The organism is Streptomyces sp. NPDC031479 (assembly GCF_055581065.1).
Map to the genome: position 1 here is coordinate 49,414 of NZ_JBVIKC010000033.1, position 40,407 is coordinate 89,820.

Annotated in this window: 36 protein-coding genes and 4 pseudogenes; 21 read left to right on the plus strand and 19 right to left on the minus strand. The window is 72.2% G+C overall.

Annotated elements, in window-relative coordinates; genetic code table 11:
- Positions 1 to 68: 68 nt before the first annotated feature.
- Positions 69 to 1,265 (minus strand): Lrp/AsnC family transcriptional regulator, encoded by a 1,197-nt coding sequence (locus tag ACZ5D2_RS29090; protein ID WP_468933359.1) that lies wholly within the window; start codon positions 1,263 to 1,265, stop codon positions 69 to 71.
- A gap of 104 nt (positions 1,266 to 1,369) precedes the next feature.
- Between ACZ5D2_RS29090 and ACZ5D2_RS29095 the strand changes: the two genes are divergently transcribed.
- The 4 genes from ACZ5D2_RS29095 (at position 1,370) to ACZ5D2_RS29110 (ending at position 6,236) form a co-directional block, all read left to right on the plus strand.
- On the plus strand, positions 1,370 to 2,575 hold the full coding sequence (locus ACZ5D2_RS29095) for a M20 metallopeptidase family protein (RefSeq protein ID WP_468933362.1): 1,206 nt from the start codon (positions 1,370 to 1,372) through the stop codon (positions 2,573 to 2,575).
- Positions 2,572 to 4,062, plus strand: coding sequence for an MFS transporter (locus ACZ5D2_RS29100; RefSeq protein WP_468933365.1), 1,491 nt, complete (start codon positions 2,572 to 2,574; stop codon positions 4,060 to 4,062). The genes ACZ5D2_RS29095 and ACZ5D2_RS29100 overlap by 4 nt, the downstream gene beginning before the upstream one ends.
- Positions 4,063 to 4,329: 267 nt before the next feature.
- A complete protein-coding gene (locus ACZ5D2_RS29105) occupies positions 4,330 to 5,559 on the plus strand; it encodes a 2-isopropylmalate synthase (protein WP_468933367.1) in 1,230 nt (409 codons plus the stop codon).
- A complete protein-coding gene (locus ACZ5D2_RS29110) occupies positions 5,556 to 6,236 on the plus strand; it encodes a hypothetical protein (RefSeq protein ID WP_468933370.1) in 681 nt (226 codons plus the stop codon). The genes ACZ5D2_RS29105 and ACZ5D2_RS29110 overlap by 4 nt, the downstream gene beginning before the upstream one ends.
- A gap of 642 nt (positions 6,237 to 6,878) precedes the next feature.
- Here the strand turns inward: ACZ5D2_RS29110 and ACZ5D2_RS29115 are convergent.
- Entirely contained in the window at positions 6,879 to 7,295 is a 417-nt protein-coding gene (locus tag ACZ5D2_RS29115; protein WP_468933373.1) for a type III PLP-dependent enzyme domain-containing protein, read from the minus strand.
- A 281-nt stretch (positions 7,296 to 7,576) separates the two neighbouring features.
- Between ACZ5D2_RS29115 and ACZ5D2_RS29120 the strand changes: the two genes are divergently transcribed.
- The 5 genes and pseudogenes from ACZ5D2_RS29120 to ACZ5D2_RS29140 form a co-directional block, all read left to right on the plus strand.
- The gene (locus tag ACZ5D2_RS29120; protein ID WP_331738763.1) at positions 7,577 to 8,743 is read left to right on the plus strand and encodes a S1 family peptidase; all 1,167 of its coding nucleotides are present in this window, start codon (positions 7,577 to 7,579) and stop codon (positions 8,741 to 8,743) included.
- Between the two features lie 453 nt (positions 8,744 to 9,196).
- Positions 9,197 to 10,456 (plus strand): family 16 glycosylhydrolase, encoded by a 1,260-nt coding sequence (locus ACZ5D2_RS29125; RefSeq protein ID WP_468933377.1) that lies wholly within the window; start codon positions 9,197 to 9,199, stop codon positions 10,454 to 10,456.
- Between the two features lie 116 nt (positions 10,457 to 10,572).
- Positions 10,573 to 12,237 (plus strand): beta-1,3-glucanase family protein, encoded by a 1,665-nt coding sequence (locus ACZ5D2_RS29130; RefSeq protein ID WP_468933379.1) that lies wholly within the window; start codon positions 10,573 to 10,575, stop codon positions 12,235 to 12,237.
- Positions 12,238 to 12,520: 283 nt separating this feature from the next.
- Positions 12,521 to 12,751, plus strand: a complete 231-nt coding sequence (locus ACZ5D2_RS29135) for a helix-turn-helix domain-containing protein (RefSeq protein WP_468933381.1) — start codon at positions 12,521 to 12,523, stop codon at positions 12,749 to 12,751.
- A 57-nt stretch (positions 12,752 to 12,808) separates the two neighbouring features.
- A pseudogene (locus ACZ5D2_RS29140) lies at positions 12,809 to 12,856 on the plus strand (hypothetical protein); the annotation flags it as partial.
- 61 nt (positions 12,857 to 12,917) lie between these two features.
- On the opposite strand, the pseudogene ACZ5D2_RS29145 reads toward ACZ5D2_RS29140, so the two are convergent.
- Together ACZ5D2_RS29145 and ACZ5D2_RS29150 are read right to left on the minus strand one after the other, a co-directional pair.
- Positions 12,918 to 13,512: pseudogene (locus ACZ5D2_RS29145) on the minus strand (transposase); the annotation flags it as partial.
- Between the two features lie 96 nt (positions 13,513 to 13,608).
- Positions 13,609 to 13,971, minus strand: coding sequence for a hypothetical protein (locus ACZ5D2_RS29150; protein WP_331738748.1), 363 nt, complete (start codon positions 13,969 to 13,971; stop codon positions 13,609 to 13,611).
- A gap of 849 nt (positions 13,972 to 14,820) precedes the next feature.
- Here ACZ5D2_RS29150 and ACZ5D2_RS29155 point away from each other — a divergent pair.
- Positions 14,821 to 15,210, plus strand: a complete 390-nt coding sequence (locus tag ACZ5D2_RS29155; RefSeq protein ID WP_468933382.1) for a DUF6233 domain-containing protein — start codon at positions 14,821 to 14,823, stop codon at positions 15,208 to 15,210.
- 280 nt (positions 15,211 to 15,490) lie between these two features.
- Here the strand turns inward: ACZ5D2_RS29155 and ACZ5D2_RS29160 are convergent, their stop codons facing one another.
- Both ACZ5D2_RS29160 and ACZ5D2_RS29165 read right to left on the minus strand, forming a co-directional pair.
- A complete protein-coding gene (locus tag ACZ5D2_RS29160; protein WP_468933384.1) occupies positions 15,491 to 16,114 on the minus strand; it encodes a hypothetical protein in 624 nt (207 codons plus the stop codon).
- A gap of 275 nt (positions 16,115 to 16,389) precedes the next feature.
- A complete protein-coding gene (locus tag ACZ5D2_RS29165; RefSeq protein WP_468933386.1) occupies positions 16,390 to 17,616 on the minus strand; it encodes a D-alanyl-D-alanine carboxypeptidase family protein in 1,227 nt (408 codons plus the stop codon).
- Positions 17,617 to 17,865: 249 nt separating this feature from the next.
- On the opposite strand from ACZ5D2_RS29165, the gene ACZ5D2_RS29170 reads away from it, so the two are divergent.
- Positions 17,866 to 18,108 carry a hypothetical protein gene (locus tag ACZ5D2_RS29170; protein WP_468933388.1) on the plus strand — a complete coding sequence of 81 codons (243 nt, stop codon included), beginning with the start codon at positions 17,866 to 17,868 and terminating at the stop codon, positions 18,106 to 18,108.
- Between the two features lie 677 nt (positions 18,109 to 18,785).
- On the opposite strand, the gene ACZ5D2_RS29175 is transcribed toward ACZ5D2_RS29170, so the two are convergent.
- Positions 18,786 to 19,757: a helix-turn-helix transcriptional regulator gene (locus ACZ5D2_RS29175; protein ID WP_331738734.1), complete on the minus strand. Its 972-nt coding sequence runs from the start codon at positions 19,755 to 19,757 to the stop codon at positions 18,786 to 18,788.
- Positions 19,758 to 19,856: 99 nt separating this feature from the next.
- Between ACZ5D2_RS29175 and ACZ5D2_RS29180 the strand changes: the two genes are divergently transcribed.
- Complete coding sequence (locus ACZ5D2_RS29180; RefSeq protein ID WP_331738732.1) at positions 19,857 to 20,519, plus strand: TIGR03086 family metal-binding protein; 663 nt, start codon at positions 19,857 to 19,859, stop codon at positions 20,517 to 20,519.
- Positions 20,520 to 20,598: 79 nt separating this feature from the next.
- Here ACZ5D2_RS29180 and ACZ5D2_RS29185 read toward each other — a convergent pair whose 3' ends face one another.
- Entirely contained in the window at positions 20,599 to 21,303 is a 705-nt protein-coding gene (locus ACZ5D2_RS29185; RefSeq protein WP_331738730.1) for a CDP-diacylglycerol diphosphatase, read from the minus strand.
- Between the two features lie 611 nt (positions 21,304 to 21,914).
- Between ACZ5D2_RS29185 and ACZ5D2_RS29190 the strand changes: the two genes are divergently transcribed.
- The 3 genes from ACZ5D2_RS29190 to ACZ5D2_RS29200 all read left to right on the plus strand — a co-directional run bounded on the left by ACZ5D2_RS29190 (position 21,915) and on the right by ACZ5D2_RS29200 (position 26,544).
- Complete coding sequence (locus tag ACZ5D2_RS29190; RefSeq protein ID WP_331739030.1) at positions 21,915 to 22,739, plus strand: SDR family oxidoreductase; 825 nt, start codon at positions 21,915 to 21,917, stop codon at positions 22,737 to 22,739.
- 522 nt (positions 22,740 to 23,261) lie between these two features.
- Positions 23,262 to 24,506, plus strand: coding sequence for a cytochrome P450 (locus ACZ5D2_RS29195; protein WP_331738728.1), 1,245 nt, complete (start codon positions 23,262 to 23,264; stop codon positions 24,504 to 24,506).
- A 76-nt stretch (positions 24,507 to 24,582) separates the two neighbouring features.
- On the plus strand, positions 24,583 to 26,544 hold the full coding sequence (locus tag ACZ5D2_RS29200; protein ID WP_331738727.1) for an acyl-CoA dehydrogenase family protein: 1,962 nt from the start codon (positions 24,583 to 24,585) through the stop codon (positions 26,542 to 26,544).
- A gap of 168 nt (positions 26,545 to 26,712) precedes the next feature.
- Here the strand turns inward: ACZ5D2_RS29200 and ACZ5D2_RS29205 are convergent, their stop codons facing one another.
- Positions 26,713 to 26,982, minus strand: a complete 270-nt coding sequence (locus ACZ5D2_RS29205; RefSeq protein ID WP_371681515.1) for a hypothetical protein — start codon at positions 26,980 to 26,982, stop codon at positions 26,713 to 26,715.
- 410 nt (positions 26,983 to 27,392) lie between these two features.
- Between ACZ5D2_RS29205 and ACZ5D2_RS29210 the strand changes: the two genes are divergently transcribed.
- Complete coding sequence (locus tag ACZ5D2_RS29210) at positions 27,393 to 27,617, plus strand: transposase (protein WP_331738723.1); 225 nt, start codon at positions 27,393 to 27,395, stop codon at positions 27,615 to 27,617.
- A gap of 48 nt (positions 27,618 to 27,665) precedes the next feature.
- Here the strand turns inward: ACZ5D2_RS29210 and ACZ5D2_RS29215 are convergent, their stop codons facing one another.
- Positions 27,666 to 28,559, minus strand: coding sequence for an NADP-dependent oxidoreductase (locus tag ACZ5D2_RS29215; protein ID WP_331738721.1), 894 nt, complete (start codon positions 28,557 to 28,559; stop codon positions 27,666 to 27,668).
- A 70-nt stretch (positions 28,560 to 28,629) separates the two neighbouring features.
- Here ACZ5D2_RS29215 and ACZ5D2_RS29220 point away from each other — a divergent pair, with 70 nt between their 5' ends.
- Positions 28,630 to 29,205: a TetR/AcrR family transcriptional regulator gene (locus ACZ5D2_RS29220; RefSeq protein WP_331738719.1), complete on the plus strand. Its 576-nt coding sequence runs from the start codon at positions 28,630 to 28,632 to the stop codon at positions 29,203 to 29,205.
- A 150-nt stretch (positions 29,206 to 29,355) separates the two neighbouring features.
- Complete coding sequence (locus ACZ5D2_RS29225; protein ID WP_331738716.1) at positions 29,356 to 29,799, plus strand: hypothetical protein; 444 nt, start codon at positions 29,356 to 29,358, stop codon at positions 29,797 to 29,799.
- A gap of 177 nt (positions 29,800 to 29,976) precedes the next feature.
- Here ACZ5D2_RS29225 and ACZ5D2_RS29230 read toward each other — a convergent pair.
- The 6 genes and pseudogenes from ACZ5D2_RS29230 to ACZ5D2_RS29255 form a co-directional block, all read right to left on the minus strand.
- Positions 29,977 to 31,014 (minus strand): annotated as a pseudogene (locus ACZ5D2_RS29230) (IS110 family RNA-guided transposase); the annotation flags it as partial.
- Positions 31,015 to 31,585: 571 nt separating this feature from the next.
- Positions 31,586 to 31,756, minus strand: coding sequence for a hypothetical protein (locus ACZ5D2_RS29235; protein WP_371681514.1), 171 nt, complete (start codon positions 31,754 to 31,756; stop codon positions 31,586 to 31,588).
- Positions 31,757 to 31,934: 178 nt separating this feature from the next.
- A complete protein-coding gene (locus ACZ5D2_RS29240) occupies positions 31,935 to 32,432 on the minus strand; it encodes an allene oxide cyclase barrel-like domain-containing protein (protein WP_371681513.1) in 498 nt (165 codons plus the stop codon).
- 147 nt (positions 32,433 to 32,579) lie between these two features.
- A pseudogene (locus ACZ5D2_RS29245) lies at positions 32,580 to 32,898 on the minus strand (ATP-binding cassette domain-containing protein); the annotation flags it as partial.
- Between the two features lie 316 nt (positions 32,899 to 33,214).
- Positions 33,215 to 34,858 (minus strand): DUF6297 family protein, encoded by a 1,644-nt coding sequence (locus ACZ5D2_RS29250; protein WP_468933399.1) that lies wholly within the window; start codon positions 34,856 to 34,858, stop codon positions 33,215 to 33,217.
- Positions 34,849 to 35,568: an ABC transporter ATP-binding protein gene (locus ACZ5D2_RS29255; protein WP_331738706.1), complete on the minus strand. Its 720-nt coding sequence runs from the start codon at positions 35,566 to 35,568 to the stop codon at positions 34,849 to 34,851. Before ACZ5D2_RS29255 ends, ACZ5D2_RS29250 begins: the two co-directional genes overlap by 10 nt.
- A gap of 92 nt (positions 35,569 to 35,660) precedes the next feature.
- Here ACZ5D2_RS29255 and ACZ5D2_RS29260 point away from each other — a divergent pair, with 92 nt between their 5' ends.
- Entirely contained in the window at positions 35,661 to 35,942 is a 282-nt protein-coding gene (locus ACZ5D2_RS29260) for an SRPBCC family protein (RefSeq protein ID WP_331738704.1), read from the plus strand.
- Positions 35,943 to 36,161: 219 nt separating this feature from the next.
- Positions 36,162 to 36,686: a VOC family protein gene (locus ACZ5D2_RS29265; RefSeq protein ID WP_331738702.1), complete on the plus strand. Its 525-nt coding sequence runs from the start codon at positions 36,162 to 36,164 to the stop codon at positions 36,684 to 36,686.
- 342 nt (positions 36,687 to 37,028) lie between these two features.
- Here ACZ5D2_RS29265 and ACZ5D2_RS29270 read toward each other — a convergent pair whose 3' ends face one another.
- Positions 37,029 to 37,799 carry a class I SAM-dependent methyltransferase gene (locus ACZ5D2_RS29270; protein WP_331738701.1) on the minus strand — a complete coding sequence of 257 codons (771 nt, stop codon included), beginning with the start codon at positions 37,797 to 37,799 and terminating at the stop codon, positions 37,029 to 37,031.
- A gap of 182 nt (positions 37,800 to 37,981) precedes the next feature.
- Positions 37,982 to 38,794, minus strand: coding sequence for a TetR/AcrR family transcriptional regulator (locus ACZ5D2_RS29275; RefSeq protein WP_468933403.1), 813 nt, complete (start codon positions 38,792 to 38,794; stop codon positions 37,982 to 37,984).
- A gap of 85 nt (positions 38,795 to 38,879) precedes the next feature.
- Here ACZ5D2_RS29275 and ACZ5D2_RS29280 point away from each other — a divergent pair, with 85 nt between their 5' ends.
- On the plus strand, positions 38,880 to 39,269 hold the full coding sequence (locus tag ACZ5D2_RS29280) for a VOC family protein (RefSeq protein ID WP_468933406.1): 390 nt from the start codon (positions 38,880 to 38,882) through the stop codon (positions 39,267 to 39,269).
- 655 nt (positions 39,270 to 39,924) lie between these two features.
- Here ACZ5D2_RS29280 and ACZ5D2_RS29285 read toward each other — a convergent pair.
- A complete protein-coding gene (locus ACZ5D2_RS29285; RefSeq protein WP_331738695.1) occupies positions 39,925 to 40,389 on the minus strand; it encodes a lamin tail domain-containing protein in 465 nt (154 codons plus the stop codon).
- Between the last annotated feature and the right edge of the window lie 18 nt (positions 40,390 to 40,407).

Here is a 40,407-nt window from a genome sequence, read left to right on the forward strand (position 1 = left end):
CCCGGACACGACGCCTCCCTCGGCGGGGCGGTTCCGAGCGCGGCGACGCGCTGCCGGGCGGTGGCTCGTCAGCGCTCCGTCGGCGCCGTACGGGCGGCTGCGCGGACGTCGAAGGGGACGGCGCCGATCCGGTAGCCCCGTTCGTCGAGCAGGTGGCCGCTGACCTTCATCAGCCACAGCACGACGGCGCGGTCGGTGATCTCCAGGCCCGGTGCGCGCTCGTTGAGCCGCACCTCGAAGCGCTGGGCGTCCGCGAGGGACTTCACCCAGGCGACGACGAGCAGGTTGTGGCGGCCGGTCACGCCCGCGCACAGCCGTACCTCCCGGACGCCCGTGACGAGCCGGGAGACGCTTTCAAGGGCGCCGGCCGCCACCCGGCCCCAGTAGACGACCGCGACCGGCCACTCGGAGAGCGGCCTGGCGACCTCGCAGCGGGTCTGGAGCATCCCGGCGGCGAACAGGCGGCCGAGCCTGCGCCGTACGGTGTCCGGGCTCGCTCCGGAGCTCTCGGCCAGCGCGCGGTACGTCGCGCGGCCGTCGACCGACAGTACGGCGATGAGATCGTGGTCCAGGTCGGAGAGGGGAAAGACGGGTACCTCGCCCCGGGCAGGTTCCCCGTCGGCGAGGCGGGCGATCCGGCCGCGGTCGAGGGCGCGCAGGCGCCAGCGGCTGCCCTCCGTGTAGACCGTGCTCGCGAGATGGGTGCGGGTGGCGCTGATGCCGGGCATCGAGCCGAGTCCCCGGGTCACCCAGTGAGTGAGCGCGACGAGGTCGGGAGCCAGGACGGTGACGAGCAGATCGCCGTCGCCGCTGACGTGCTCGACGGCGGTGACGTGGGGCAGCGCGGCCAGCGCGCGGGCGACGTCGAGCAGGCTGCCGTTGGCGCAGTCGACCTCGACGAAGGCGAGCAGTCCCTGACCGGCGGCGGCGAGGACGGGCGCGGGGTGGCAGCTGATCCACGCGGCGCCCGCTTCGGTGAGCCGGTTCCAGCGCCGGGCGACCGTGACCGCGTCGAGGCCGAGGACGGAGCCGATCCGGGTCCAGTCCGCGCGCGGGGCGATCTGGAGGGCGTGCACGAGGGCCTGGTCGACATCGTCGAGGGCGTACGGGGCCGGGAGCGGGGCCGGGCCGGACACGGAGCCCGCCGTTCTCCCCGGCTTCGCCGCGGGGAGGGTGCCGGGCGGCGTCCCCGCCCTCTTCCCGGGCGTGGGGGCACTGCCGCCCGCCTTCGCGCTTTCGGCCTCTCGCCCGCTTTCCTGCGTCACGGGGGTCCTCCTGCGTTTTTCCTGCGAATCCGGATCCCTCTACCCGGCGGGGCTTCAGCCTTGCCCTGACCACGGCCGGAACCGTATCAGGAGGTTGACGCAGCATGTCCGTACTGGAACGCGCCAGGGAACTACAGCCCGATCTGGTCCGGCTCCGCCGCTCGCTGCACCGCGAGCCGGAGCTCGGCCTCCAGCTTCCCCGCACCCAGGAGAAGGTGCTCGCCGCACTCGAAGGCCTCCCCCTCGACATCACGCTCGGCCGGGACCTCACCTCCGTCACGGCCGTGCTGCGCGGCGGCCGCCCCGGCGGCGCGGTGCTGCTGCGCGGCGACATGGACGCCCTGCCGGTGGCCGAACGGACGGGGCTCCCGTACGCCTCCGAGGTCGCCGGTCGGATGCACGGCTGCGGACACGATCTGCACACGGCCGGGCTCGTCGGCGCCGCGGCCTTGCTCGCGGACCGGCGCGAGGCGCTGCACGGCGATGTCGTCTTCATGTTCCAGCCGGGTGAGGAGGGCTACAACGGCGCCGGCGCGATGATCGAGGAGGGCGTCCTGGACGCGGCGGGCCGGCGCGTCGACGCCGCCTTCGCCCTGCACGTCGCGGCCAACCGGCTGCCCGGCGGCTGGATCGCCTCCCGTCCGGGGACGGTGATGACGGCGTCGGATGTCCTGAAGGTGACGGTCCGCGGTGAGGGCGGCCACGGGTCGGCGCCGCACCGCGCCAAGGATCCGGTGCCCGCCGTCTGCGAGATGGTCACGGCGCTGCAGAACTGGGTGACGCGGACCTTCGACATCTTCGATCCGGTGGTGGTGACCGTCGGCAGTCTGCACGCCGGTACGCAGCAGAACGTGATCCCGGACACGGCCGAGTTCAAGGCCACCGTACGCAGCTACTCCGAGGCCACCCACGAGCGCCTCGCCGAGGGGCTCCCCCGCCTGGTGCGCGGGATCGCCGCCGCGCACGGGCTGGAAGTGGACGTGGCCTACGAGTTGCTCTACCCGGTCACGGTCAACGAGCCCGCGGAGACCGCCTTCGCCATGGACACGGCCCGCGAACTCTTCGGCGCGGGAGAGGTGTGGCACGCGCCGCAGCCGGCCAGCGGTTCGGAGGACTTCTCGCTGGTGCTGCAGCAGGTCCCGGGGGCGATGCTGCTGGTCGGAGCCGCGCCCGAGGGCGCCGACCTGGAGAAGGCGCCGGAGAACCACTCGCCGAGGGCCGTCTTCGACGATGCCGTCCTCGCGCGGCAGGCGGCGCTGCTGGCGGAACTGGCCGAGCGGCGTCTCGCCACGACAGGGGACGGGGCGTGACGCCCCCGGCGGCGCCGCGCCCCGCGAGACGCGACGCCAAGGTCACTGCCGTCGTCGGGCTGCTCGTCGTGTTCGAGCTCGTCAGCGGCTTCCTCCAGGGATCCGCGCCGGCGCTCCTGCCGGCCGTGCGGGACTGGCAGGCCATCAGCGCGTCCGAGGCCCAGTGGTTCACGGCGACCCAGTTCCTGGCCGCCGCGGTGAGCGCGCCCGCCTTCGGGCGGCTCGGCGACCTGTACGGACACCGTCGTCTCACCCGGATCGCCCTCGCCTGCGTCGCGCTCGGTACCCTCCTGGTCGCGCTCGCGCCGAACGTCGCGGTACTGCTGCTCGGCCGGGCGCTGATGGGGCCGCTGGCCGCGCTGTTGCCGCTGGAGATCGGTCTGGTGCGCAGCCGGCTCGACCTTGACGGCGGACGCCGGGCGGTCGGGCTCCTGGTCGGTGCGCTGACCCTGGGATCCCTCCTCGGTCACGCCCTTGCGGGCCCTCTCCTCCATCTCACCGGTGACATCCGCGTCACGCTCTGGGTGCTCGCCGCGCTCGCCTGCGGCTGCGCGGTGCTCTCGTACTGCGGCATTCCCGAGTCCCTCAGCCGGGCGGAAGGCAGGATGGACTGGGCCGGTGCGCTGCTGCTCGGTCCGGCGCTCGTGCTCTTCCTCGGCACCGTGGCCCGGGCGGCCGCCTGGGGCTGGACCTCGTTGCCCACGCCGGCCGGTCTCCTGGCCGCCGCCGCGCTCCTGATCTGGTGGGTCCGGCTCGAACTCGCCCGTCCGTACGCCCTGGTCGACGTGCGGGCGGTCGCCCGGCGGCAGACGGCGGCGTACTACGTCTCGGGTTTCGTCTTCGGCTCGGTGATGCTGGGCGGTCAGGCCGTGGCGATCACCTATCTGGCCGCGTCACCCGCGGTGGAGGGATACGGATTCTCGCTCGCCACCTGGGAGATCAGCCTCTGGGGCGGGGTGCCGCACGTGCTGGCCTTCATCGGGGCGAGCGTCGTGGCCCGGGTGGCCGCGCGGGCCGGTTACCGCAGGACCCTCTTCGCCGCGTTCGGGCTGATGGCGGCCGGCAGCGCGGGCCTGATGGCCTCGTACGCCGTACTTCCGCTGTTCGCCCTGTCGTCCGCGGTGACGGGCTTCGGCATGGGCCTGGCGCTGGGCGGGCTGCCCACCGTCATCGTGGAGGGCAGTGCCGAGGACCGTACGGCGAGCGCCACGGCCGTCTACAACAACCTCAAGACGCTGGGCGGCAGCGTCGCGGGCGCGGGTGCCTCCGTGGTCCTCGGCACGATGGTCGTCGGCGGTACGGAGGTCCCCGCGCTCTCCGCGTATCTGACGATCTGGGGACTGAGCACCCTGGTGTGCGTGCTGGCACTGCTGCTCCAGACGACCGCGTTCCGTCAGGCGGGCGCCGGGGCGGACGGCTCGGGTGCGGACGACGGGGAGGGTACGGCGTCGGGTGCCGGGGCGCGTACGGCGAGCGGCGCGCGGTGACGCCGACGGCGCGTCCGGGTCCGTCCCCCGGATCTCCTTCCGGCGCGCGGTCGTCTCCTCCGATCGACCACGTCCGGAGTCGGTGCGCGCCGTTCCGGCGCGCCTGAGCACGATGAGGTCGGACCCGCACAAGCCTTGTCCCCCGATCGGGTGACAGCCGCCGCTGCGGCCGGACCGCTCGTGGGCGCTGGGAGATCGTTTCCCCGACGACGGACGAGCCGGTCGCCGCACCGGAGGTGACGGCCGCGAAGGGGCGGGGGATCAGGCGTGGACGTGGTGCGGGAGTCGGCCGGGGCGGGCCGGGTGGTCATCTGGGAGGAGTCCGCGCGCGACGGCGCGCAGGCCAAGACGCTCATGACAGCGGACTTCCGGGTGCGGCTCGCGCGCCGGCAGGGAGGCATGTTCGGTGCGGACGGGCCGCGGCACGTGGTGTTCGCGGCGGGGTTCCCGGCGGTGTGTGCCGAGGAGTTCGAGGCGGTCCGTCAGGTCGCGGTGGAGGCCGAGGGTGCGGTGAGTGTGGCCGCGGTGTGCCGGGGCGCCGCCCAGGACGTGGTGCAGGCCGTTGCGTCGGTGCGCGGCAGTACGCACGCGCGGGTGATGGTGGTGGTGCCGGCGTCGGAGGCCATGGCGCGGGTGATGGTGCACCGCGGCGCGCGGGCGGCGTTGGAGGAGGGCGTCGCGTGCGTCAAGCGGGCCCGTGACCTCGACGCGTCGGTCGCGGTGGACGTGTGCCTGGCGGATGCCTCCCGCGCCGACTCCGCACTGATGGCCGCGTACGCGCGGGCGATGACGGGGGCCGGGGCGGGCGTGGTGCTGCTGGCCGACACCGTCGGCGGTCAGTTGCCCGCCGGCTGCCGGTCGATGTTCGACGCGGTGGCGGCCGGGGCCGGTGAGGGCGTGGTGCTGGGCGCGCACCTGCACAACGATCTCGGTCTGGGCCTGGCCAACACGCTGCAGGCACTCTCGGCGGGGGTGAGGGTGGTCTCCGCTGCGTGGCTGGGTATCGCGGAGCGGGCCGGGATGGTGGCCACCGAACAGCTGGTGTTCCTCCTGGACCGTCACCCCGAGGAGGTCCTCGGTCCTGATGCGGCACCGTGGTGGACCGCCCCGGACCTGACCGCTCTGACGCCGATCGCGCGGGCGGTGGCCGAGGAGACCGGCGTACCGCTGAGCGTGACCACACCCATCGTCGGCCCCGGGGTCGGCACCCTCTCGACGGGAACCCCCTTCGTGCATCCGCAGCTGTTCCAGCCCTACGACCCCCACGAGGTGCTGGGTGTCGAACCGGCCGTGGTCCTGACCCACTTGGCCAGCGCCCGCGTCGTCACCGCCGTCGCCGCCCGGCTGGGACACGCCCTCGACCAGCAACGGGCACGGGCGGCGATGCGGTGGGTGAAGTCGCGGGCCTACCGCAGCGGCCGGGCCGTCGTCGACGACGCGGCGTTCGCCGCCTACCTCGACGGTCTCGCCCACGCACCGGCCGGAGACACCCGGTGACCGCGACCGCACCCCGCGGCCCCTTCACCGGTGTCGCCGAAGCGCGGCGGGCCCTGGGCGAGGGAACGGCGGTGGTGCTGCCCAACCCCGCACCGCTGACCTACGTCCTCGCCGCGACCGTTCCGGGCGCCGTGAACACGGCCAAAGGCCGGCCGGCCGGCCAGGCCGTCGCCTTGTGGGCCCACCACCCGGACACCCTCACCGCCCTCGACGCGTCCTCGGCGCTCGACGCGGGCCACGCGCGGACAGCCCGCCGGCTCCTGGAGGAGGAACTCCTCACCCTGCTGGTTCCGCTCCGCCGGGACGTGCCCTGCCCCGGGTGGCTCTCACCCGCCGTCCGCGACGGCTGGGCCCTGCTGTTCGGCGCCCGCTGGACCCCCCTGCTGCCCGTCCTCGCCGGCTGTCCGCTGCTCTACGTCAGCAGCGCCAACCGCACCGGCCGGCCGCCCGCCGCCACGGCCTCCGACGCGACCGCCATGTTCCCGCCGCCCGTCCCCGTCCTCACCTCGGACACCCTCACCGGTCGGCACGAGGAAACCCGGGCTCCACGGCGCGCCACCACCACCGTGCGCATCCACCCCGACGGCCGGCTCGAACTCCACCGCCACGGTGCCCAGGACCACGCCTACCCCACCGCCGCCGCCTACCTCCGCCACCTCACCACCGACCAGCCCTGACAACGCATCACCCGCGCACGGGCGGGCCGGGACACGAGGCGGCAAGGGAGACGCGGCGACCGGCGCTGGTCCGCCGTACTCGGAATGGGCCATGGCCAAAGCGTGTTCGCGCGGATCCGCCCGGCTCCGCCCGTAGGAGGGCAGCGTCCTGGTCGTCGACGGTGGAAGGCGCGGCGGAGGCGGCCGGGACCTCGGCCGTGGTTCGCCGGGACGGGCCGCGTGAGCTTGTCGTGCTCGTCCGGGCGGACGCCGGTGATCGAGAACAGGACAGCCACCACGAGTGTGCGTCTCGGGCCGGGATCACTCAGTCGGTCAAGGGACACTGTGTGGCGGTGAATACCTGCTGTACCCAAAGGCCCGCGGCCTGCGCGGCGGTGGCGACGTCCTGCCCGGTGTAGCGGTCCGCAACCCGTCGAAGAGCGTCGACGGCATGCGGGCGGACAGGACATCGGACATGCCCGCAGACTACGGGTCCCCCATCAGCACACCCCCGCGAGCGGCCGAGACCGTCGGGGGCGGATACGCGTGCCTCCCCGAGGAGCGGCACGGTCGGCCAGAGCGTTGGTGGGCGGATCCCAGAGAGGTACGCGGGTGGCTCTCGCTGCCCGCCGTGGTTTCGACCCGCCCCGGCTTCGGCGGGTGTCAGGTGTTGGCTCCCCTCGCGGTGACCGGCCAGCGGTCGACGAGCCTGCCGCCTTGAACGGCCAGCAGCTCGTCGGCGAGGTTGACCGGCGTGCACACGTGGTTGGGCACGACCGCGACCACGGAGCCGATCTGCGGCACGCTCGTGCCTTCGGCTACGCGGACGACCGCGTGGTGCTCCCACATGACGGTGATCGTCGCGTCCGGGAAGTCCGGCAGGTATCCGCGCCCGGACACCCAGGGAGACTGGTCCGAGCCCAAGACCTTGCTTCCGGCGTCCAGCACGAACCTGTTCGGGTCCGGGACGCTGACGACCGTGGCCGCCGTCACCAGGGCCAGATCCTCGGGCCCGCACGATCCGATGGCCAACTGCGTAGCGTCGTTGAAGGCATACACCCCGGGCCGCTGCTCGTTCACGAACCCCGGCCTCCACTGCCCGACCGTCGGCGTCGACCCGCCGCTGAACACACGCGGCTCGATGCCCACCGAACGCAGGGCCTCGGCGGCCTCGGCCCACACCGAGTACTGGTGTCAGCCCTCGGCGCCGGGGGCAGTCCTCGGTGACCGAGTGGTCGCGCGGGTACCGCCGCGGCGGAAGCGGCCTTGGTATGGACCTGACAAGTGGCATGGGCTAGCGTAGCGCCCGACACTCCGTGAGAGCGCTCTCAAGCGTTCAATCCCCCACGCCAGGAGGTCTCGTGAAACACACCACCCCCTTACGCGCCACCCTCGCCGCCCTCCTCCTGACCGTCGGCCTAGGCGCCGCCCATGCCGGCGTGGCGAGCGCCGTCCCGCTTCCGGAGCCCACCGCGGCATCGTCCGCCTCAGCGCCGTCCGCCTCGGCCGGACTGGTCGACGCGATGCGCCGGGACCTCGGGCTCACCGCTTCCCAGGCCGAGGAACGGCTGAGTGCAGAAAAGGCCGCCGCGGTCGTGGAGAAGACCGCACGGCAGGCCGCGGGTGGTGCCTACGGCGGCTCGTGGTACGAGCCGTCCACCGGCCGGCTCGTCGTCGCGGTGACCGACCGCGCGGAGGAGTCCGAGGTGCGGGCACTGGGCGCCGACACCCGCCTCGTCAGGCACAGCGCCGCCGCGCTGGACCGCGCCAAAGCGCGCCTGGACACGCTGCATGCCCCCGCCGGGGTGGCCGGCTGGCACGTCGACCCGCGGACCAACAGCGTCGTCGTCACGGTCGTGGGTACCGAGCGGGAAGCCCCCGACGTACGGGCGTTCGTCGCTCGGGCCCGGGCCGGCGGCCCCGTCACCGTCGCCGAGACGGCGCAGCCGCCCCGCACCTACGCCGCGGGCACCGTCGGCGGCGACCCGTACCACACCGGCAACGTCCGCTGTTCGATCGGCTTCTCCGTGTACGGCGGCTTCGTGACGGCCGGGCACTGCGGGCAGGCGGGGGCCGCCGTGCGCGGCTGGGACGGGTCCGCGATGGGCACCTTCCAGGGATCCTCGTTCCCCGGCGACGACTACGCGTACGTCGGCATCCACAGCGGCTGGTGGACCGTACCGGTGGTGCTCGGCTGGGGCACCATCCCGGACCAGCTGGTACGCGGCTCCGCCGAGGCACCCGTGGGCGCCTCGATCTGCCGGTCGGGGTCCACGACGCACTGGCACTGCGGCACCGTGCTCGCCAAGAACGAGACCGTCAACTACAGCCAGGGCCCGGTCTACCAGATGACGAAGACCAGCGTCTGCGCCGAGGGAGGCGACTCCGGCGGCTCGTTCCTCAGCGGGGACCAGGCCCAGGGCGTCACCTCCGGCGGCTGGGGCAACTGCTCGTCCGGCGGCCAGACGTGGTTCCAGCCGGTCAACGAAATCCTCAGCCGCTACGGCCTGACGCTGCACACCGCCTGACGCCGGACACGCCTGACCCTGCACACGCCTGAGGTCGGCGCGGCACCAGGTCCCGCGCGGCGCCGGACACCGGCGCATGAACGAGGAACCGTCGGCCGGGGCCCGGTACGTGGCCGGGAGCACGCGGTCCGGACGCCGGCGCGGAGTACCCGCGGCGGCCGTCCGGCCGACGCTCACGTGAGGCTCCGATTCACACCTCTCTGCATCAAGCCAGCCTTAAGAGATCGTTAAGCCGAAGACCGCAAGAGAAAACCCCAGCTCAGAGGCGTGCGAGGAGTGGCGCCTGACGTTGCCATGGCAGTTGCCCCTCCGTAATACTCACTGCCTCGGGTGACATTGCGTCACGTTTGAGAGCGCTCTCGTGCCCCGCCTTCACTCTTCACGGCTCGCCCGGCCTGGCCCCCCTCCTCCCCCTCCTCCTCCCCTCCCCCACCCAGACAAGGAACCATGCCCATGGCTGCTGCTCATCGCGCACGTCGCCGCTCTCTCGGCGGAGTGGTGCTCCTCGTGACCACCGCCCTGGTCGCGGCGGTGCTCATGTCCTTCACCCGTTCGGTCGCCCCGCCCGCCGAGGCCGCAGGTGTCGCGCAGACCTGGTCCGACGAGTTCGACGGTGCGGCCGGCCGCGCCCCTGACTCCGCCAAGTGGACCCTGGAAAGGGGTGGTTCGGGCTTCGGCAACCACGAGCTGCAGTACTACACGAACAGCACGTCGAACGCCGCGCTCGACGGCCAGGGCAACCTCGTCATCACCGCGCGGAAGAACACCGACGCCGGCCTCGGCTGCTGGTACGGGCAGTGCCAGTACACCTCGGCCCGGCTGAACACCGCCAAAACCTTCACCCAGGCGTACGGCCGCTTCGAGGCCCGCATCAAAATCCCGCGCGGCCAGGGCATCTGGCCCGCCTTCTGGATGCTCGGCAACGACCTCGGCAGCGTGGGCTGGCCCAACAGCGGCGAGATCGACATCATGGAGAACATCGGCCGCGAACCCAGCACCGTGCACGGTACGGTGCACGGCCCCGGCTATTCCGGAGCGGGCGGCCTCGGCGCCGCGTACAACCTGCCCGGCGGCCGCGCCTTCGCCGACGACTTCCACGTGTTCGCCGTCGACTGGAGCCCGAACTCCCTCGTCTGGTCGGTGGACGGCACCACGTACAAGACCCTCACGCCGGCCGACACCGGCGGCAACAAGTGGGTCTTCGACCACCCGTTCTTCGTCATCCTCAACCTGGCGGTCGGTGGGGACTGGCCCGGCAGCCCGGACGCCTCCACGTCCTTCCCGCAGACGATGACCGTCGACTACGTCCGCGCCTCCTCCGCCGGCGCCCCTGCCGCACGCCCGATCCGTGGCATCGGCGGCATGTGCGTCGACGTCGCCGGCGGCTCCGACGCCGACCGCACCCCCATCCAGCTGCACGACTGCACCGGCAGCGCGGCCCAGCAGTGGACCATAGCGGGCGACGGCACCGTCCGCGCCCTCGGCAAGTGCCTGGACGTCGCGGGCGGCTCCACCGCCGACGGCGCCGTCGTCCAGCTCTACACCTGCAACGGCACCAACGCCCAGAAGTGGACGTACACCGCCGCCCGTGACCTCACCAACACCGGTGCGGGCAAGTGCCTGGACGCCAAGGGCAACTCCTCCGCCGACGGCACCCGCTTGCAGACCTGGACCTGCACCGGCGCCGCCAACCAGAAGTGGACGGTCGGCTGACCCACCGGCCCAGCCGCGCTCCCCTCTCCCTCCCCCCGGTCCCTGCGTCCGACCGCTCCCCCGCCCGACCTCACGAAGAACGGACCCCCACCGTGACGGCTCGCCACCAACGCACCATGTCCCGTAGAAAACTCCTCGCCGTGACGGCGGGCCTGGCCCTGGCGGTGCCCGCCGCGGCAGCGTGGCTCGAGATGGGCGCCAACGCGTCCACCACCGCCACGCTCCCCCTGGACCTGGTGAACACCACCGGCAACAACACGGTGTACGCCTACGTGCTCGGCCGTGACCCCGCGGCCGGTGGCACCTGGGCCTTCGTCCGGGCCAACGGCTCCAGCCTGTACCACCCGCCGGCTCCGGCCGACGATCAGACCCCGCTCGGGGTCGACTGTGCCATCCCGCTCAACGCGTCCGGCGCCGGAGCGCGGAGGGTGACGCTGCCGCGCCTGGACAGCGGCCGTATCTACTTCTCCGTCGGCGCGAAGCTCACCTTCCTGGTGAACCGCGGCGGCGGTCTGGCCCTGCCGTCGGTGAGCAACCCCACCGACCCCAACGCGAACGTCGCTCACGACTTCTGCGAATTCACCTTCAACAGCGACCAGTTGTACGCCAACATCACGTTCGTCGACATGGTCTCGCTGCCGATCGCCTTCGAACTGGAGACCGAGCAGGGCACCCAGACCGTACGCGGGCTGCCCGCCGACGGACTGTCCCGGGTCGCCGCCGCGCTGCGGGCCCAGTCCGCCGCCGACGGCAGCGACTGGAGCCGACTGATCGTCACCGCGGGCGGTCGCGACGTGCGCGTACTCAGCCCCAACCTGGCGATCCGCGGCAACAGCGCCTTGTTCCGAGGCTACTTCGACAGCTACGTGGACGAGGTGTGGAACAAGTACCGCTCCACCGACCTGCGCATCGACACCCAGTTCACCTGGGGAACCGTCACCGGCCGGGTGAACGGCGACGTCCTCGCCTTCCCCGGAGTCGGCAGCTTCGCCAAGCCGTCCACCCTTTCGATCTTCTCCTGCAGCGACACGCCCTTCACCACGGGCAACGACCTGATGGGCAATCTCAGCGCACGGCTCGCCGCCGCCTTCAACCGCACCACCCTGCTGGACAACCCCCACCAGCCGACCGCCGAGAATCCCGCCGCGTTCTACACCCGACCGCGCACCAACCATTACGCCCGCATCCTGCACAACACCGCCCCCGACCATCTCGGATACGCCTTCCCGTACGACGACGTGCACCCGGCCGGAGTCGACTTCGAGGGCAAGGTGCAGTCCGGCACCCCCGGCCGCTGGACCATCACGGTCGGCGGTCTGGCCGGCGGCGGCACACCGGCCCCGACGCCGACCGCCACCGCTCCGGGCGGCGGGGTCAGCGCCTTCACCACCCTCCAGGCCGAGACGTTCAACGCCCAGTCCGGAGCACAGGTCGAGGCCTGCTCCGACGGCGGCGGCGGATCCGACGTCGGCCATCTGTCCAACGGCGACTGGCTCAAGTTCTCGGCCGTCGCCTTCGGCCCCACCGGCGCCACCCGCTTCGACGCCCGCGTCGCTTCCGGGGCCGACGGCGGAGTCAGCGGCCTGGTCCAGGTACGCCTCGACAGCCCCACAGCCACCCCGGTCGGCGGCTTCGCCATCGCCAACACCGGCGGCTGGCAGGCCTGGCGCACGGTCCCCGCCGACATCCGCCGCACCACCGGAACGCACGACGTCTACCTGACCTTCGACAGCGGCCAGCCCTCCGACTTCGTCAACGTCAACTGGTTCTCCTTCGCCTAGCCAGGCGGGCGCACGATCGGCGGCAGGGGCGCTGGGGAGGCAGGGAGTCGTGTGAGAAAGGAGGGGGCCGCTTGTGCGGATCCGAAGGGGGCGGCCCAGTGACCTGAGGCAGAGACTCGTTGTCAGTCGAGCATGCGTCGTGCGGGTCCGATGATTCCGCCGTTGTCGGTCACTGATGCCCAGCGGGGCAGTGCTGGAGGGCTGGTTACGTCGCCGTCCGACGGCTCAGGCTTCGGCTCAGCGGTCGCGGATCGTGCTGGAGTGCGCCGGAGGCCACTCGATCATGGAGGTGTCGCTCCGGCTGCGGATCGCTCCGGACACGGTCCGCACCTGGCGGCGCTGCTTCATCGAGTGGGGACTGGACGGCTTGTGCGACGACCCGCGGCCCGGTGTCCCACGGAAGATCACAGTTCCCTGCACCGCCGTCACCGGGCAGCGGAGTAAGAAGTTCCTCACCAAGCTCGACAAAGAAGCCCCGGCTGACCTGCAGGTTCACCTGATCCCGGACAACTAGGCGACCCACAGGACACCCAGCGTCAAACGATGGCTGCCAGCCCACTCACGGTTCCACCTGCACTTCACGCCGACCAGAGCACCCTGGTTGAACCTGGTCGAGCGTTGGTTCGCCGGGCTGGCCCAGAAGAAGCTCAAACGCGGCGTGCACCGCTCCGTCCAGGCCCTCGAACGCGACCGTTGTCCTCTTCCTGCCCGCGCAGGAGGGGACGTCCGGCTCTTCTGCGGTGCGGGACGATCAGGCCGGTGCCGAGGCAGGCGCCTTCCGCGATCACAGTCGTCCCGGCCGCCACGGCCGGCAGGCCCGACTCCCGCCACACGTGGGCGTCGGCCTTGTTGCCCGGCGCGGGCCGGGCCGAGGCGATGACCAGGCGGCTGCCTGCGTCGATGATGACCTGCACGTTCGCCGAGAGCCGGTGGTTGCGGGAGGAGGCTCCGACGGTACGGTCGCCGGTCCACGTCGGCGACCGGCCGCGGGGCGGGCTCCAGGGCCGGCAACGGACGCAGGCGTTGGACGACCCGTCAGACGGTGGCCGGGGAGATCACGAAGAGCGGGGCGAGCTGCCGCATGGTGAGGTTGGTGCGGTAGTAGACGGCAACCAGCAGGACCCGGTCGGCCAGCGGCAGGCACCACGGCCTGTCGCCACCGGGACCGTTCCCGCCCCGCTCCTTCACTGCTTTCACCAGCTTCGCGAACCGGTCGATTCGCAAGGCCGGCAACGTCTCGACCCACACCGGCTCAGCCCGCAACACCCCACCTATACAGGAGCAATGCCCGGCACTGAGCCTTCTGCGACACCCGTTAGTCCCGGGCGGCCGCACCCGCATCCACTCGCACCGAGTGGCTTGTGGGGTTGGTCAGAGGGTGGGGCAGAGGTTCTTCTGTACGGCGCCGAGGATGAGGGAGCTCTTGGCGGGGCCGAAGCCGCCCGGGTGGTGCGGGCTGATGAATCGCTCCTCTACCTGAGTGACGCGCCTGTTGGGGTTCGTCTCGGTCTTCATCGCGGTGCACTGGTCGAGGCCGCGGCTGATGGCCTTGTCGTCCTTGCCATTGACGATCTCGGGGTCGATGGCGTTGAGGGCGGCGAGGTAGGTGGCTTGCTGGCCGGGCGCGGGTGAGACCTGGACGTCAGTGGCGGCTTTGGGGCTGCTGGAGCTGCACCCGGTGAGAGTGAGCAGGGTGGCCGCGGCGAAGACGGTGGCGAGGTGGAGTGTGCGCATAGCGCCATGGTGGCCAGCGGTCGCCGTCCACGTCTGCTGTGTGACCGTCCTGTGACGCGCGAAAGCCCGGCGGGTGGGCGGGACTTGTGTCCGTGCACGCCGGACATGCCCCCAGGACGGGGCACGCCGACCGGTTTTGCGACGAGATGCACTAGCGGGGGTAGGGGCTGCGCTTCATGGCCGCGGCGATGGTCGCCCCGAACCACAGGTGTGACTGCCCGGATGTGTCGTCCGCCGGCGCGGCAGCAGGCCGACCTGTACCCGAGACCGAAGGGTGCTGAGAGGTAGGCCCGTTGCGGCCACGATGTCCCGCAGCGAGTAGAGGCCCTCAGGCATCCAGTCGACGGCGATTCCCCGATGCACACGGCGTGTGAGCCAGGCATCGACGGCAGTCGGGTCGTACAGCCAAGCCTGGCCGCGCCGCCCGATGGCGGCGCGGCCAGTCAGTCTCCTGACGGTGGATCTGGCGCGCCCGGAACGGGCGGCGATCTCGGTGATGGTCTCTCCGACGGTGGGGGCGTCGTCGTTCATACGCTCCTCGTCTGTGGTGCGGCCGTGCAGGAGAAGAGCCCTGCCGCACGGGGGGGGCGACGGCAGGGCTCGGGCGGCCAGCGCAGTAGCGGGGAGGCGCTGGTACCCCTCCAGGACGGCTTACGTTACGCCTGGGATGGCTGATACGACACCCCGTCTGGGTGGCTGGATTTCACTTGGTCGGCGCGGGCTGCGGCGGGTTCTGTGGGGCCTGCTCGGTTGCGCGCTGGGCGGCGAGGGTCTCGTTGTTGCGGCGGATCAGCTCGGCCTCGGAGATGGTGGTCTGGACGCGTTCCCTGCGGCCAGGAGGCGATGTGCTTGGAACTGCGTTTCGATGGCGCCCGGCGCGCGCCATGCGTCGGCGTCTGCCAGAGCGATCATCGCCTTGCGGACGGCCTGGCCCAGAGTTGCCATGGTCGCTTCGGTGATGATGCGGGTACCGACCGGGGCGACGGCGTTGCGCTCCGCGATGTTGGACCTTGGCTGACCGAGTACAAGATCGGTGCCAGACGGCCGGCTGCGCGGGTGCACGTCGGCAGCTGCTGGGATACCCGAACCCGCTGCAAGGCCGCCACCGCCGATCTTGCCCGGTGCGCCCTTTCCGAGGGCGTGGAAGCCTGCCCGGCCTGCCGTCCCGACACCGCCATGGGGGTGCTGGAACGACCGGCCGCCCTCGCTGTGGAGGAACTAGCCCAGGTCAGGGCATGACGGGGACCGCCACGCCGAGCGCGACGGCCGCACGGCGCACCCGGTGCGCGCGGCGACAAGCTCCGCCCGTACCCCCACCCCCGGCCGGTCCCCGGCGGCCGCCAACGCCCTGACGGCCGCGGCGTGGAGCTCCGCCCGCGCGAGCGGCCCGCCCCCGGGAAGAACCGTTAGCTCGGCGGCATCCGCCACCGCGAAACTTCGCTGGGCGCAGTTCGCCAGTTGTGCCGCTCAGTTCGGGGTGCGCGACGCATGCGGGCCAGGCGCCTCTCGCGGGTGACCGCTAGGGCAGACCCACCAGTCCCCAACCGCGGCGCGCAGCCTCGGTGGTCACGTCGCCCCATTCACGCAGAAGCGCGGTGAAGTCCTCGAAGGTGTCCGGGCGGCCTGCCCAGCCCTCGCACTCGGCGGCGAACGGGTCGCGTAGCTCCTCAAGGCGGGACGCCACCTGCGTCCAGGCGCGGGCCTTGCCCGGCAGGGCCTCAGGCGGGCACACCAGAAGGACACGCGGGTGCCATCGGTCGGTGGGCGCCGGGAAGAACCCTCCGCCGCCGGTCAGCGCAGGATCGTCTTCCGGGTTCGCATCCCAGATCAGATCGATGAGAAAGGTGTCCATCGCATCGCGCACGCACACGTCGACGAGAGGCCGCATGTCAGCCCACGCATCCCCCGCGCGGGCATGCGGGCGGAAGGCACCAGTGGTGGTGAAGAAGTCGTACTCGGCGCACCATGCGGACTCCCGGTCCGGTAGCCACACCCAGCCGCCGCTCCGCCCGCCGGCGTCGTTCGCGCTGTCAAGCTCCGGCGGCCAGGGGGCGGCATCCGCCAGTGCCTCAATCCGCTTCTCGACGGGTATCGCGCTCAAACACTTCCAGTCCGCCATGAACAGCATGAGATCCAAACCCATGGCGGCAGCATAACCAGGCCCGACGTGGGAACCACGGATCGGCCGACACTCCCGCCACGCATCAGCGGCGTACCTGTGACTGGTTCCCAATCGTTCTTGTCAAGCGGTCGAGGTGGCGGCAGCGTCGGGCCGTGCAGGCTGGTGGCGGCGTAACCGGGGTGGACCGCGTGCGCCGGCAGGCGGGATCCGGCCTGCGTCAGCCGTCTCTGGAGCTCGTGGGTGAAGAGCAGCATCCCCGCCTCAGGCGGGCCGGGTGGGGCGTCTGCCTGGGAGCTTCAGGGCGTCGGCCCGGGGCCGGCGGTCTGCGACGGCGGAGCGGGGCGCGGCCGTCGGCGCCGGAGGTGGTACCAGGCCGCCGCGGCTGCGCCGGTGCCGGCGAGGAGGCCGGCCGGCCAGGCGTTGGCGGTCCCGGTGCCGGCGGCGGACGCCGGGGGCGGCGGGGCGGCGGGCGGGGCGGCCGTTCCGGCTCGTTGGGGCCGGGGCGGCGGTAGGAGCGAGCCGACCGGCTCCACCCGGCCGGCGGCGGCGAAGCCCCAGTCCAGCAGGGCCCGCGTCTCCTCGTACACCGCGAAGGCGCCGCCCCGCTGGGGGTTCATGACGGTGACGAGGAGGGTGCGGCCGTCCCGTCGTGCGGCCGTGACCAGGGTGTATCCGGCTTCGGAGGTGTAGCCGTTCTTGACGCCGACGATGCCCGGGTAGACGCCGACGCCGTCCTCGCCGGTCAGCAGCCGGTTGGTGTTCTCGATGCCGTACGTCCAGGCCGGCCGCCCCTCGGCGTCCGTATCCCCGGGGAACTGCGCGTCGGTGAGGGCCGCGTAGCGGGCGAAGTCTGGGTCGGCGAGCCCGGCCCGGCCGAAGACGGCGAGGTCGTAGGCGGAGGACACCTGGCCTTCGGCGTCGTAGCCGTCCGGGGAGACGACGTGGGTGTCGGTCGCGCCCAAGGCGCGGGCTCGGGCTTGCATCTGGGCGGCCGTCTGCGTCCAGCCGCCGTTCATGGAGGCCAGGACGTGGACGGCGTCGTTGCCGGAGCTGAGGAAGACGCCCCGCCACAGGTCGGGGATCCGGTACGTCAGGCCGGCGTCGAGCCCGACGAGGCTGCTGCCCTCGCCCACGTCGGCGAGTTCGGCGTCGGTGACGGTGTGGGTGCCGCCGCGCGGCAGGTGGGGCAGGGCCGTGAGCGCGAAGAGGGTCTTCATGGTGCTGGCGGGCGGCAGTCCCAGATGGGCGTCGTGGGCGGCGAGCACCTCCCCGCTTCCGGAGTCGGCCACCAGCCAGGACAGTGCGGACAGGTCGTCGGGCAGGGCAGGGGCGCCCGGGTGGGGCCGGACCTGGACCCCGGGGCGGTGTAGCAGGGCGGGGTCCGGCGGGGCCTCGGCGCGCGGCGGAGCGGGCTCGGCCCGCGCCGCGGCGCCGGTGAGCGGGGGCATGAGGACGACGCTCGCGCCGGCTGCCAGGGCGGTCGCCCGGGCGAGGAGCCTGCGTGCTGACGGACTGAGGGCCATCCGGCCACGGTAGGGAGGCTCAAGGGGGTTCGCAGCCCGGCATGGGCCGAGCGGAGCAGCGCCCCGGGCCGGGTGGGGCACCGTCAGCGATCGTGCCGGTGTTCCCCGTGCGGCCGTCTCGCGGTCCTGCCGCGTTGTGCGTACGCCCTCGCGGCGGCGCCGTCCGGGGCCTGACCGGCGTGGTGTGGACCGCCGGTGAGGGGGGCGGCCGCGTCGACCTGACGAGCGCCGGCCCGGAGGTCGAGCCACGTGCTGGGCCTCCGGCACTCCGCCGACGAGGACGAGGACGAGGACGACAGCCGGCCCGTGGTGGACGGCCTCAGGATCGCCCGGCGCATCTCCGCGGCCGAACCGCCGGCCGGCAGCGCGGCTGGAACGCGGGGTGCGCTGAACGGCGAGGTACGCACGGGCGCGGCGGTCACCTCCGACGAGGGGCCCGCGCGTACGCCCGGCCGACCGGCGGACACAGCTCTTCCTCGCCGCGCCGTGTGACCGCTGTGCGTGGGCAGGCGTGCGTCCCGGCCCACGGACCCCTACGCCCACGGACCTCGGACACGCGCTCACGCGCAGCGCTCACCCCGGGCATCAGCCGATCAGAGGAGCCGGGGTGTCCGGGCCTCCTACGGTGGTCGGGACGTGCGTGCCCGTGGACGTCCGCAGCAGGCGTCCCGGTACGGGTCCGCCCGTACCGCCGCCGCGGCGGCGGTCCCTGGTGCAAGGGCCGATCGACGAAGGGCGGGCGCGGGGCGCTCCGGTGGACGCCCAGGTCGCGCAGCCGGTGTGGCCGGCGCCCTCCGCCCCGACGTGCTGCTCATCGCCTGCACGGACCCGCGTCTGCACGCGGCGTCCATCGTGGGCTCCCTCCCCGGCGAGGTCTTCGAACTCCGCATCCCGGGTGGTTTCGTCCCCGACGGGAGGGACCCCTCGGACATGACCGCCTGCCTGTCCACGGCTGCTGCCACGACCCGGCGAGCGGCGTGGTCACCGTCCTGTGAGGCGGTGAAACGTCAAAGGGCCCCGGCCTCCGTGAGGAGGCCGGGGCCCTGATCGAGCGCTGGGCAGGCCTTGCACCTGCATTCCCCCACGGGAAGTGGGGTGTCTTTCCTTGGACCACCAACGCGAGCCCCGCGACCGGGAGTCCCGGCTGCGAGCACAAGATCGAATATACCCTACGGGCCGGGTGGAGCGGGCGGTTCCTCCCCCGGGTACGTGTCCGTGAGTTCGGCGCCGATCCGGGCCAGCCACTGCCGTACCTCGGGCGGCTCCAGCACCTCGACCCCCGCCCCCAGTCCGGCCAGGTGGCCCGCCAGGGCCTTGGCGGCCGGGCCGGACACCCAGACCTCGGTCCAGCCGTCGGGCAGCGGACCACCGACGCGCACACGGCCGCCGAGGAACCGTTGCAGCAGGGGCAGCGTGTCGGGGCGGACGCGGGCCCGGGCGGTCACCGCGTACATGCCGTCCTGGAAGGCCCCGGACAACGCCCGCCACGCCGTGCCGAGGTCGAAGTCGGGCGGCCGGACCACCGGTTCACCGGTCGGCTCGACGGAGGTGACCCGGCTGAGCCGAAAGGTGCGCAGGCCGCTCTCCGTACCGGCGACCAGGTAGTCCACCCCCGCCTTGGCCACGAGCCCGAGCGGGTCGACGGTACGCTCGCCGGCGGGTTTGCCGAGGCCCGCGTACCCGAGGCGGACTCGGATCCCGTCCACGACGGCGGCCTGGAGCGCGGAACGGTGGACGGCATCGGCGGTGACGGCGTTGCGGGACCAGTCCGTGGCGTCGACGACCCCCGCGCGGGTCGCGGCCTCGGCCTGCGGCCTCAGGGTCGGCGGCAGGGCCCGGACCAGCTTGCGCAGGGCGGTGCGCAGTTCGGGGGTGGCCGACAGGGGGCCGGTGATCAGGAAGAGCGCCCGGATCTCCTCGGCCGTCAGCCCGGTGAGGTCGGTACGGGCGCCGCCGACGAGGGACCAGCCGCCGCCGCGGCCGCGTTGCGAGTAGACGGGGATGCCGGACGTGGCCAGGGCCTCCAGGTCGCGGCGCGCGGTGCGCTGGGACACCTCCAGTTCGGCGGCCACTTCGGGGACGGTGACGCGGCCGCGCTCCTGGAGGAAGAGCAGGGTCGCCACCAGCCGGTCGGCTCTCATGCGTTCTTTCCTCCTGCGTGGGCGGGCTCGTCGTCGCCTTCGCATTTTTCCACGGAAAAGTGGCCGGAGGATGGCCACTTTTGCTTCCAGGATGGACGTATGAACAACACCGAGCAGCTCATCGAGACCCCGTCCGGCTCCACCGGTACCGCCGCAGCCCCCTCCGACCCCGCTTCCGCCGCCTCCCCTTCTTCCTTCGATCCGCGGGCCGACCTCGCCGCGGCCGTCGAGCTGGCGGGCCGTACGCTGGCCGCCGTCCGGCCCGAGCAGTACGACGACCCGACCCCTTGCGAGGAGTTCGACGTGCGGCGGCTGTCCAGCCACCTCGTCGCCGTCGTCCGCCGGATCTCGGTGATCGGGCGCGGCGAGGACCCGTTCGGCGTGCCGTCCTTCGCCGACGAGATCCCCGACGGCGGATGGGCGGCGGCCTGGGAGCCGGGTGCCCGCGAGGTCGCGGAGGTGTGGGCGGATCCGGGCGTCCTGGGGCGGCAGCTGCGCCTGCCGATGGGCGTCCTGCCGGGTGCGGCCGCCGCGGCCGTCTACACCCACGAGCTCACGGTGCACACCTGGGACCTGGCCAGGGCGACCGGACAGGACCCGGAGTGGGACCAGGGCCTGATCGAGCGGGTGATCGACGTCGTACGTCGCGCACTGCCGGCCGAGACCCGTGGCGGGCGGATCCCCTTCGCCGAGGTGGTCGCCGTGGACGCCGGGGCCCCGGCCATCGACCGGCTGGTGGCCTGGGCCGGACGCCGCCCCTGAGGGGCCTCGGGGCGGCGGACGAGGTGCGGGCCGTCGTAGGCAGGCGACGGCCCGGCCGCCGGGCGCCCGCGGACCGGCGTCAGTACACGAGGAGGCGGTCGCAGGTGATGGTGCCGCTGGGGAGCGAGGCGTCGCTGTTGAGGACGTAGAAGGCGCCGTCGAAGGCGGTCGGGGTCATCCTCGGCACGACGATCAGCGTCTGGCCCGCCATCTGGAGTCCGAACGGTCGCACCACGTTCGTGTTCAGCAGGGCGAACAGGTTCGGCGTCAACGCGGGGAGCCGCAGGATCCGGTAGGTGCGGTCCCCTCCCGTTCCCGTCACCGGCGCCTGGTACTGGGTGTCCCCCCATTGCGACGGGTGCGTCGCGACCCGTCCCGCAGCGTCCAGGGCCTGCAGCCGCAGCTGCGTGCTGTCCCGGACCCCGGCCATGTGGATGTGCAGCTGGTTGAGCTGCCGGGCGGACTGCGAGTTGATCCCCAGCCCGATGTAGCGGTACTGCACGGGAACGTCACCGCCCCCGCGGGCGTTCTCCCAGGCCTCGTGCCAGTAGTTCGCGACGTTGGGGTTCAGCAGGAACGGGCACTCGATGCCCGTGATCCGGCAGGCCGGCACGGTCAGGTAGTTGTGCGTCGACGCGGGCCGGCCGTGCAGTACCACGTAATTGGGGGCGGTCTTGAGGCAGTCCGCCTTGTGCCCGCTGGGCGGGACGATCCCCTGCGTGCAGTACTGCACGTCCTGCCACAGCGGGTCGGTGTCCGCGGGACTGCCGCAGAGGGGCTGCATCTGGGCCGGCGGGCACGGGCTCGGGCCGCCGGGAGGGGGCGGTTCCGTCGGGCAGGGACAGCCCGGTGTACCGCCGGAGCCGGGCGGCGGACACGCCGCAGCGGACGCGCTGCCGGCCGCCCCGGCCAGCAGGGCGCCCGCACCCAGGGCACCGGAAAGCGCCACGAACTGACGCCGGGGCATGCCGTTCGGCGTGCCGGTCGCATTCATGCAAGGACTCCGATGGTCGACGAACGCTGCTTCGGCCGACCAACCTAGGCGCCGCAACGCCCGCCTCCCGGGAGGGGGCGGGGGGAGCGCCCAGGATTGCGCCGGAAGGCCGAACGGCACCGGCCTCCGGTACCCGTGCGGTCGCCGAGAAGCCCCGCCGGTCCTGCGCCGCTGAACCCCCGCCCCGCGCGGATCCCGTACGCGCCCACCGGATCCGCGTGCCGGCCGAGCCGCCACCGAGCAGGCGCCGCCGGGGGGTTGCGCCGACGGGGCCGGGCCCCGTACGACGGGCTCGCCCCGGTGCCGGAGTTGCCTTCGAGTCGACTCGATGGTGTTGGCTGGTGGGGAAACACCGCGACGTGCTGACCATACGGATGACGAGTTTCCTCGAGGAGCACACCATGACGCAGAAGATCTGGTTCATCACCGGTGCCTCGCGCGGCTTCGGCAGGGAGTGGGCCATCGCCGCCCTCGAACGCGGCGATTCGGTGGCCGCGACCGCGCGCGACCTCTCCACGCTGGGCGACCTCCGCGACAAGTACGGGGAGCGACTGCTGCCCCTGCGCCTCGACGTGACCGACCGTGACGCGGACTTCGCCGCCGTGCGGCAGGCGCACGAGCGGTTCGGGCGCCTCGACGTGGTGGTCAACAACGCCGGTTACGGCCACTTCGGCATGATCGAGGAACTCACCGAGGCCGAGGCGCGCGCGCAACTGGAGACCAACCTGTTCGGTGCCCTGTGGGTCACGCAGGCGGCGCTGCCGTTCCTGCGCGAGCAGGGCAGCGGCCACATCCTCCAGGTCTCCTCCATCGGGGGCATCAGCGCCTTCCCGCTGGTCGGGATCTACCACGCGTCGAAGTGGGCACTCGAAGGCATGAGCCAGGCGCTGGCCCAGGAGGTGGCACCGTTCGGCATCAAGGTCACGCTGATCGAGCCCGGCGGGTTCGCCACCGACTGGGCGGGTTCCTCGTCCAGCACGTCCGAGCCGCTGCCCGCGTACGCCGACCTCCACCAGGAGGTGCAGGAGCAGCGCCGCAAGCGCGTCGGTACGCCGGGCGATCCGACCGCGTCCGCCGCGGCCGTGCTGAAGATCGTCGATGCCGACGAGCCGCCGCTGCGCTGCTTCTTCGGTTCGGCCCCGCTCGGCATCGCCAAGGCCGACTACGAGCAGCGTCTCGCGGTGTGGGAGAAGTGGCAGCCCGTGGCCGACCTGGCGCAGGGCTGAGCCGAGGGCGCTGTGCCGGGGGCGCGAGGCCCGGAGCACGAAGCGGGCGGCCGAGGGCGGAAGCCCGTGCAACGATCTCCGGGGGCGGAGGCCGGTGGCGATGGTCTCCGCCCGGTCGGGATCACTTCCGGACCGGCTGCCCGGGGAGCAACAGGGGCTGGTTCGGCTCGGGCCGGCTCACGGCTCCTCGGAGAGCAGGGGATCCCGAATCGAACGGGACCCGGCCGGCGCCCGGCGCGCGGAATTCACACCGGTCTCCCATTTCCACAAGCCCTTTCGGCGCCATTCCGAGCGGGCGTGAAATGCGACTCCCGTTTCCCGCGTGCCTGCCGACTCCGCAGGTCACCGAGGGGATGGTGAGGTCTCCGGGACAGTGGTGTCCAGCGCGGCACCGGGGAACTCGGCGTGGGTGTCGAGACCCTGGCCACCGCAGGCAGTGTGGTGTTTCCTTGCAGAAAGAGGCCGGGGGCCACCGCGCCGACGGTGTCGGCGCGACGGAAGCCAAGCTGACGGGGGAATTCCATGACCGCCGCTCACGACGTCCCCGATATCCCCGACGTCCCCGACATCCTGTCCCAGGAGTTCGCCGACGACCCGTACCCCACCTACCGGGCCCTGCGCGAGAGCGCGCCCCTCGTCTGGCACGAGCCGACGCAGAGCTACCTCATCTCGCGCTACGAGGACGTCGCGCGGGCCTTCAAGGACAAGGATTCGCTCTTCACCACGGACAACTACGCCTGGCAGGCCGAGCCCGTCCACGGCAAGACCCTCCTCCAGATGAGCGGCCGCGAGCACGCCACCCGGCGCGCACTGGTGGCCCCGGCCTTCCGCGGCAACGACCTGCGGGAGAAGGTCGTTCCGCTCATCGAGCGCAACGCCCGGGAGCTGATCGACGTCTTCCGCGACGCCGGCTCGGTGGACCTGGTGAGCGGCTTCGCCTCCCACTTCCCCATCACCGTCATCGCCGACATGTTCGGACTGGACCGCTCCGGCCAGGAACGCATCAGCGGCTGGTACCGGGCCTTCGTGGCGTTCACCGGCAACCTGGCCGGGGATCCCGAGTGCGCGGCGGCCGGGGCGCGGGCCCAGGCCGAGTTCGCCGCGTACATGCTGCCGGTCATCAGGGACCGGCGCGATGACCTCGGTGACGACCTGCTCTCGGCGCTCTGCACCGCCGAGGTCGACGGGGTGCGCATGAGCGACGGGGACATCAAGGCGTTCTGCAGCCTGCTGCTGACCGCGGGCGCCGAGACCACGGACAAGGCCATCGCAGGACTCTTCTCGAACCTGCTCGCCGATCCGCGGCAGCTCGCGGCCGTCCGGCAGGACCGGACGCTGATCGACCGGGCCTTCGCGGAGACGCTGCGCCACAGCCCGCCCGTACACATGATCATGCGTCAGGCCGCCGTCGACGTCGCGCTCAGCGGTGGCACCGTCCCGGCCGGTGCCACCGTCACCTGCCTGATCGGTGCGGCCAACCGCGACCCCGGGCGCTACAAGGATCCGGACCGCTTCGACGTCTTCCGGGACGACCTGACGGCGACCACGGCCTTCTCCGCGGCTGCGGACCATCTGGCGTTCGCGCTCGGACGGCACTTCTGCGTCGGCGCCCTGCTGGCCAGGGCCGAGGTCGAGATCGCCACGAACCAGCTCCTGGACGCCATGCCGGACCTGCGGCCGGCCTCCGGCTACGACCCGGCCGAACAGGGCGTCTTCACCCGCGGCCCGAGGTCCCTCCTCGTGGACTTCACCCCGCCCACGGCCTGAGCGGCGGCGTTGCCCCCTCCCGGGGCCGCCGCTCGTCCCCCTGGTTGAGCGCCCTTCGGCGGGGTAGCGGATCGGCATGGCACTCGAGAACTCTTCCGCACCCGCGACCGCTTACGTACAGCCCGAGATCGATGTCCCCTCGCTGACGGCCGTCCTCGACGGGGAGTACGCCGGGATCCGCGACCTGGTCCGCGGCAACCTGACGACGTACTCCTCCATCCTCGACGAGGCCGACGAACTCGGCATCGACGCGTATCGCGAGCGGGTGCGGGAGATCGTCGTCAAGATGGCCGCGACCGGCCAGACCGGCATGGGCTTCCCCGCCGAGTACGGCGGGGGCGGGGACGTCGGGGCATCGATCGCCGCGTTCGAGACCCTGGCCTTCGGCGATCTCTCCGTCCTGGTGAAGGTGGGCGTCCAATTCGGCCTCTTCGGCGGCGCGATCCTGCACCTGGGGACCCGGCGCCACCACGAGGCCCATCTCCGGGACCTGATCACCGGCGAGCTCATGGGCTGCTTCGCGATGACCGAGACCGGCCACGGCTCCAACGTCCAGTCGCTCGGCACGGTCGCGACGTACGACGGCGCGACCGGGGAGTTCGTCATCACCACCCCCGACGACGACGCCCGCAAGGACTACATCGGCAACGCGGCCCGCCACGCCGAACTGGCGCTCGTCTTCGCCCAGCTGGAGGTGGACGGCAGGTCCCGGGGCGTGCACGCCTTCGTCGTACCGCTGCGGACCGGTGGCAGGACGGCGCCCGGCGTCCGGATCGAGGACGACGGCCGCAAGATGGGGCTCAACGGCGTGGACAACGGCCGCATCTGGTTCGACGGCGTACGGGTACCGCGCGAGGCGCTGCTCAACAGGTTCGCCGACGTCACGCCGGAGGGCGGCTACGAGAGCGCGATCGACGATCCCAACCGGCGCTTCTTCACCATGCTCGGCACCCTGGTGCAGGGCCGGGTCAGTGTCGCCGGTGCCGGGACCGGCGTCGCCAAGGTGGCGCTGACGGTCGCCACGAAGTACGCGGCGCGGCGCCGGCAGTTCGGGGTGGGGCAGGGCTCCGAGGAGCAGGTTCTCCTCGACTACGGGCTGCACCAGCGCCGCTTGCTGCCGCTGATCGCCCGGACCTACGCCCTGCACGCGGCGCAGGACGTCGTGCGCACCCAGCTGCACGAGGTCTTCTCCGGCATCGAGGACGACGCGCGGGCGCGACGCCGGCTGGAGGCACGGGCGGCGGGCATGAAGGCACTCAGCACCTGGCACGCCACCCGCGTCGTCCAGGAGTGCCGCGAGGCGTGCGGCGGCGCCGGCTATCTCGCCGTCAACCGGTTCGCCGCACTGAAGGGCGACAGCGACGTCTTCACCACCTTCGAAGGCGACAACCACGTCCTGCTGCAGCTCGTGGCCAAGGGGCTGCTCACCGATCACGCGAGCGAGTTCGAGGGGCTCGACCAGCTCGGCATGGTCCGCTACGTCACCGGCCTGGCCGTCGAAACGGTCATCGAGCGGACCTCGGCGCACAAACTGCTCGAACGGGTACGCGATCTGCTGCCCGGCGGCGACGACTGGGACCGAGAAGCCGGCCTGCTCGACCCGGAGTACCAGTTGGCCATGTTCCGCTTCCGTGAGGAGCACCTGCTCGCCGGGCTGGCCCGGCGGATCAAGCGCGGGATCGACCAGGAGCGCGCGGCGGGCGCCGTGTTCTCGCAGGTCCAGGACCACGTCATCGCACTCGCCCGCGCGCATGTCGAGCGGCTGGTCGCGGAGGCCTTCGTGGACCAGGTGCGCGCCCTGCCCGAGGGGGGCGGGAAAGCCGCCCTGGGCCTGCTGTGCGACCTGTTCGCCCTGTCGGCGATCGAGGCTGACCGGGCTTGGTTCATGGAGCACGGGCGGCTGACCGTCCAGCGTTCCAAGGCGATCAGCCGCGAGGTGAACGACCTCTGCCGCAAGGTGCGTCCGCTCGCCGTCGACCTCGTCGACGCCTGGGGCGTTCCGTCCGCCGTACTCCGGGCGCCGGACCTCGTGGGCTGACCGGCCCCCACTCTGGCTCCGGACCTGCCCGGGTTCCGGGCGGCCGAGCGGCCCGGCCACCACCGAGACCAGCTGGTCTTCACGCTCTCCCCGCTCGTGGTCGCCCGGCTGCTGCGGGCAGGCCTGCGGCCTCGGCCACCACGGGCGGGGCCGTACGGGCGACGGCCGCTACGTCGACTCGATCCTGCCCTGCGGCCGATCTCGGCCCGTCGCTCGGCGCGCCGGGACCAGGCCCGCCACACCGGACGGGCCGCGCAGCCACGCGCGCCACCGCTCGCGGTTCCCTCCGAACAGGCGCTCCCGGAGCGGGCTCCGGCGCAGTGAGCGCCGCAGGACCCGCAGCATCACCACGGGCCGCGGGAAGTCGAGCCGCACCACGGCGTCGGCCCGCTCCCACATGAGGTCCCGGACCACCTCCGGCCCCTGCCCGTCCAGCAACCACCGCTCCCCCGCCGCGGTGCGGGCCGTGTCCTCGGCGAACGTGGCGCTCGCCTTCCACCGTCGACCGGATGCCGGCCGCCCAGCGGCACGCCGCCGGCCAGTTCGGCCTGCGCGCCACCGGCCGCCGCTGCGTTTCCAGGACCTGTCTGATGAATGCTCACGGGGTGACCCACGTCCGAGCGCCCAGGGGTAGAGTGGCGCCGCTTCAACTGCTTCGTGGCCACCGGCTTCGCGTAACGCCGAAGCGCCTGTTGGTCGAGAGAGCTCCTCGCCCGCCGACTACAGCAGCTTCCTGATTCCCGAGTACGATCTGCCGCAGTTTCGACCAGACCGGACCACGCCACCTGAACCGGCCACCATCTATACGACTCTTCCACGCGGTTGAGGCGTGTCAGACAATTGATCTTGTGGCGGGGCGAGGTGAGTTGACGGACGCGGCGTGGGCGCGAATAGAGCGACTGTTGCCGCGGGTGGACGGGCGTGGCCGTCCGTTGCGTGATCATCGCCAGGTGGTGACCGGCGCGCTGTGGCGGCTGCGGACCGGGGCTCCGCGTCGGACTCCTCCCACTGGCTCCGCGAGCCAGCAGATGATCATTTGCCAGACAGGCCCCAGGGATGCAGGACTCCCATAGACCCGCACGAGGTTGTTCACCGCGTGGACCTGGCGGGTGGGTCGCGGCTCAGATGACCAAGACCCGGCGTCCCCGGGTGTGGCCGGCGCGGCTGTCGGTGTGCGCAGCCGCCGCCTCGGTGAGCGAGTACGACTTCTCGACAGGGATGTGGAGCCTGCCCCGGCTGATGAGGTCGACGGCCTCGGCGAGCGCGTCCGGTACGCTCCCGACCACGCCCGAGAACCGGACGCCCAGCCGTGGCGCATCGAGGTCGGCGATGGAAACGACCCTGCGCGGATCTCCGGTCAACTCGACGAGTTCGCGGATCACGCCCGAGCCGGCCAGGTCGAGGGCCGCGTCGACACGGCCCAGTTGCCGCACCCGTTCGACCCAGCCCTCGTCGTACGTCGTGGCGAGGGCGCCCATGCCGCGCAGGTAGTCCTGGTTCGCAGCCCCGGCCGTGCCGATCACCCTGATGCCGCGCGCGCGGGCGATCTGCAGCACGGCCGACCCGACACCGCCGGACGCGCCGCTGACCAGCAGGCTCTGCCCGGGTCGCACGCCGACCTCGCGGATGATGCGCAGGGCGGTCTCCACCACCGACGGGTACCCGGCAGCCTCCGCGAAAGCCAGCCCCTCGGGCATCCGGGCCCAGGCCGACAGCACGGCGAACTCGGCGTACGTGTCGGAGCCTTCACCGAACACGCGGTCACCGACCTCGACACCCTCCACGCCCTCGCCGACCTGATCCACCACCCCGGCGGCGTCCAGCCCGACCCCGGCGGGCAGTTCGACCGGATGGGCTCCAAGTACCTGTCCCTCCCGAATCCTCCAGTCGACGGGGTTGACACCCGCCGCCCGCACGGCGATGCGTATCCGGCCGGGGTCCGCCTGGGGCTCCTCGGCTTCCACCAGTTGCAGGACCTCGGGACCGCCGAACTCGGCGAAGCTGATTTTCCTCATGCGGCCGACACTAATCCTAACCGTTAGGGTTTCACAACGGTTAGGTATTCATACCTGGTAGTGTCAGGGCATGATCGAGCCGTCCGGACGCCGCGAACGCAAGAAGGCCGCGACCCGCCAGAAGATCGCTGACACCGCGCTGCGCCTCTTCCTGGAGCGCGGGTACGACGCCGTGGGCATCCGTGACGTGGCGGCCGAGGCAGACGTGGCCGTCACCACCGTCTTCGCCCACTTCGTCTCGAAAGAAGCCCTGGTGTTCGAACGTGACCAGGACTTCGAGCAGCGCCTCACGCGGGCGGTGACCGACCGGGCTCCGCACGAGCCGCTCATCCCGGCGCTGCACCGCGAGGTCCAGGCCCTGGTACGCCACTGCACGGCGGAGGGCACTGCCCCCGTCCGCCGCATGATCGAGGGTTCACCCGCCCTGCGGGAGTACGAGGAGTCGATGAGCCTGCGTCACGCGCAGGCGCTGGCAGAGGCGATGGCCGCCGATCCCCGCCTGTCCCGGAGCACAACGGCCTGCCGGGCGACCGCTCGGTTCGCCATCGACGCCTACGCGCTGGCCTGTTGGGCGGACGATCCCGGGGCCACGGTGGACGAGGTCTTCCGGATGATCGAGGCGGCCTGGGAAGCCACTGCGCCCTGAGCCGGGGACGGCGGCCGCGGAGACCACGGGCCCCGCTGTCCGGACCGACGGCTCAGCGCCTGGAGGTCATCTGTCGCCGACCGGCGCGCCGATGATGCTCCTATTGATCGTCAAGTCTTGTCTGCGGGATGAGCGCCGTATCGTGGCCGGGTGCGTTATCTGGCGGAGTCGTTCATTCTCGGGGCCTTGCGGCGTGGCCGTTCGGTCGAGCAGTTCCTTGGGCCGTGCGGCTCGGCGGAGCGCCCGGGGGTGCGTTATGTCGAGGTCCGTGCGATGAAGACTTGCTACGAGGTTTTCCTCCACGCGGTCGAGGACGTCGGCGGTGAGAGCTTTTTCGATCTGGGTGAGTTCCCGCCGTTCGACCCCGATGACGAGGCCGGCGAGTTCGGCCGGCTCCTGGGCATGGCTGAGGATCCGCTGGCTGCGCTGGCGGTTGCCGAGCAACGCGCTGGAGCCGAGCGGGGCCGGTGGGTCAACGAGGGCATCGTCCAGGACGAGTACGGCGACTTCGTGCGCGCCGGCCGGCCGTCGGGTGTTTCCCCCGACGGCCGGCCGTGGCCCGATGTGCCGGACGTCGTATGGCCTCGCGCGTGATCAAGCGGCGGTGAGCCAGTTGCGGTAGGTGTGGGCGAGGTCGTCGTCTCGGCGGATGCCGCGTTCGAGGGTGGAGGTGGCGGTGGGCCACACCCCGAAGTGCCGGGCTGCGGCGGTGAGGGTGATGTTCTTGGACTGCCGCAGCGGTCGCAGGTCGGCGATGTCGGGGACGGTGACCGTGGCGGTCAGGCAGCGGAACATCTCCCGGGCAATGGCCCGTTTCAGCAGCCGGATGATCTCCCTTTTCGTCCGGCCGGCGGCGGTCTGGCGCGCGACGTATTCGCGGGTGCGGGAGTCGCTGGACATGCGGACCAGGGCGATGCGGTAGAGGGCGGCGTTGGCTGCCCGGTCCCCGCCTCGTGAGAGACGGTGCCGGTTGGTCCTGCCGCTGGAGGCGGGGACCGGTGCGGCTCCGCAGAGCGCGGCGAACGAAGCCTCGGTCCGCATGCGTTCCGGGTTGCCTCCGGCGGTGATCAGCAGCTGGGCGGCGGTGTCGGGGCCGACTCAGTGGGCGGCCCGCAGGCCGGGATTGTGGACGGTGGCCTCGCCGTCCAAGGCTTTGGTCAGGGCCGTGTGCTCGGCGGTCAGCTCTTTGACGCGCCGGGCGAGGCTCTTCAGTGCGGTGAGGACCGCGACGTGGACCGCGTCCCCGGCCGGCCGCAGCCGGGCCAGTGCGTCGGTGCGGTCGGCTCCTTTGAGCTGTCCGTACTTGGCACGGATGCTCTCGGGCGCGGTGAAGAGGATGTGGGTGATCTGGTTCAGGGCGGCGGTGCGGGCCTTGACCGCGGAGCGGGCGGCGTTGTGCAGGGCGCGTATGCCGGCGACGGTGTCGTCCTTGGGTGCGCCGGTGGCCCGTCCGGACAGGGCCGCGCGGGCCGCGGCGTAGGCGTCGATGGGGTCGGACTTGCCGATGCGGCGGCGTTCGGCCCGGTCGGGCCGGTTCACCTCGATGACCCGGTGCCCGTGCGAGCGGGCGGCACGGGTTAATCCGGCGCCGTAGGAGGCGGTGCCCTCCACACCGATGGCGATCACGTGGCCGTGGGCGGTCACGAAGGCCAGGGCTGCGGCGTATCCGGCGGCGGTGGTGGCGAACTCGGCGTCTGCGAGGTGGCCGCCGTTGTCACCGATGACCGCGACGTGGATGGTGTCGGCGTGGGAGTCGACCCCGCCGAAAACGTCCTGGTCCGCGGTCTTCTCTGCGACCTGCGATGTCATGCTGATGGTGCCTTCCCTACCGGAGGTGGGCGCCGGCCGGGTGGCGCAGACAGGACATTGAGGGGGCTTCTGGCCAAGCTCCTATCAGGTCATGTTCCGCCCGGCCGGAGCCATGAGAACAGGTTCCGGCGGCCGGGCAGAACAGCGGGAAGACAGCCCAGCAGGGCGTCAGTCAGTGGCTGGGCCACGACCGCCGGAACCTGAGTACCAGCATCAATGTCAGTGGCTTGCCGGCAGGTGCCGGGACCTTTCAGACACGGCTGCCGAAGGTCGGGCGCCCCTGACACCAAGGAGCCCTCGTGCGCAACCCTGTCGTGGTCATCGGCGCGGGACTCGGCGGACTCACGTCGGCCCGTCTGGCCCGTCTCCCGCACGTCCACGAAATCCCGGTCGGAGCCGGCCGGGGCCCTGTCCGGGCCGGAGTCGGAGGCCGGCGGGTCCGGGCTGCGGGCGCGGGAGCTGGCCGGACGGCTGGGCCTGGAGTCGGTGCCGGCGAAGGTCGCGGGGGTGCGGTCGAAGGTGAAGCGGCTGGTGGAGCGGGGCTGGCCGGCCGAGGAGCGTCCCGGAGCGTTCACGCCGAGGCGGGCTGCCGGGTGACGTTTCGGCTCCGGTGGCGGGCGAGGCGGCGTCCCATGAGCATGGTCATCGACCACAGGACGGCGGCTTCGCTGCTTTCGGGCCGGGTCCCGTAGTCCCGGGCAAAGCGCCGCGAGCGCATCAGCCGGCTCAGTGTCCTCTCCACCACCCACCTGCGTGCAAGCACCACGAACCCGCTCATGTCGTCGGTGCGTTTGACGATCTGAAGGGTGAGCCGCCCTGGACGTCCCCTTGACCCACATTTCCTTTCGTACGACCGTCTCCAATGGTGCAGCGCGAGCGGAGAAGGCCGGATTCCGAGGTCAGGTGGACGTCGGGGTCCGTCAGACGAGGTGGATCGTGAAGCGCCTCACGACCTTGGGGTTCGTGGCGATCGTGTCGGAGTGGACCGAGCCGCGGGCCTTCTTGTACTCCCCGGTGCCGCCGGTGATCGCGTTGTCGAAGGGGCCCTGGTCGAGGTAGTTGAAGTACATTCCCTGCACGGTGAGCTGGCCGCCCGGGAGGGTGTAGGTCACGACGCACTGCTCTGCTTCATCGGCGCCGCCCCGGGTGGTGGTGCAGGTGCCGTGGGTCTCGCCGACCTTGTTGTGCGCCTCGTCGAAGAGGTCCGAGCGGATCACGACCTGATCGCCCTGCGAGACGCTGCCAGGGGTGACGGGGAAGCGGGTCAGTTGCTGCACCTCGGCCAGGAGTGTGATGGTCCGGGCCTTGTCCCCGGCCTGGGCGGAACCGGTGTCCGTCGCGGCGGCCGCGACGGGGGTGCAGGCGAGGAGGGTGACCAGCGTGGCCGTGCCGAGGCAGGCCGCTCTGATGGGGCGCATCATGCGACTCCTGAGGTTGATGTTCGGGAATGACCGGATGATGAACTTCCATCCGATTCCGTTCGATTCCCTTCATAGCCTCGACTCCGCCGCCGCACGGAGCACACCTGCACGAACCACCGGCACATCCAGCCGGTCGGACCAATTTCAGGCGGCAGAGCTCGGCACGAAGCCGAACGGAAGTTCCAGGCGATGCTGGGCCTTGAGCTCCTCGTCGGCGACGATCCCGCCCGTCGGCCCGTCGGCGGGCGATGGCGCCCTCGCTGAGGACGACAGAGCGCGGACAGAGCTCCAGGGCGTACGGCTGGTCGTGGGTGACCATCAGGACAGTGCCGTCCAGGGAGCGCAGGATGTTGACGAGCTCGCGGCGCGAGGCCGGGTCCGGGTTGGAGGACGACTCGTCGGGGACGAGGATCTCCGGCTCCATGGCGAGGACCGTGGCGACGGCGACCCGGCGGCGCCGCCCGGATCGACCACCAAGCGAACCTCTCGGTACGACGACGGCTGCCAACGCGTCCAGCGGGGCGGCAGAGCCGCCCGGTTCCGCCGGCAGCCGACCGGCACACGAGACGGCCGGAAGCAGGTACCGGCGCGCTGGGGCGGCAGACCACTACCGGCAACGCCCTGACCACCCGGCCCGGCAAACGTTCCCGGTCGATCCCGTCCGCCTGTCAGGTCTGGTCCGGCAGTCGGCGTCTGCGTTCCGCCGAGGTCTCCCCGGCACTCTGACCGCGTATGCCGTGAGGTGGTCCGGGAGCGGTGACGCACCGGTTCGGGGCCGTTCAGGACAGGTCGCGCGCCTGGCGGCTGACGCGGTGGGCCGACCAGGCGAGTACCGCGGCGGAGCGGGCGGCGAGCCACAGGATCGCGGAGCCGTCCGAGGCGCCGGGCGCGGCGGACACCGTGTGCCACAGCCACGGGGCGATCACGAAGCCGGCCGCCAGGGCCGGGGCGAGCCGCCACAGGACGAAGGGCACCGCGGCGTACCAGTCGAGGGACAGGGCCAGCAGGTCGTAGCGGGGCGCGCCCCGATAGGCGCCGACCAGTGTGCTGCCCACGAGCGACGGTCCCGCCAGGAGCAGGGCCGTCGCGTAGGCGGCGAGGTCATCGGTGGGCATGCCCGGGAGTTGGGCGACCGACCAGGTCGCCGCGGCCGCCGCCCACAGCAGGAGCACGGGTACCGCCAGGTGTCCGACCGCGAGCACGCCGGGCGGGAAGGGAAGCAGGAGGGCGCGCCGTGGCCGGTCGGTGTCCTGGTAGGCGGGCTCGGCGAGGGCGACCGCCGCCAGGTAGAGGGGCACGACCAGGATCAGGCCCATCGCCGTGGACCGGAGCGGCCCGACCGGGCCGTGGGGGCTTTCGGTGAGCCACCGGGCGAGCAGGTGGGTCGCGGTGGCGCCGGTGCCCAGGGCCGCGAGGGACGCGATCAGCCGCCCGGGGTGGCGCAGGAGGACGACGGCGTCCCGCCACACGATCACCGCCCACCGCGACCGCGGCATGCGCAGGCGGCCCCGTCGCCGTCCGGCGGACTGCAGGACGAGCGTCAGCGCGCGCAGGTCCAGCAGGGTCGCGCCCTGGGCTGCCTGGCGGCTGGTGCGGCTGCGCAGGAGCAACTCGGCCGTCGGGATGGCCGCGGCCGCTCCGAAGGCCGCCCGCAGCGCGACGGCCGCGCAGAGCAGGAGGGCTCCGAGCGCCACCGACCAGGCGAGCACGTCCCCTTGGGCCGCGCCGGCCGTCGCCCAGGCCGCCCAGCCCCCGGGCCCGCAGAGGGCGGCCAGGGGGGTGGCGGCGGGAACGGCAGGACCGACGAAGAGGATCGCGCAGCCGACGGCGGCCGAACAGGTGCCGAGGGCGCGGGCCCGCCCGGCCAGGGCCGGCCGTACCTCGATCAGCGTCCCCACGGCCACCGCGAGCCAGGCAAGGGCCAGATGCGCGCCGAGGGCCACGGGCAGTGCGGTGAACCGCGGGCGGCCTTCGAGCAGCAGCGCGAGGGCGGCCGTCAGGGTGCCGGTGAGCAGACCCACGACGGTGGCGACGACCACGGCGCGGGCCAGGCGGGGGCGCAGCAGCCGTCCCCGGTCGCCGGGCAGCGGCAGCAGCCAGGTGATCTCGGCCGTGCCCAGCAGTACCGGGCCCAGCCGTACGCACGTGGCCAGTTGGCCCGCCCACAGCAGCAGACCCGAGGCGACCAGGACGGCGCGGGTGGCGGCGCCTCCGGGGGTGTCGAGGGCGTGGCCGATGGCGGGGGCGGTCCGTACCAGACCGGCGAGCACCACGACGGCCGAGACGGCGACGCACGCCCACGACCACACGTCGTCGAAACGCGGGCGTCCCGAACCGCGTGCCCGCCGGGCACGCGCCACCTGTGCCATGGCGTCGGCGGTGGCCTTCTCCTCGTCCCTCGCGAGGCCGGTGGTCACCGCCATGGCGAAGCCACCGCCGCACCGGTCACTTCGGCGGGCGTGCCGAGGGCCGCGACGCGTCCCCGGTCCAGGAGCAGGACCCGGTCGGCGGCCTCCTCCACGGTCGCCCGGTCGTGCGACGCCAGCAGGACCGCCGTGCCGGCCGCTTTCGCCGCCCGCAGTGCGGTGGCGAGTCGGCGCCGGGCACCGGTGTCCAGTCTCTGTTCGGGCTCGTCCACGACGATCAGACGGGCCGGACGCACCAGGACCGCGGCGAGCAGAAGCATCTGGCGCTGTCCCGCTGACAACGCGTCGGGGAACGCGTCGGTCCGGTGGTCCAGTCCGAGTTCCGCCAGCACCCGCTCCGTGGCGGACCCGGCGTCCTCGCCCATGCCGTGCGCGGTGGCGACCATGCGGATGTGCTCACCGACCGTCAGGTCGGGAAAGCACTCGGCCCCGTCGAGCAGCAGCGCGACGTCGCGCCGGAAGGCGGCGTCCGCCTCGCGCGGTGGCCGGTCGGCGAAGAACACCTCCCCTTCGTCGGCTTGTTGCCGGCCGACGCAGACCCGCAGCAGCGTCGACTTGCCGGAGCCGTTGGCGCCGGCGAGGGCCAGGCAGTGGCCCGCTCGCAGGTCCAGGTCCACGCCGTCGAGCACGGCCTCGTCACCGTAGGCGATGTGGATGCCGGTGGCCCGCAGCACGGTCGCCGGGACGGTGTCCGCCTCTTCACTCATGTCCGGTCGCCTTCGCTCACGTTCGCCCGCACGGCCGCTTCCGGCTGCGCGGCACGGAGCCGGGCGGCCGCCTCCGCCAAAATATATTCATCGTGCACGAATATACCCAGGCGGTTCAGGGTCATGTGGGTGTGGGAGACGATCAGGCCGGCGGACCGCAACAGCTGGTGTTCATCGGAGTGAACAAGACCGTGACCGCGACTGACGACATGCGTTTCGAGTCGCAGTCGGCGCTGGCCACCCGCTTGAGCTACACCGCTTCGCTGCGGTTCAAGGGCCTTGCCGGATTCGCCGAGCCCTTCCTGCGCGCGGAGTTCGAGGCGCTCGCGGACAAGGTCGCGCAGCGACTGCCATCAGCTGCGGTGGGCCGGTGAGGCATGCCACTTGCCGGTAGGGCGGGCTGCGCCGGCAGCGGGAACCGCCGGAGTACTGGCCGGGGCCGGGGCGAGCGGTCTATCGCGGATCCGTCCTGTTCAAGCCGTCTGGCGGTGACGACGGGGCGCTGATTCGCGCCTCATCTAGGACCGGATCTGTCCCAGATGATCGCTAATGTCGTCACATCAAGGAGAGACACCAACGAGGGGACGACGTCGATGAGTCACACTGCACCCGAGGGCTACACGAGCGTCGCGCCGTGGGTGGTCACCGATGACACCGGCGCACTGCTCGACTTCATCACCGTCGCGTTCGGCGGCGAGGAGATCGCACGGGTAGCGGTACAGGACGGCACCATCGGCCACGGCGAGATCCGAGTCGGCGACACGGTGGTCCTGGCCTTCGACCGGCGGCCCGACTGGCCGCCGATGCCCTCGCTGTTGCGGGTCTACGTCCCGGACGCAGATGCCGCCATGGCTGCCGCTGTTGCGCACGGGGCACAGGTGATCACCGAGGCTGCCGACAGCGCGTGGGGGGATCGCGGCGGCAGGGTGCGGGACCCGTTCGACAACATCTGGTGGGTGATGAGCCACGTCGAGCACGTCGCACCGGACCTTGCCTGGCAGCGGATGTCCGAGCCCAAGTACGCCGAGGCGATGCGTACGGCCCAGGAGACTCTGGACGCCGCGCTCAGCGGCCGGGAGACCGGGGTGGCCAGCCCCCCGAAGCGCCCGACACACTGAGATCGGCTTCCGGCCCGGCCGCAGGGGGCGGGAGCCGAGGGCCGCCAGGCCGGCCGTCTTCCCAGCCGTCTCCCCCGCGCCGGCCCGAGGTCCCCCGCCGAGCGGTGCGACCCAGGCCGCCGGGCGGCGCCGGGCGTTGCCGTACGGGTTTCAGGAGATGACGCACCACCAGGCGCTCTCCACCACCAACGACGGGCCGCCCCAGGACGCGCCCGCCCCTGCGGAGTCGGACGACACCGGCACCACCTCGGAATCGGAATAGGGGGCGACGGGGCCTGACGCCGCGGTATCGACGTCACCCCGGCAGGGTGTGTTCCCGGTTCCACCACGGGACCACACCCCTCATCCGGACACGGGCGGACCCTGGGCGGGGCGTAGGGCCACCGCCACCGAGGTCGCGTACGGCTCGTCCAGCTCGCCGTCGGGGAAGTGCCCCGCGAGGTGCTTCTGCTCAGCCGCGAGGAAGGCCGAGGCCCTGCGCCCGCCGAGCAGGATGAAGGCTGAATGGGTGGCCAGCTTCGCTAGGTGGACATCGACGGAGACCCGGCGCGACCAGTGCAGTGTGCGGGTCTTCCAGCAGAGCCCGGCCGGTGTTTCCACGTTGGAGACGTAGAAGCCGGGCCCCAGCCACTGCTCGATCCTGGCCGCCTGCTCCGCCACCCAAGGCACGGACAGGTCCGGGTCGTTCCACCACAGCGCGAGAGCGCCCCCGGGGCGCAGGACCCGCAGGGCGGACGGGACGGCGCGTACGGGGTCGGTCCAGTGCCAGGACTGGGCGTACGAGACGAGGTCGAGCGAGCCGTCGGCCAGCGGCAGCCGGTTGCCGTCCCCGCGCACCAGCGGGATCCCCGGCAGCTCGCGACGGAACTGCGCCGCCATCCCGGCGCCCGGCTCGACGCCCACCACCCGGGCCCCGCGCTCGCGCAGTTCCCGGGCGGCGATCCCCGTCCCGGTGCCCACATCGGCCACCCGGGCCCCGGCAAGACGCCGCCCGCTGAACTCCTCCACGGTCTCGAAGACGGCCGCAGGGTACTGCGGCCGGTACGCGGCGTACGCGTCGGCGGCCCGGTCAAAGGCCAGAGCGCGTTCGTGGGCGGGGATGTCGTACGTCATGGCCCGACTATGGCGCAGGCCTCCACCGGGGAACAGGGTCCGCCTTCGGCCAAGATCGGCCATCGCGACCGACAGCACGCCGTTCTGGCCTGCGCCACGGGTACCGGGTACCGGTCAGTTCGAGGGTCACGGGCCTCCTCACCGAGTTCGCCTGCCGGTGCATCGGCGACGGGTGCTCCGGCTCACGGGGCGGTGACGTCGGGCCCGTGCGGTGAAGTCGGTGTCTTCACGTCTGCGCTTCGGCCGATCAGTGCGGCGAAGGAGTCGAGGACGCGTTGCAGGCCGAAGGAGTAGGCGTGGGCGGGGTCGTAGGCGCTGCCGTGTGCTGCGCCTGCGGCTGCGCCGACGCGGACGGCGGTGGGGTAGGCGTTCTCGTCGAGGACCCGGGCGAGGAGCGGGGCGTTCAGCTCCCACCATTGCTGGTCGTCCAGGGCGCTGTCGTGCCGTACGGCGCGGACGTCCGCGTCGGCGCGGGCGCATGCCTGCACGAAGGTGAGCAGGTGGGTCAGGCAGTCGTCCATCTCGACGTCGCTGAGGCCGAGGCCGTCGAGCCCGGACAGTTCGTGCTCGTACTTCGACATCTGCCCCGGTCCCAGCGGAGGCCTGGCGGTGGAGACGGCCGCGGCCCAGGGGTGGCGTTCGTAGAGGGCCTTGTTCTCCTCGGCGACAGCGGTGACGCGCTGGCGCCAGGGCTGTCCGGCGGTGCCGGTGCGGGGCATGCGGGCGTAGGCGGCGTCGAGCATGAGGTCGAGTAGCTCCGCCTTGCTGGGGACGTAGGTGTACAGCGTCATCGGCACCACGCCGAGTTCCTTGGCCACCCCGCGCATGGTCACCGCGTCCAGGCCTTCGGCGTCGGCGATGGCGGTGGCGGCATCGACCACCGCGTCGATGCTCAGCCCCCGTCGCGGTCCTCGGCGACGGTCGGTGGAGGGGTCACGCCACAGCAGTTGCAGGGTGCGGGCCGGGTCGCCCGAGCTGGTTCGTTCCGTTGGCACGGGGAAATCCTCTCGCGATCTAACTCTGTACGATGTACATTGTACGGCGTACAGAGAAAATGCTCACGATCCCGGAGGAGCTTTCATGAAGATCACCTCTAGCGCCGTGTCGCTCAACGTCGACGATGTCCCCGCCTCCAGCACCTTCCTCGTCGAGCACTTCGGGTTCCGCGAGGAGATGGCCGCCGACGGCTTCGCGTCCCTGACGCGCGACGACGCCGGCATGAACGTCATCTTCCTGCGGCGGGGGCTGGACAGCCTCCCGGCAGACCAGCGCGACGAGCACGCCGCTGGTCTGATCCTCGCCTTCGTCGTCGAGGACCTCGAAGGCGAGCTGACGCGCCTGCGCTCCGAAGGCGTCGAGATCACCATGCCGCTGACCGACGAGGAGTGGGGCGAGCGCGCCTTCCAGGTCCGCGACCCCAATGGCGTCATCGTCCAACTGGTCGACTGGAACGGACCCACCAGCCACTGAGGGAGCCTGCGGCCCCGACCCGTGCAGCCGGAGCCCGTTGAGGGGGGGTGCAACGTCGGGGCCGACGTGGCCACGGCGGCGCTTCGCCGCAGAGCGGGCCGAACGCAGCGGGGCACGCGAGGCTGCGTCACTCGACTCGTGGGGCGCCCACATCGGCGCGGCTGTCGTGACCGTCGCCCTGGTCCCCCTCCGCCGGTACGGCAGGGCGCCTGCTCCGGGCATCGCCAGCGGAGTCGTTCTGCCCTGGTTCGCCCGAGCCCCCGCTTGGGACCGGCACGCACTCCAGCACGCGTACGACGCCACCTTCGGATGAGGCGACGGGTTCTGCACACCAAGGCCAGGCCAGAGGGGGCAATGTGACGAGCATTGACGATCCTGTGGGGAGTCGTCCGCGGTACGCCGATCAGCTGACGGCCGACGTCGTGTGGGAGATCGGCGACTGCCTGCTTCCTCGACTGGAGCGAGCGGCAGATGCTCACCCCCGTCACCGGCAGACAGACAGTGGGGACCCGGACACCGCTGGAGCCCGAAGTACAGCAGTGCGGGCCGCCACCTGGTGAGGGTGGCGGCCCGCGGCTGTGGACCGGTCAGCGGTTCTCCATGGTCAGGCCTGCCGAGCGGATTGCCGCAGGGCTACCCGTGCCTGAAAGCGGGGTCAGTGGCGGCGCCCCCAGGTCTCGGTGTCGACGACGCGGTTGCGGTCGTCGCGCAGGGTGGCGGTGTCGGCCTTGTTGCCCCAGATGTACTCGCGGCTGCCCTGGTAGAGGTCGGTACGAGTGTTGCGGCCGCTTCCGGTGTGGATGCGGAGGGTGGCGTGGCTGTTGATGCGGATGTTGTCGAAGCGGTAGCGGTTGCCGTCCGCGTCGCGCAGGGTCCAGCCACGGAGGTTGATGGCGTCGCGGGTGGTGTTGGTGATCTCGACCCACTCGTTGTTCAGGGAGCGGTTGGAGTGGTCGTCGCGTCCGGGGCTGTCGGCCTGGACCCGGCTGATCTCCACCCGCGGGTGCTGGCGCCGGTCGTGGTCCTGAGCGGTGGCCGGCAGCGCGGCAGCGCCGACGACGGCTCCGGCGGCCAGAACGGTCGCGGCGATACGGCGGACGGAGGAAGAAACAGACGACATGGGTGACGCTCCCTCAAG

Coding starts and splice junctions, on each gene's coding strand:
- ACZ5D2_RS29095 (WP_468933362.1), top strand. CDS start 1,370: ATGTCCGTACTGGAACGCGCCAGGGAACTACAGCCCGATCTGGTCCGG.
- ACZ5D2_RS29125 (WP_468933377.1), top strand. CDS start 9,197: ATGGCTGCTGCTCATCGCGCACGTCGCCGCTCTCTCGGCGGAGTGGTG.
- ACZ5D2_RS29130 (WP_468933379.1), top strand. CDS start 10,573: ATGTCCCGTAGAAAACTCCTCGCCGTGACGGCGGGCCTGGCCCTGGCG.
- ACZ5D2_RS29135 (WP_468933381.1), top strand. CDS start 12,521: ATGGAGGTGTCGCTCCGGCTGCGGATCGCTCCGGACACGGTCCGCACC.
- ACZ5D2_RS29150 (WP_331738748.1), bottom strand. CDS start 13,971: ATGCGCACACTCCACCTCGCCACCGTCTTCGCCGCGGCCACCCTGCTC.
- ACZ5D2_RS29160 (WP_468933384.1), bottom strand. CDS start 16,114: ATGGGTTTGGATCTCATGCTGTTCATGGCGGACTGGAAGTGTTTGAGC.
- ACZ5D2_RS29165 (WP_468933386.1), bottom strand. CDS start 17,616: ATGGCCCTCAGTCCGTCAGCACGCAGGCTCCTCGCCCGGGCGACCGCC.
- ACZ5D2_RS29175 (WP_331738734.1), bottom strand. CDS start 19,757: ATGAGAGCCGACCGGCTGGTGGCGACCCTGCTCTTCCTCCAGGAGCGC.
- ACZ5D2_RS29180 (WP_331738732.1), top strand. CDS start 19,857: ATGAACAACACCGAGCAGCTCATCGAGACCCCGTCCGGCTCCACCGGT.
- ACZ5D2_RS29185 (WP_331738730.1), bottom strand. CDS start 21,303: ATGCAGCCCCTCTGCGGCAGTCCCGCGGACACCGACCCGCTGTGGCAG.
- ACZ5D2_RS29190 (WP_331739030.1), top strand. CDS start 21,915: ATGACGCAGAAGATCTGGTTCATCACCGGTGCCTCGCGCGGCTTCGGC.
- ACZ5D2_RS29195 (WP_331738728.1), top strand. CDS start 23,262: ATGACCGCCGCTCACGACGTCCCCGATATCCCCGACGTCCCCGACATC.
- ACZ5D2_RS29200 (WP_331738727.1), top strand. CDS start 24,583: ATGGCACTCGAGAACTCTTCCGCACCCGCGACCGCTTACGTACAGCCC.
- ACZ5D2_RS29215 (WP_331738721.1), bottom strand. CDS start 28,559: ATGAGGAAAATCAGCTTCGCCGAGTTCGGCGGTCCCGAGGTCCTGCAA.
- ACZ5D2_RS29220 (WP_331738719.1), top strand. CDS start 28,630: ATGATCGAGCCGTCCGGACGCCGCGAACGCAAGAAGGCCGCGACCCGC.
- ACZ5D2_RS29240 (WP_371681513.1), bottom strand. CDS start 32,432: ATGCGCCCCATCAGAGCGGCCTGCCTCGGCACGGCCACGCTGGTCACC.
- ACZ5D2_RS29250 (WP_468933399.1), bottom strand. CDS start 34,858: ATGGCGGTGACCACCGGCCTCGCGAGGGACGAGGAGAAGGCCACCGCC.
- ACZ5D2_RS29255 (WP_331738706.1), bottom strand. CDS start 35,568: ATGAGTGAAGAGGCGGACACCGTCCCGGCGACCGTGCTGCGGGCCACC.
- ACZ5D2_RS29265 (WP_331738702.1), top strand. CDS start 36,162: ATGAGTCACACTGCACCCGAGGGCTACACGAGCGTCGCGCCGTGGGTG.
- ACZ5D2_RS29270 (WP_331738701.1), bottom strand. CDS start 37,799: ATGACGTACGACATCCCCGCCCACGAACGCGCTCTGGCCTTTGACCGG.
- ACZ5D2_RS29280 (WP_468933406.1), top strand. CDS start 38,880: ATGAAGATCACCTCTAGCGCCGTGTCGCTCAACGTCGACGATGTCCCC.
- ACZ5D2_RS29285 (WP_331738695.1), bottom strand. CDS start 40,389: ATGTCGTCTGTTTCTTCCTCCGTCCGCCGTATCGCCGCGACCGTTCTG.